Annotated in this window: 55 protein-coding genes, 1 tRNA gene and 1 riboswitch (2 of these 57 only partly in view); of the genes, 21 read left to right on the top strand and 35 right to left on the bottom strand. The window is 68.2% G+C overall.

The genetic code is table 11. The annotated features are described in order from the left end of the window. Together P2T65_RS02710 and P2T65_RS02705 are read left to right on the top strand one after the other, a co-directional pair. Nucleotides 1–89, top strand: partial view of a GNAT family N-acetyltransferase gene (locus P2T65_RS02710; RefSeq protein WP_055457877.1) — the 3' end only. Its footprint begins 337 nt before the window's first position; the window shows 89 of its 426 coding nt (coding positions 338–426); the start codon falls outside the window, past its left edge; its stop codon occupies nt 87–89. Between the two features lie 81 nt (nt 90–170). Further along, complete coding sequence (locus P2T65_RS02705) at nt 171–635, top strand: GyrI-like domain-containing protein (RefSeq protein ID WP_063189175.1); 465 nt, start codon at nt 171–173, stop codon at nt 633–635. Between the two features lie 10 nt (nt 636–645). On the opposite strand, the gene P2T65_RS02700 is transcribed toward P2T65_RS02705, so the two are convergent. The 4 genes from P2T65_RS02700 to P2T65_RS02685 are packed head-to-tail and all read right to left on the bottom strand — an operon-like array spanning nt 646 to nt 4,353. Next, entirely contained in the window at nt 646–1,260 is a 615-nt protein-coding gene (locus P2T65_RS02700; protein WP_055457375.1) for an ABC-type transport auxiliary lipoprotein family protein, read from the bottom strand. Between the two features lies 1 nt (nt 1,261). Continuing rightward, on the bottom strand, nt 1,262–2,374 hold the full coding sequence (locus P2T65_RS02695; protein ID WP_055457376.1) for an MlaD family protein: 1,113 nt from the start codon (nt 2,372–2,374) through the stop codon (nt 1,262–1,264). A gap of 19 nt (nt 2,375–2,393) precedes the next feature. Continuing rightward, nucleotides 2,394–3,200, bottom strand: a complete 807-nt coding sequence (locus P2T65_RS02690) for an ABC transporter ATP-binding protein (protein WP_055457377.1) — start codon at nt 3,198–3,200, stop codon at nt 2,394–2,396. Between the two features lies 1 nt (nt 3,201). Next, on the bottom strand, nt 3,202–4,353 hold the full coding sequence (locus tag P2T65_RS02685) for an MlaE family lipid ABC transporter permease subunit (protein ID WP_082464649.1): 1,152 nt from the start codon (nt 4,351–4,353) through the stop codon (nt 3,202–3,204). A 171-nt stretch (nt 4,354–4,524) separates the two neighbouring features. Here P2T65_RS02685 and dgcA point away from each other — a divergent pair, with 171 nt between their 5' ends. After that, on the top strand, nt 4,525–5,520 hold the full coding sequence (dgcA, locus tag P2T65_RS02680; protein WP_063189177.1) for an N-acetyl-D-Glu racemase DgcA: 996 nt from the start codon (nt 4,525–4,527) through the stop codon (nt 5,518–5,520). Here the strand turns inward: dgcA and P2T65_RS02675 are convergent. Beyond that, on the bottom strand, nt 5,472–6,653 hold the full coding sequence (locus P2T65_RS02675) for an MFS transporter (RefSeq protein WP_276199140.1): 1,182 nt from the start codon (nt 6,651–6,653) through the stop codon (nt 5,472–5,474). The genes dgcA and P2T65_RS02675 overlap by 49 nt on opposite strands. A 166-nt stretch (nt 6,654–6,819) precedes the next feature. On the opposite strand from P2T65_RS02675, the gene P2T65_RS02670 reads away from it, so the two are divergent. Beyond that, on the top strand, nt 6,820–7,827 hold the full coding sequence (locus P2T65_RS02670) for a hypothetical protein (protein WP_055457380.1): 1,008 nt from the start codon (nt 6,820–6,822) through the stop codon (nt 7,825–7,827). Between the two features lie 8 nt (nt 7,828–7,835). Here the strand turns inward: P2T65_RS02670 and P2T65_RS02665 are convergent, their stop codons facing one another. Both P2T65_RS02665 and P2T65_RS02660 read right to left on the bottom strand, forming a co-directional pair. Further along, nucleotides 7,836–8,870 carry a glycosyltransferase family 1 protein gene (locus P2T65_RS02665; RefSeq protein ID WP_055457879.1) on the bottom strand — a complete coding sequence of 345 codons (1,035 nt, stop codon included), beginning with the start codon at nt 8,868–8,870 and terminating at the stop codon, nt 7,836–7,838. Then, on the bottom strand, nt 8,870–9,703 hold the full coding sequence (locus P2T65_RS02660) for a UDP-2,3-diacylglucosamine diphosphatase (protein ID WP_055457381.1): 834 nt from the start codon (nt 9,701–9,703) through the stop codon (nt 8,870–8,872). The genes P2T65_RS02665 and P2T65_RS02660 overlap by 1 nt, the downstream gene beginning before the upstream one ends. A 135-nt stretch (nt 9,704–9,838) precedes the next feature. Between P2T65_RS02660 and P2T65_RS02655 the strand changes: the two genes are divergently transcribed. The 6 genes from P2T65_RS02655 (at nt 9,839) to P2T65_RS02630 (ending at nt 15,091) form a co-directional block, all read left to right on the top strand. Further along, entirely contained in the window at nt 9,839–10,807 is a 969-nt protein-coding gene (locus P2T65_RS02655) for a DMT family transporter (RefSeq protein WP_071923992.1), read from the top strand. 40 nt (nt 10,808–10,847) lie between these two features. Then, a riboswitch (TPP riboswitch) is annotated at nt 10,848–10,954 on the top strand. 30 nt (nt 10,955–10,984) lie between these two features. Continuing rightward, the gene (thiM, locus tag P2T65_RS02650; protein ID WP_276199139.1) at nt 10,985–11,755 is read left to right on the top strand and encodes a hydroxyethylthiazole kinase; all 771 of its coding nucleotides are present in this window, start codon (nt 10,985–10,987) and stop codon (nt 11,753–11,755) included. Then, nucleotides 11,752–12,426 (top strand): thiamine phosphate synthase, encoded by a 675-nt coding sequence (gene thiE / locus P2T65_RS02645; RefSeq protein ID WP_055457383.1) that lies wholly within the window; start codon nt 11,752–11,754, stop codon nt 12,424–12,426. The genes thiM and thiE overlap by 4 nt, the downstream gene beginning before the upstream one ends. 19 nt (nt 12,427–12,445) lie before the next feature. Further along, nucleotides 12,446–13,249, top strand: a complete 804-nt coding sequence (gene thiD, locus P2T65_RS02640) for a bifunctional hydroxymethylpyrimidine kinase/phosphomethylpyrimidine kinase (protein ID WP_276199138.1) — start codon at nt 12,446–12,448, stop codon at nt 13,247–13,249. Nucleotide 13,250: 1 nt separating this feature from the next. After that, on the top strand, nt 13,251–14,354 hold the full coding sequence (locus P2T65_RS02635; protein ID WP_276199137.1) for a TRAP transporter substrate-binding protein: 1,104 nt from the start codon (nt 13,251–13,253) through the stop codon (nt 14,352–14,354). A gap of 119 nt (nt 14,355–14,473) precedes the next feature. Continuing rightward, nucleotides 14,474–15,091, top strand: coding sequence for an XRE family transcriptional regulator (locus tag P2T65_RS02630; protein ID WP_276199136.1), 618 nt, complete (start codon nt 14,474–14,476; stop codon nt 15,089–15,091). Here P2T65_RS02630 and P2T65_RS02625 read toward each other — a convergent pair. The 8 genes from P2T65_RS02625 to uraH form a co-directional block, all read right to left on the bottom strand. Beyond that, complete coding sequence (locus P2T65_RS02625) at nt 15,069–16,016, bottom strand: cytochrome c (RefSeq protein WP_276199135.1); 948 nt, start codon at nt 16,014–16,016, stop codon at nt 15,069–15,071. The genes P2T65_RS02630 and P2T65_RS02625 overlap by 23 nt on opposite strands. A gap of 7 nt (nt 16,017–16,023) precedes the next feature. Continuing rightward, on the bottom strand, nt 16,024–16,458 hold the full coding sequence (locus P2T65_RS02620) for a cytochrome c (RefSeq protein ID WP_055457388.1): 435 nt from the start codon (nt 16,456–16,458) through the stop codon (nt 16,024–16,026). A gap of 165 nt (nt 16,459–16,623) precedes the next feature. After that, complete coding sequence (locus tag P2T65_RS02615; protein ID WP_063189189.1) at nt 16,624–18,939, bottom strand: xanthine dehydrogenase family protein molybdopterin-binding subunit; 2,316 nt, start codon at nt 18,937–18,939, stop codon at nt 16,624–16,626. A 28-nt stretch (nt 18,940–18,967) separates the two neighbouring features. Next, nucleotides 18,968–22,162 (bottom strand): multidrug efflux RND transporter permease subunit, encoded by a 3,195-nt coding sequence (locus tag P2T65_RS02610; protein ID WP_055457881.1) that lies wholly within the window; start codon nt 22,160–22,162, stop codon nt 18,968–18,970. Between the two features lie 63 nt (nt 22,163–22,225). Continuing rightward, entirely contained in the window at nt 22,226–23,365 is a 1,140-nt protein-coding gene (locus tag P2T65_RS02605) for an efflux RND transporter periplasmic adaptor subunit (protein WP_210165955.1), read from the bottom strand. Between the two features lie 331 nt (nt 23,366–23,696). After that, complete coding sequence (locus tag P2T65_RS02600; protein WP_055457391.1) at nt 23,697–24,014, bottom strand: rhodanese-like domain-containing protein; 318 nt, start codon at nt 24,012–24,014, stop codon at nt 23,697–23,699. A 143-nt stretch (nt 24,015–24,157) separates the two neighbouring features. Beyond that, complete coding sequence (gene lysM / locus P2T65_RS02595; RefSeq protein ID WP_055457392.1) at nt 24,158–24,604, bottom strand: peptidoglycan-binding protein LysM; 447 nt, start codon at nt 24,602–24,604, stop codon at nt 24,158–24,160. Between the two features lie 59 nt (nt 24,605–24,663). Then, nucleotides 24,664–25,020 (bottom strand): hydroxyisourate hydrolase, encoded by a 357-nt coding sequence (uraH, locus tag P2T65_RS02590; protein ID WP_063189193.1) that lies wholly within the window; start codon nt 25,018–25,020, stop codon nt 24,664–24,666. 179 nt (nt 25,021–25,199) lie between these two features. Between uraH and P2T65_RS02585 the strand changes: the two genes are divergently transcribed. The 7 genes from P2T65_RS02585 to P2T65_RS02555 all read left to right on the top strand — a co-directional run bounded on the left by P2T65_RS02585 (nt 25,200) and on the right by P2T65_RS02555 (nt 31,703). Then, nucleotides 25,200–26,237, top strand: coding sequence for a cysteine synthase A (locus tag P2T65_RS02585; RefSeq protein ID WP_063189196.1), 1,038 nt, complete (start codon nt 25,200–25,202; stop codon nt 26,235–26,237). A gap of 37 nt (nt 26,238–26,274) precedes the next feature. Beyond that, entirely contained in the window at nt 26,275–26,634 is a 360-nt protein-coding gene (locus P2T65_RS02580) for a LysR family transcriptional regulator (protein WP_055457395.1), read from the top strand. Between the two features lie 168 nt (nt 26,635–26,802). Then, nucleotides 26,803–27,507 carry an ABC transporter permease gene (locus tag P2T65_RS02575; protein ID WP_055457396.1) on the top strand — a complete coding sequence of 235 codons (705 nt, stop codon included), beginning with the start codon at nt 26,803–26,805 and terminating at the stop codon, nt 27,505–27,507. Between the two features lie 8 nt (nt 27,508–27,515). Continuing rightward, on the top strand, nt 27,516–28,253 hold the full coding sequence (locus tag P2T65_RS02570) for an ATP-binding cassette domain-containing protein (RefSeq protein ID WP_276199134.1): 738 nt from the start codon (nt 27,516–27,518) through the stop codon (nt 28,251–28,253). Between the two features lie 15 nt (nt 28,254–28,268). Continuing rightward, a complete protein-coding gene (locus tag P2T65_RS02565; RefSeq protein ID WP_082464651.1) occupies nt 28,269–29,129 on the top strand; it encodes an extracellular solute-binding protein in 861 nt (286 codons plus the stop codon). Between the two features lie 69 nt (nt 29,130–29,198). After that, the gene (locus tag P2T65_RS02560; RefSeq protein ID WP_055457399.1) at nt 29,199–30,089 is read left to right on the top strand and encodes a BadF/BadG/BcrA/BcrD ATPase family protein; all 891 of its coding nucleotides are present in this window, start codon (nt 29,199–29,201) and stop codon (nt 30,087–30,089) included. 999 nt (nt 30,090–31,088) lie between these two features. Next, a complete protein-coding gene (locus P2T65_RS02555) occupies nt 31,089–31,703 on the top strand; it encodes a transglutaminase-like cysteine peptidase (RefSeq protein ID WP_055457401.1) in 615 nt (204 codons plus the stop codon). Nucleotides 31,704–31,721: 18 nt separating this feature from the next. Here P2T65_RS02555 and P2T65_RS02550 read toward each other — a convergent pair whose 3' ends face one another. From P2T65_RS02550 to P2T65_RS02530, 5 genes are all read right to left on the bottom strand, one after another. Continuing rightward, nucleotides 31,722–33,866, bottom strand: coding sequence for a Wzz/FepE/Etk N-terminal domain-containing protein (locus tag P2T65_RS02550; RefSeq protein ID WP_055457402.1), 2,145 nt, complete (start codon nt 33,864–33,866; stop codon nt 31,722–31,724). Between the two features lie 217 nt (nt 33,867–34,083). Further along, complete coding sequence (locus tag P2T65_RS02545; protein WP_063189208.1) at nt 34,084–34,836, bottom strand: metallophosphoesterase; 753 nt, start codon at nt 34,834–34,836, stop codon at nt 34,084–34,086. A gap of 29 nt (nt 34,837–34,865) precedes the next feature. Continuing rightward, the gene (locus P2T65_RS02540; protein ID WP_276199133.1) at nt 34,866–35,963 is read right to left on the bottom strand and encodes a glycosyltransferase family 4 protein; all 1,098 of its coding nucleotides are present in this window, start codon (nt 35,961–35,963) and stop codon (nt 34,866–34,868) included. Next, nucleotides 35,960–37,477: a hypothetical protein gene (locus tag P2T65_RS02535; protein WP_276199132.1), complete on the bottom strand. Its 1,518-nt coding sequence runs from the start codon at nt 37,475–37,477 to the stop codon at nt 35,960–35,962. Before P2T65_RS02535 ends, P2T65_RS02540 begins: the two co-directional genes overlap by 4 nt. Before the next feature lie 15 nt (nt 37,478–37,492). Continuing rightward, a complete protein-coding gene (locus P2T65_RS02530; RefSeq protein ID WP_055457406.1) occupies nt 37,493–38,752 on the bottom strand; it encodes a glycosyltransferase family 4 protein in 1,260 nt (419 codons plus the stop codon). Between the two features lie 166 nt (nt 38,753–38,918). Between P2T65_RS02530 and P2T65_RS02525 the strand changes: the two genes are divergently transcribed. Continuing rightward, complete coding sequence (locus tag P2T65_RS02525; protein ID WP_071924001.1) at nt 38,919–40,343, top strand: O-antigen ligase family protein; 1,425 nt, start codon at nt 38,919–38,921, stop codon at nt 40,341–40,343. A 3-nt stretch (nt 40,344–40,346) separates the two neighbouring features. Here the strand turns inward: P2T65_RS02525 and P2T65_RS02520 are convergent, their stop codons facing one another. The 3 genes from P2T65_RS02520 to P2T65_RS02510 all read right to left on the bottom strand — a co-directional run bounded on the left by P2T65_RS02520 (nt 40,347) and on the right by P2T65_RS02510 (nt 42,351). Beyond that, nucleotides 40,347–41,180, bottom strand: coding sequence for a WecB/TagA/CpsF family glycosyltransferase (locus P2T65_RS02520; protein WP_055457408.1), 834 nt, complete (start codon nt 41,178–41,180; stop codon nt 40,347–40,349). Continuing rightward, entirely contained in the window at nt 41,149–41,586 is a 438-nt protein-coding gene (locus P2T65_RS02515) for a hypothetical protein (RefSeq protein ID WP_055457409.1), read from the bottom strand. Before P2T65_RS02515 ends, P2T65_RS02520 begins: the two co-directional genes overlap by 32 nt. Before the next feature lie 186 nt (nt 41,587–41,772). After that, nucleotides 41,773–42,351, bottom strand: coding sequence for a sugar transferase (locus P2T65_RS02510; protein ID WP_245282640.1), 579 nt, complete (start codon nt 42,349–42,351; stop codon nt 41,773–41,775). A gap of 596 nt (nt 42,352–42,947) precedes the next feature. Between P2T65_RS02510 and P2T65_RS02505 the strand changes: the two genes are divergently transcribed. Beyond that, a complete protein-coding gene (locus P2T65_RS02505; protein WP_055457411.1) occupies nt 42,948–43,949 on the top strand; it encodes a UDP-glucuronic acid decarboxylase family protein in 1,002 nt (333 codons plus the stop codon). 20 nt (nt 43,950–43,969) lie between these two features. On the opposite strand, the gene P2T65_RS02500 is transcribed toward P2T65_RS02505, so the two are convergent. From P2T65_RS02500 to P2T65_RS02490, 3 genes are read right to left on the bottom strand one after another with little or no spacing between them, the layout of a single operon-like run. Next, complete coding sequence (locus tag P2T65_RS02500) at nt 43,970–44,752, bottom strand: SDR family oxidoreductase (protein WP_276199131.1); 783 nt, start codon at nt 44,750–44,752, stop codon at nt 43,970–43,972. 26 nt (nt 44,753–44,778) lie between these two features. Continuing rightward, nucleotides 44,779–45,318 (bottom strand): 2,4'-dihydroxyacetophenone dioxygenase family protein, encoded by a 540-nt coding sequence (locus P2T65_RS02495; protein WP_055457413.1) that lies wholly within the window; start codon nt 45,316–45,318, stop codon nt 44,779–44,781. Between the two features lie 17 nt (nt 45,319–45,335). Then, nucleotides 45,336–46,109 carry an SDR family oxidoreductase gene (locus tag P2T65_RS02490; RefSeq protein ID WP_055457414.1) on the bottom strand — a complete coding sequence of 258 codons (774 nt, stop codon included), beginning with the start codon at nt 46,107–46,109 and terminating at the stop codon, nt 45,336–45,338. A gap of 253 nt (nt 46,110–46,362) precedes the next feature. Here P2T65_RS02490 and P2T65_RS02485 point away from each other — a divergent pair, with 253 nt between their 5' ends. After that, a complete protein-coding gene (locus tag P2T65_RS02485) occupies nt 46,363–46,794 on the top strand; it encodes a class I SAM-dependent methyltransferase (RefSeq protein ID WP_276199130.1) in 432 nt (143 codons plus the stop codon). Between the two features lie 263 nt (nt 46,795–47,057). Here the strand turns inward: P2T65_RS02485 and P2T65_RS02480 are convergent. Both P2T65_RS02480 and P2T65_RS02475 read right to left on the bottom strand, forming a co-directional pair. Continuing rightward, nucleotides 47,058–47,133: transfer RNA gene (locus P2T65_RS02480), tRNA-Lys, on the bottom strand. A gap of 163 nt (nt 47,134–47,296) precedes the next feature. After that, entirely contained in the window at nt 47,297–48,865 is a 1,569-nt protein-coding gene (locus tag P2T65_RS02475; protein ID WP_055457415.1) for a 2-isopropylmalate synthase, read from the bottom strand. 446 nt (nt 48,866–49,311) lie between these two features. Here P2T65_RS02475 and P2T65_RS02470 point away from each other — a divergent pair, with 446 nt between their 5' ends. Next, entirely contained in the window at nt 49,312–49,644 is a 333-nt protein-coding gene (locus P2T65_RS02470; RefSeq protein ID WP_071924004.1) for a hypothetical protein, read from the top strand. Nucleotides 49,645–49,699: 55 nt separating this feature from the next. Here the strand turns inward: P2T65_RS02470 and P2T65_RS02465 are convergent, their stop codons facing one another. From P2T65_RS02465 to P2T65_RS02435, 7 genes are all read right to left on the bottom strand, one after another. Beyond that, nucleotides 49,700–50,416 carry an NUDIX hydrolase gene (locus P2T65_RS02465; RefSeq protein ID WP_276199129.1) on the bottom strand — a complete coding sequence of 239 codons (717 nt, stop codon included), beginning with the start codon at nt 50,414–50,416 and terminating at the stop codon, nt 49,700–49,702. Then, a complete protein-coding gene (locus P2T65_RS02460; RefSeq protein WP_055457418.1) occupies nt 50,413–51,318 on the bottom strand; it encodes a PhzF family phenazine biosynthesis protein in 906 nt (301 codons plus the stop codon). Before P2T65_RS02460 ends, P2T65_RS02465 begins: the two co-directional genes overlap by 4 nt. Before the next feature lie 11 nt (nt 51,319–51,329). After that, nucleotides 51,330–52,454: an endonuclease/exonuclease/phosphatase family protein gene (locus P2T65_RS02455; protein ID WP_276199128.1), complete on the bottom strand. Its 1,125-nt coding sequence runs from the start codon at nt 52,452–52,454 to the stop codon at nt 51,330–51,332. Between the two features lie 99 nt (nt 52,455–52,553). Then, nucleotides 52,554–53,402: a pyridoxal kinase PdxY gene (gene pdxY, locus P2T65_RS02450; protein WP_055457420.1), complete on the bottom strand. Its 849-nt coding sequence runs from the start codon at nt 53,400–53,402 to the stop codon at nt 52,554–52,556. Nucleotides 53,403–53,582: 180 nt separating this feature from the next. Further along, nucleotides 53,583–53,774 (bottom strand): DUF6494 family protein, encoded by a 192-nt coding sequence (locus P2T65_RS02445; protein ID WP_019404420.1) that lies wholly within the window; start codon nt 53,772–53,774, stop codon nt 53,583–53,585. A gap of 26 nt (nt 53,775–53,800) precedes the next feature. Then, on the bottom strand, nt 53,801–54,817 hold the full coding sequence (locus P2T65_RS02440) for an ABC transporter substrate-binding protein (protein ID WP_055457422.1): 1,017 nt from the start codon (nt 54,815–54,817) through the stop codon (nt 53,801–53,803). 33 nt (nt 54,818–54,850) lie between these two features. Next, nucleotides 54,851–55,150, bottom strand: the 3' end of a protein-coding gene (locus tag P2T65_RS02435) for an ABC transporter permease (protein WP_055457423.1). Its footprint extends 498 nt past the window's final position; 300 of the gene's 798 nt are visible here — the last part of the coding sequence; its start codon lies beyond the right edge, outside the window; the stop codon is at nt 54,851–54,853.

Raw genomic sequence — 55,150 nt, 5'->3', positions numbered from 1 at the left:
TGGCCTCCGTCCCGGAAGCGATGGGATTCTACGAGCATGCGGGCATGGTGCGCATCGCAGACGCCTTCTGGTATCGGCGGGAGGCGTGACGATAGGCGGTACGGCTCTCGTAACGTTTCTGCCGTAAGGGATGCGGCTGCGTCGACCGAAACTCCCCGGAAGGACCCGTCATGTATCCAGTCCAGATTCGCGAACTCGCTCCCGTCAGGGTCGTGGCCATCCGCCACATCGGCCCCTACGAAGGCGCCGGCCCCACCTTCGACCGGCTCTGGGCCTGGGCCCGCGCGCGGGGGCCCCTTCCGGTCGACCTGCGCGTGTTCAGCGTCTATCATGACGATCCCACGCTCGTGCCGGCAGGCAGCCTGCGCTGCGATGTCGCGATGTACATTGGCCCGGATGCGCAGAGCGATAGCGTCGTCACGGTCGGCGAAATCCCTGGCGGACGCCATGCCGTGCTGAGGTTGAAGGGTCCCTACTCCCTCGTTCCGCAGGCTTCCCGCTGGCTGCTCGAAACATGGCTGCCACAGCACGGCGAACGGCCGGCCCGAGCCCCTTTCGACGAGTATCTCAACAACCCGGCCATCGTGCCGCCGGAAGAGCTGCGCACCGATATCTGCCTGCCACTGGCCGGCTGAGCGCCACCCGTCACGCCCGTGCCGGCGACCAGCGCACGATCTGCAGCAGCACTGACGACAGCGCTTCGTCGAGCGCGCGCGCTGCCCCTGGCCCGGTGATGCCGGCAACCGGCACACGCGCCGAGAAGATCTTGGCCGAGACCACGCGGCCGCTGACCGTCTCGATGAGGCGCGCCGAGATCTCGACCACAGCCTCGGACGACGCGCTCGACACCTCGAAGCGGCGGATTTCGCTGCCGAGCGCGTAATTGGCGACGACCCCGTCGCCGGGGCGCGCCACACGGCCGAGGCGGCTGCCGTTCTCGAAGGTCTGGATCAGGCGCGTCTGCACCAGCTTGGGCAGCCGGTCGGCCCATTGCACGCCGTCGAGCTGCGAGACGGCGCCGTCCGCACCCTTGACGATGATGGCGCTGCCATCGAGCGTCTGCAGCGCCAGCGGCTCGGTGACGATGAGTTGGTCACCGCCGATGCGGGCCGCCCCCGTCACCTCGCGTGGCGCCGAGAGATCGAACGTCGCGGGCGCCGGGCCGGCGCAGCCGGCGAGGACGAGCCCCGCCACGAGCAGCGCGCAGGCGCCGGGGCGAACGGAGCCGCCGGAAGAAGCGGCAGACGATCTGCGGTTCATGTCAGCGACCACTGTAGGCTGGCAATCCCGGCTTGCTGCCGAAGATGAACTGCTGGGGGTTGCGCTCGACGCTGCGCAGCACGCGGTTGATCTCGTTGAGGGTGCGGCGCCCTTCGCTCGCCAGCGCCTCGTAATCGCGCAGGCCGGGGCCGGTGAAGCGGTTGATGCCGGCCGTGATCTCGGCCGTGCGCTTATCGAGGTTGTCGGCCAGCACGCGGATGGAACGGGCGGCCTCCGCCACCTCCTCGAAGGCGCCCTTGCCCTCGGGCGAGGACAGGAAGCCTTCCGCTGCCTTGAGAACGCCGTCGACACGGTCCGCCGCGACGTCGAGCTTCTTCGAGATCGAGGCGATGTCCTTCAGCGTCGATTCGATGTCGCCGCTCGAATCGCCGAGCGCCGCGGTGAAGCGATCGACATTGTCGACGATGCGCGTCACGCGGTCCGGCGGTACCGCCGTCACCACCTCATCGAGATTCGCAGCGAGCGTCTCCAGCCGCTTCGACAGGTCGGCGGCATTGCCCAGCAGCCGCTCGAGACCCGGGGCGTTATCGGCGAGTGCGCCGGAGAACCGCTCAACGTTCTGCACCGTGCGGGTGATCGGATCCTCGGCCTGGCCGACGATGCGGTCGAACTTCGTCAATACGTCGTCCGCCTTGCCCGCGAGCCGCTGTGCCGTCTCCAGAAGATCCTGGAAATCCGAGCGGTCGGCGAAGATCGTCGGCAGTGGCTGGCCGGGTCCGGCTTCCAGCGGCCGTGCGTCGGGATTGCCGCCGGTGAGCTGGATGTTGGCGACGCCGGTCAGCCCCTGATATTCGAGCCGCGCCTTGGTGTCGGTATTGATCGGCGTCGTGCGGTCGACGTCGACGCGCGCGACCACGCGCCGCGGGTCCTCGGGCAGAAGCTCGATGTTCGATACCTCGCCGACCCTGAGACCGTTGAACAGTACCAGGGAGCCACGCGACAGGCCGGAGACGGAGCCGGAGAAGACGATGCGATAGCTCACGCGGTTGGCGCGCACGTCTGCCCCGGCGAACCAGTAGACGAACAGGAAGGCGCCGGCAATGACCACCAGCGTGAACAATCCGATCAGAGCGTAATTGGCCCGTGTCTCCATACCGCCTGTCGTCTCTTTCTCACTCGGCCATCACGGCCCGGGCTCTCTTGCCGTGGAAATAGGCCCTCACCCAAGGGTGATCCGAGGCCAGCATATCCTCGATCGTTCCCGATGCGATGATTCGCCCCTCCCCGAGCGCCGCGATACGGTCGCAGACCGAATGGAGGCTGTCGAGGTCGTGGGTTACCATGAAAACCGTGAGCCCCAAAGTCTTCTGCAGGGTGGCGATGAGGTCGTCGAAGTCGCCCGCCCCGATGGGGTCGAGGCCTGACGTCGGTTCGTCGAGAAACACAATTTCGGGATCGAGGGCGAGCGCGCGGGCGAGCGCGGCGCGCTTGATCATGCCGCCCGACAGGTCGGAGGGATATTTGTCCGCCGCGTCGGGGCTGAGGCCCACCATCTCGATCTTCAGCATGGCGAGTTCCTCGAGCAGCCGGTCGGACATGTCGAGGTATTCGCGCATCGGCACCTGCACGTTCTGCCTCACCGTCAGCGAGGAGAACAGTGCCCCGTGCTGGAACAGCACGCCCCAACGGCGCTCGATGGCCCTGCGCGAGGCCGGATTGAGGCCGTCGAGATCCTCGCCGAAGACCTCGATGGTGCCGGCCCGCTTCGGCACAAGGCCGAGGATCGCGCGTGTCAGCACGGACTTGCCGGTTCCCGAGGCTCCGACGAAGCCGAGGATCTCGCCACGGTAAACGTCGAGATCAAGCCCCTTCATGATCGTCTTCTCGCCGAAGCCGACCTCGAGCCCGCGCACGCGGATGACGACCTCGCGCTCGCGTTCGTCGGCGGTTCTGGCGGAGTTCTGGGGCGTATCATCCATGTCAGTAATCGATGGCCGCGAAGAACATGGCGAAGAGACCGTCGACCACGATCACCATGAAGATGGACTTTACCACCGATGACGTCACCTGCCGGCCGAGCGACTCCGCCGAGCCCTGCACGGCGAGCCCCTCGAGCGAGGCAATGAGGCCGATGACGAGCGCCATGAAAGGCGCCTTGATGAGGCCGACGAGGAAGGTGGAAAGCACAATCGCCCCCTGCAGGCGGGCGAGGAAGATCTCGGGGCTGATGCCGCCGTAGACCCAGGCCACGAGACCGCCGCCGAGCAGCGCCGACATCATCGACAGGAAGGTCAGCAGTGGCAGCCCGATGATGAGCGCCAGCACGCGCGGCACGATCAGCACCTGCACCGGGTCGAGCCCCATCACGCGCAGCGCATCCACCTCCTCACGCATCTTCATCGAGCCGATCTCGGCCGTGAAGGCGCTGCCCGAGCGGCCGGCGATCATGATCGATGTAAGGAGTACCGCCAGTTCGCGCAGGATAAGGATGCCGACGAGATCAACCACGAAGGGCGTCGCCCCGAAGCGCTGCAGCTGGAAGATGCCCTGCTGCGCCACGATGGCCCCGACGAGGAAGGAGATGAGCGCGATGATGGGCACGCCGCGGAAGGCGATGTGTTCCAACTGGTGAACGAGCGCGGGAAAGCGGAAGCGGCGGGGATTGAAGAGCACGACGACCAAGGCCGCGACAACCTCGCCGAGGAAGCTGACGCCGCGCACGAAGTCCTTGCCCACCTCGACGACCGTGCGGCCGACGTCGACGAGAAAGTCGACGATGTGCAAGTTCTTCGCGCGGCTCGGCTCCTGGAAGCCGCGATAGGCGATCTCGTCGAGCAGCGTTTGATGCTCCGGGCGGGCACCGACGAAATCGGCGCGCTGGCCCCGGTCGCCCAGTTCGTGCCGCGTCCGATCGAGCACCCAAGCGCCCAGCGTGTCGAGCCGCCCGATCTCCGAAATGTCGATGCGTACGCTGCCGCCGCCGCGGGCTTCCTCCAGAAGCATGGCGGCGAGCCGCTCCACCTCGGCGGCATGGGGCGCCGTCCAGCGCCCGGACACGACGAAGCGCATATCACCGCCGCGCTCGTCGACGGCGATCGCCGGTCCTGAATTCATCGCCTCGATGCCCGCCATGCCTCGTCCAGGGTGCGCTCCCCGTCGAATCCAGGCACCGTGATAACGCGCCGGAACCGTGACTGTCGACAAATGCACCGCGGAATTCCTGCCCGCCGGCCATTGTGCGTGCCTTGCGCTGGCGGTTGTGGCTTTATCGCAACCCCGCCGTGTCCTTGCCGGGAACAAGAGATGTCCACGACCGACCGCAAGCTCTCCGTCACGATCGAGCGCTTTCCCATCGCCGGCGTCTTCTCCATCGCCCGCGGCAGCCGTACGGAGGCGGTCGTCGTCACCGCCACCATCACCGAGGCAGGTCGCACCGGGCGCGGCGAATGCGTCCCCTATGCCCGCTATGGCGAGACCGTCGAGGGCGTCGCCGCCGCCATCGAGGCGCTTGCCCCGGCGATCGCCGCCGGTCTCGATCGCGAAGCCCTGCAGGAGGCGATGCCGGCAGGCGCCGCCCGCAACGCGCTCGACTGCGCCCTGTGGGATCTCGAGGCCAAGCGCGCCGGCCTGCCGGCCCACGTCCTCGCCGGCATCGACCGCCTCGGCAAGGCGACCACGGCCTATACCATCAGCCTCGCCGAGCCGGTGGCGATGGCCGAGGCGGCGCGTGCGGCGCGAGAGCGCACCATCCTCAAGATCAAGCTCGGCAAGCCGGAGGGCGACATCCGGCGTCTCGAGGCCGTGCGCGCCGCCGCGCCCGATGCGACGCTCATCGTCGACGCCAACGAGGGCTGGCGACCTGACGTTCTGGCGGACCTGCTGCAGGCATCGGCCGACAACGGCGTCGCCCTCGTCGAGCAGCCGCTACCGGCGGGCGAGGACGCCGTGCTGGCCGATATCGGCCGTTCCATACCGGTCTGCGCCGACGAGAGCCTACACACTCGGGCGGACCTGCCGAGGCTCAGGCCGCTCTATGACGCGGTCAACATCAAGCTCGACAAGACGGGCGGTTTGACCGAGGCCCTCAGGCTCGCCGCCGAGGCCGAGGCTCAGGGCTTCGCGATCATGGTCGGCTGCATGGTGGGCACGTCGCTCGCCATGGCGCCGGCGATGCTGCTGACGCCGCGCGCCCGCTTCGTCGATCTCGACGGGCCGCTGCTGCTGGCGCGCGACCGACCGCACGGCCTCGTCTATGACGGCAGCACGGTTTCGCCGCCCTCCTCCCTGCTCTGGGGCTGAGAAACCCGCCGCGCGGCGAGGAAGGCGAGAAGCATGCCGAGCGCGCCGAGCCCCGCCATGGCAAAATAGCCGCCCGCGCCGGAGGCCCCATAGAGCGGACCGCTCGCCATGGTCGCCGCGGCCATGGCGCCGGCGTTGCAGGCCGTCAGGATGCCCTGCCAGCGCGCCCGCGCGCCGCGCGGCGCGAGCCCGGTGATGGCGGCGATGGTGCCGAGATGCGTGGCGCCGAAGCTGAGGCCGTGCAGAAGCTGCAGCACCAGCGTCCCGGCGAATCCGGGATCGAGCCCCATCAGCGCGAAGCGGGCGAGCGCTGCCCCGCCGCCGAGAGCGACGCAGGCGAGCCCCCGCCCCACTGTGCCGATGAGCGGCCCCAGGCGCGCGAAGAGAGCAATCTCGGCGAGGACGCCAAGCGACCACAACAGGCCGATGGCATTGCCCGAAAGCCCCTGCCCGCGCCAGTGCAGGGTGCCGAAGGCGTAGATCATGGCGTGGCTCGCCTGCACGCTGGCTGCGGCCATGACGAGCGCCAACAGCGCCCCGCGCTGCCGACGCGGTGCATGGGCGACGCTGGGCGCGCCGACCGGTAGCTCTTGCCCGCCACTCGGCGCGGCGAGCGCCGCCACGGCCCCGAGGCCCGCCACCGTCGCCAGCAGCCAGACGAAGGCATCCGCCTTCAGGACCGTCAGCAGGACCCCGCCGGCGAGATTGGTGACGAGGAAAGCGACCGAGCCCCAGAGCCGGATGCCGCCGTAGCTCAGCCGCGGCCGCCCGTGCAGATAGGCCGTGGTCGTGACATCGGTCAGCGGGATGAGCGGCGCCATGCACAAGCCGACGAAGACCATCACGGTCATGATGCTGGCCAGCCCCCCGGTCTGTGCCAGCAGGACATAGGCAGCGAGAAGGCCTGCGTTTACAATGGCGAGCAGCACGCCGGCCGGCAGGTGCCGGTCGGCCAGCGCGGTGATGAAGGGCGTCGCGAGGATGCGCACCACCATCGGGATGGCGAGGACGAGACCGATGGCCGCCGCATCGAGCCCGCGGCTTTCGAGCCAGACGGGGAAGAACGGCAGATAGAGGCCGGTGCCGACGAAGATGACGGCATTGAGCAGACACAGGCGAACGAGGCCATCCATCGGAAGGCTCCCCGCGCCGGCATCCGGCGCGTCGAACGGCGAATCGCGGCATCGGCCGCAATCGAGCCGTAAGGGATCGTTCAGATGCTTGCACTAGCCTGTCGCCTGTCGTCGCTGTGCTGAGCGGCGGCGCTGCGTGTGAGTGAAACGAGTACGGACGGGCCGCATGACCGAAAGCGACAAGCCGCTCGACGATGCAAGCTACGAGGCCATCGAGGCCGCGGTGATGGAGAGCGAGCGCGGGCGCTGGTTCCTCAACGAGTTCGCGCGCCGCAACCGCAACAGCGACACGCTTTCCGTGCTGCGGGCGATCGAGAAGATGCAAGGCGCCATTCCCGGGCGCTCGCCCCGGCTCGTCTATCTCGAATCCGAGATCGCGGATATCGCGGCGCTCGTCGCGACCGGGCAGGCCGCGATCGCAGCCACGCGGCGGGACGATCCCGTGCCTGAGGCGGACGAGAGCACCGATCCCGTGCTTCGCACCGCCCGCGCCGCCGCCGACGGCATGGCGAACGCCACCGAGCAGATCCAGGACCTTGCCTGGGCGCTGCGCGAGCGTGGCGCCGAGGAGACGCTGTGCACCGCGCTGGAGAAGCATGCCGGCGACCTGCACACCCTCGGCCTGATGCAGGACATCACCGTGCGCCGCCTCGGCCAGGCGCTCGCGCTCCTCGCCAGTGTCGAGCAGCGCCTGCGCGGCCTCGCCCCGCGCGAGGAAGCGCCCCGCGCCGGACGCGACAAGCCCGACGTCGTCGTGAGCCTGCCCGGTGGCAGCGACAACGGCCTGCGCCGCCGACGCACCGACGCACCCGCCCGCATGTCCGCTGCGCCGGAAACGACCTCGCAAACATCACGCCCGGACGATGCCGCGAGCCATCCGGCTCAACCAGCGCAGGAGGCGTCGCCGTCAGACGAACCGCCGGTCGCGCGGACCGCGCCGAGCCCGGGAGAGGTGCAGCCCGCACGGGTGCGGCGCTATGCCGGCAATGTCGTCTTCGTCGATCCCGGCAACACGCGCCGCGGCAGCGCGGCGCTTGCCCGGGACGAGGCGCCACAGCCCGTTCCGCAGCGGCAGGAGACGGCGCAGAAGAGCGACGAGCCGCGCTTCGAGCCGTCCGTGCTCGCCGCCTTCGACGCCCTGAGCTGGCAGGAGAAGCTGCGCCGCTTCACCTGAGCGTGTGGTCAGGCGGCCAGCGGCACGCCGCCCGCCGAGGCGTTCGCCTGCACGATGTTGTCGAAGAACTGGCCCGCGCTCGCCCGCCAGCTGTAGGTGAGCGCCAGATCGCGGCAGAGGCTGCGGTCGATGTCGAGCGCCGCGAGCGCTGCGGTGCGCAGGTCCATGTCGAGGACCCCGCAGCCGGTGCCCCCCACCACGTCGAGCGGGCCGGTGACGGGGAAAGCGGCGACAGGCAACCCGCTGGCCAGTGCCTCCAGCAGCACGATGCCGAACGTGTCGGTCAGGCTCGGGAAGACGAAGACGTCGCTCGCGGCATAGACCTCCGCCAGCGTCTCACCCGTCAGCGTGCCGAAGAAGCGCGCCTGCGGGAAGCTCTGTTGCAGGCGGGCGCGCGCCGGCCCGTCGCCCACCACCACCTTCGTGCCCGGCAGGTCGAGCTTGAGGAAGGCCTCTAGGTTCTTTTCCACTGCGACGCGGCCGACATAGAGGAAGACCGGCGCTGGCACGCCGAGCGCGCCACGTGCATCCGCCCTGGGGCGAAACAGGTCGGCGTCGACGCCGCGCGACCAGCGCATGATATTGGCGAAGCCGCGCGCGCCGAGCTCCCGCGCCAGCGTCGGCGTGCTCACCATGACGCCCGCGCCGGCGTTGTGGAAGCGTCGCAGGGCGGCGTAGCCCCAGCGCTCGGGCACCGGCAGGCGCGCCGACAGATATTCCGGAAAACGTGTGTGATAGCTTGTCGTGAAGCCACGGCCCTCGGCGAGGCACACGCGCCGCATGGCGAGCCCGATCGGCCCCTCCGTCGCGATATGGACGAAATCCGGCTTCAGTTCGGCGAGCATGCGACGCATCCGGCGGGTGCCGGCGAGTGCCAGTCGGATTTCGCCGTAGGACGGCAGGGGCACGGTCCTGAAGGCGTCGGGCGTGACGAAATGCACGTCCGCGCCGAGCGAACAGGCATGGGCCGCCACGTTCTCCAGCGAGCGCACCACGCCGTTGACCTGCGGACGCCAGGCGTCGCTGGCGATGACGACGCGCATCATGCCGCCACCCTGGCCGCCTTCGCGGCGCGTGGGGGCTGGTCGGCAACCGGTTCGCCCGCCATGGCAGCGCGCTGCGGCATGCGTCCGGCCCAGTTGAGGATCTCGAGGCTCCCGTCGTAATGCTCGACAAGCGCGGTGCAGGATTCCACCCAGTCTCCGGTATTGATGTAGCTCACGCCGAAATCCTCGTGCATCGCGGCATGGTGGATGTGACCGCAGATGACGCCGTCCACCTCGTACCGCCGCGCTTCCGAGGCGAGCAGTTCCTCGAAGCGGCCGATGTAGTTCACGGCATTCTTGACCCTGAGCTTGGCCCAGGCAGACAAGGACCAATAGGTCAGACCGAGCCGCCGCCTGACGACGTTGAGATAGGTATTGATCGTCAGCGCCGCGCCGTAGGCCCAGTCCCCAAGAAGCGCGAGCCACTTGGCGTGGCGCACCACAAGGTCGAAGTGATCGCCGTGGATGACGAGATAGCGCTTGCCGTCCGCCGTCTCGTGGATGGCGTGTTCGACGATGTCGATGCCACCGAAATTGCTGCCCACATAGTCGCGCAGGAACTCGTCGTGGTTGCCGGGCACATAGATGAGGCGCGCCCCCTTGCGCACCTTGCGCAGCAGCTTCTGCACCACGTCGTTGTGGGCCTGCGGCCAGTACCAGCCCGACTTCAGCCGCCAACCGTCGATGATGTCGCCGACGAGGAAGACCGTGTCGGCATCATAGTGGCGCAGGAAGTCGATCAGCAGCTCCGCCTGGCACCCCTTGGTGCCGAGGTGGACGTCCGAGATGAACAAGGTCCGGACGCGGACAGCGTCGCTTTCTTGGGACACGGGGGCAGATCCGTCCGTCTGATCGCGTTGACCCTAAAGAGCCGATTCACATCTCACTTTGATGACGTGCTCCGTTCCCGTGCCCCCGGCGCATGACAGGCTTGCCGCGGCGGGCCTTGGGCAAGCCGATGTTTCGTGGTTTGGTTACGCCTGTATCCAAGGCGGCAGAGTGTCGTGAATCCCCTCCTAGGCATTGGCCTTAAAGTCCTCTCGGCGCTTTCGTTCACCCTGATGTCAGCGGGCATCAAGCTCGTCAGTACGGCGTTTCCGACCGGGGAACTGGTCTTCTTCCGCTCCGCTTTCGCGCTGGTGCCGCTCCTCCTGTGGCTCGGCTGGCGCGGCGAGTTGATCGACGCGGTACGCACGAAGAACATCCTCGGCCACGCCCGCCGCGGCGTCATCGGCTCCACGGGCATGTTCTGCGGCTTCTTCGCCTTGTCGTTCCTGCCCCTGCCCGATGCCATCTCGATCGGCTACACGGCACCGCTGATCGTCGTCATCCTCGCGGCGCTCGTGCTGAAGGAAACAGTGCGGGTCTATCGCTGGACGGCGGTCGCCGTCGGCTTTGTCGGCGTGCTCATCATGCTCACGCCGCATTTCCAGTCGAGCGTGCTCGTCAACGGTTTTGGCGACGGCGCGGCCATCGGTGCCGTCTTCGCGCTGGTCGGGGCCTGCTGCGCCGCGGGCGCGACGGTGGAGGTGCGCCGGCTCATCAGCACAGAGAAGACCGGCGCGGTCGTCTTCTACTTCTCCATGCTGACGACGCTGCTCGGCCTGTCCACCATCGTGCTCGGCTGGAATGCGCCGACCTTCACAGAGTTCTCGATCCTCGTCGGCATCGGCATTCTCGGCGGCCTCGGGCAGATCCTGCTGACGCAGAGCTATCGCTATGCCGATGCCTCGCTGGTCGCGCCGTTCGAATACACCACCATGATCTGGGCCATCCTCATCGGCTGGTTCATCTTCGGCGAGCTGCCGGTGCCGGCCGTCATCATCGGCTCGTCCATCGTCATGGGCTCCGGCCTCTTCGTCATCTGGCGCGAGCATCGCCTCGGCCTCGAGCGCCGCCGCGCCAACGCCGCCGCCCCGCCGCGCGCCACCTGAGCCGCGCTTGCATTGCACGGCGAGCCGCCTTAAAGCCACACTGATCTCCTTGGGGTGCCCATAAGGCCGGGCTGAGAGGCGCAATGCGTCAACCCACCGAACCTGAACCGGGTCGTGCCGGCGGAGGAATGCGAGATGCGAAACGACGGGCCCCCGCCCGGGCGGACGGACAGGACCATGCGATCCGGCGATTTCTCCGCCCATGTCGCCCACGAGATCCTCGTGCGGTTGCGCGGACGGCAGCCGCGTGTCCATGCCATCACCAATGCGGTGGCGAAGAACTTCACCGCCAACATGCTGCTCGCGGCCGGTGCCGTGCCGTCCATGACCGTCGTCGCCGACGAGGTCGCCGACTTCACGCGCCGCGCCGATGCGCTGCTCGTCAACCTCGGCACCCTCGATACGGAGCGCCGCGCCGCCATCCCGCTCGCCATCGCGGCGGCCGAGGACGCGGCCCTGCCCTGGCTGCTCGACCCGGTGTTCGTCGACGCCTCGCCCCGCCGCCTCGCCATCGCCCAGCAGCTTCTCGCCCGCAAGCCGAAGGTGCTGCGCGCGAACGCCGCCGAGTTCGAGGCCCTGGCGCGCCGGCCCGCGGACCGCAAGGGCGCCATCGACCTTGCCCGCGAGCGCGGCTGCATCGTCGCCCTGACCGGGCCGACGGACATCGTGACCGACGGGCGGCACTCGATCTTCATCGCCAACGGCCACCGGCTGATGGCCCGGGTCACGGCCATGGGCTGCGCGGCCACCGCTGTGGTCGCCGCCTGCCTCGCCGTGAGCGACGACGCGCTTCTCGCCACGGCCTCCGGGCTTGCCATCATGGGCATCGCCGCCGAGGTCGCTGGCGAGAAGGCCGGCGGGCCCGGCACCTTTCCGCCCCTGCTGCTCGATGCGCTCGACGCGCTGGACGACGCGGCCATCGCCGCCCGGCTGAGGTGCGAGCAATGAAGGTCGACCTCAGGCTCTATGCCATCCTCGATCCGGAGCGCACGCGCGGCCGGAACCTGGCCGACCTCGCCCGTGCGGCGGCCACAGGCGGCGCTACCCTCGTCCAGTACCGCGATAAGCACGCCGGCACGCGCGACCTCGTCGCCCGCGCCCGCGCCATCAAGGCGGCCCTCGCAGGCACCGGCGTGCCGCTGCTCGTCAACGATCGGGTCGACGTCGCGCTCGCTGCCGGTGCGGACGGCGTCCATGTCGGCCAGGACGACATGGACGCCGCCGATGCCCGCCGCCTGCTCGGTCCGCAGGCCATCATCGGCGTCACGCTGAAGACGCAGGCTCACCTCGGGGAGCTCGCCACCCTGCCGGTCGACTACGGCTGCATCGGCGGGGTCTTCGCCACCGGGAGCAAGGACAATCCCGATCCGCCGGTCGGCCTCGCCGGTCTCGCGCGACTCGTCGACAGCGCTCGCGGAACACGGCCCGGCCTGCCCGTCGGCGCGATCGCCGGCATCGATGCGACCAACGCCTCCGCCGTCATCGGCGCCGGCGCCGACGGCATAGCCGTGATCTCTGCCCTCTTCATGAGAGAGGACGTGGAGGCGGCAGCACGCAAGCTGCGCGGCATCGTCGACGGGGCGCTTGCGGCTCGCGGCGCGACCGACGCCGGACGCTGAGGGAAGGAAACACGGAACCATGGCAGCGATCGCTGTGACCATCGCCGGCTCCGATTCGAGCGGCGGCGCCGGCATTCAGGCCGATCTCAAGACCTTCTCGGCGCTCGGCGTCTATGGCGCCAGCGTGATCACGGCGTTGACGGCGCAGAACACGCTCGGCGTGCAGGCGATCCACGACGTGCCCGCCGCCTTCGTGGCGCAGCAGATCGATTCGGTCTTCTCCGATCTTTTCGTGCGCGCGGTGAAGATCGGCATGCTTTCGCAGCCCGACGTCATTGCCGCCGTCGCCGAGGGGCTCGACCGCCACGGCGCGACGCGCATCGTCGTCGATCCCGTCATGGTGGCGACGAGCGGCGACAGACTGCTGGCGCCGGCCGCCGTCGACAACCTGCGCAGCCTGCTGCTGCCCCGTGCCCTCCTCGTCACGCCCAACCTGCCCGAGGCGGCCGCGCTCGTCGACATGCCGGTGCCGCACGACGAGGCGGCGATGCAGGCCGTGGGCGAGCGCATCCTGGCGCTCGGCCCGAAGGCCGTGCTGGTCAAGGGCGGCCACGGCTACGGCGCCGACAGCACCGACCTTCTCGTCACGCCCGATGGTGTGCACCGCTTCTCGGCACCGCGCGTGGCGACCAAGAACACGCACGGCACCGGCTGCACCCTCTCCTCCGCCATCGCCGCCCAGCTCGCCCGTGGCGCGACGCTCGAAGAAGCGGTGGCCGGCGGCAAGGCCTATGTCAGCGCGGCCATCGCGGCGAGCGAGCGGCTTGCCATCGGCGCCGGCCACGGCCCCGTCCACCACTTCCACCAGTGGTGGGTAAACTGACATGAGCAAGGTCAACAGCGACGCCATGCGGACCAACCGCCGCCGGTTCCTCGCCAGCAGCGGCCTTGCGGCCGCCGGCATCCTGTCGGTCCCGGCCGTCGTGCGGGCCGAGACACGCTGGCGCTGGCGTATGGCCACCTCCTGGCCGCGCAACCTGCCCGGCCCCGGTGTCTCGGCCCAGCGCCTCGCCGACCGCATCGGCGCCGCCAGCGGCGGACGCCTCGTGATTGACGTCTTCGCCGCCGGCGAGATCGTGCCCGCCTTCGAGGTCTTCGACGCCGTGGCGGGCGGCGTGGTGGAGATGGCCCATACCGCCGCCTTCTACTGGCAGGGCAAGATGCCGGCTGCCGTCTTCTTCACCAGCGTGCCCTTCGGTCTCGGGCCGATCGAGCATCTGGCCTGGATCGAGATCGGCGGCGGTCAGGCGCTGTGGGACGAGCTCTATGCCCCATCCGGCGTCCGCGCGTTCCTCGCCGGCAACACCGGCCCCTCGATGGGCGGCTGGTTCCGCAGGGCGATCGGCAGCCCCGACGACCTCAACGGCCTGCGCATCCGCGTCCAAGGCCTCGGCGGCGAGGTCTTCCGCCGCCTCGGCGCGACGCCCGTGACGCTGCCGCCCGGCGAGATCGCGACCAGCCTGTCGACCGGGGCTATCGATGCGGTCGAGTTCCTCGCCCCGTCGAGCGACCTCGCGCTCGGGCTGCACCGGGCCACGCAGCTCTATTACGCGCCGGGCTTCAACAAGCCGAACGGTGCCGGCGAGTGCCTCGTTTCGCTCAAGGCGTGGAACGACCTAACCGACGATCTGCGCGCTATCGTCCGTGACGCCTGCCGCGCCGAACATGCCGAGGCCCTCGCCGACGCCGCGCGCCTCAATGGGGAGGCGCTCAAGGTGCTCGTCGAGCGGCACGGCGTGCGCACGCCGCTGTTCCCCAAGCCGGTGCTCGACGCGGCGCGCGAGGCGGCCGGCGATATCCTCGCCAACATCGCTGCGACGAGCCCGCTCGCCGGACGGATCGCCCGGAGCTACGCCGCCGCACAGGAAAGCGGTCGTGCCTGGGCCGGGCTTGCCGCCGGCATGGCAGCAGCACTCGCGACGCACTGATCACCCACACGTTGACGGCCCGGATGCAGTCCGCGCTTGATCCGCCGTCTCCGGTCGGCCACATTGCGTCCGACCTTTCAAACATCCGTCCGCTTTAGCGGAACTCAAGGACCTGTCGCATGGCCGTCGAAGGCAAGGATCGCAGCAAGGCTCTGGAAGCTGGCGCCCAGATGCTCTCGGGCCAGCTCGGCAAGACGGTGCAGCGCCTGCGCAAGGCCTACAACCTGTCGCTATCGGAGCTCGCCGAGCAGTCGGGCGTCGCCAAGTCGATCATCAGCCAGATCGAGCGCAACGAGACTAACCCGACGCTCGCCACCATCTGGCGCCTCAGCCAGGCGCTCGATATCTCCATCGATCGCGTCCTGTCGAGCGCCGACGACGAGCCCTTCATCCAGAAATCCTCCCGCGCCGACACGCCCATCCTCGTCTCCGACGACGGCAAGATGCGGCTCGCCATCATCGGTTGGATCAAAACGGTGGAATGGCTGCAGTGGTACGACGTCCAGGCGGAGCCTGGCGCCGTTCTGGACTCGGACAGCCACCAGCGCGGCTCCGTCGAGTGCCTGTCCGTTCTCGAGGGGGAGTTCGAGGTCGAGGTTGGCGGCGTGGTGCAGCAGGCGAGGACCGGCGAGAGCCTGCGCTACCGCTGCGACCGGCCGCATACCGTGCGCTGCATCGGCAACACCCCCGGCCGTGCGGTGATGGTCTGTATCCTCAAGGCCGCAGTGATGGACTGAGAGCGCCCGCCTGCTGCGTCGCCTTCGGCCGCGGCGGCAGCGACAGGAGATATTCGGCCATCGCCTCGCGGTCGGCCTGCGGCAGCTTGGCCGTGTTGCCGACAACCGGCGCCATGGTGGAGCCGACCGAATCGAACTCCGGCGTGAAGCCGCTCGTCAGGAGCTCGACCACCTCACTCTTCGACCAGCCGCCAATGCCGTCGGGCGACGGTGTGATATTGGGCGCGGACCCCTTGCCATCCGGCGACGGGCCGCCGGCGAAGCGCGCCTCTGCTATGATGCCGCCGAGGACATTGCGCGGGCTGTGGCACTCGGCGCAATGCCCAGGTCCCTCGACGAGATAGGCTCCACGGTTCCAGGCCGCGCTCTTCGAGGCGTCCGGCTGGAACGCCTCCCCGTCGAGGAAGGCGAGCTTCCACAGCCCGATGCCGCGGCGGATGTTGTAGGGGAAGGCAAGGTCGTGCGCCGGCGCCTCACCCTCCACGGGCGCCAACGTGCGGATGAAGGCGAACATGTCGCGCAGGTCCGCGGCCGCCATGCGCTGATAGGAGGTGTAGGGGAAGGCCGGGTAATAGTGCTCGCCGTCGGGCGAGACACCCTGGCGCATGGCGCGGATGAAGTCCGCCTCGCTCCAGGCGCCGATACCGTCGCGCGGATGCGGCGAGATATTCGGCACATGGAAGGTGCCGAACGTCGTCTCGAGCGCATGGCCGCCGCCGAGGCGCAGCTTGTCGTCCTGCCCCGGCGTCGCATGGCAGGAGGTGCAGCCGCCGGCGTAGAACATAGCCTCGCCATTGGCGAGATCGGGCGCTCCGCCGGGCGCCTCGTCGGCCCCGGAGGCGGTCAGCGCCGGGCTCGTCGCGACCCAGAAGGCCCCGGCGCCGATGATCGCGAGCCCGACAACGGCCGAGAGCGCCCGCCGCATGCCAGCCTCAGTTCTTCTTGATGCGGAAGGTCTCGTGGCAGCCGCCGCAGTTCTTCGTGACGGTACCGAACGCGACCTTGAAGCTGTCGAGGTCGCTGGTCGACGACAGGCCTTGCTGCGCATCCGCCTCGAACTTGGCGAAGGCCGCCTTGAAGCCCGCATTGTCCTGCCACACCGCCGGCGCGGCCGTCGTCTCGCCCACGTCGCTGCCGGCGGGGAACAGCGTCACCGCCTTTTCCGCGACCGTGACGTAGGTCGTCAGCACCTGTCGCGCCTTCTCGAGCTCGAACGGCGCCTCGCCCTTGGCGATGGCGGCGCCCGTCCGCGTTGCGGCCCCCGCATCCTTCATCAGCTGCTGGCGCTGCCCGATGACGTTTTCCTGCGCCAGCGCGGCCGTGGCCCCAATGACGACAACGGCAGCAGCCGTAACGATCAGCTTCATGCGTCCTCTCTCCCTCGTCCAAACGACTCGCCGGCAGTCGGCGCCGCCAGACCCGGCGGATAGAAAGCGCATGCTCTGGCGTCGTTCCAATGACGAGCTCGTGAACCGGTGGCGTTCTCCCCGCCCGTTTCGGCCAAAAGCCCCGCGTGGCTCCCGCGCGGAGCCTTATGCCGCCCGCCGCGCCTCAGCCTCGCGGATGGCCGCGAAGATGCGGTCGGGCGTTGCCGGCATGTCGACATGCGCAATGCCGTAGGCCCGGTGCAGCGCATCGATCACCGCATTCATCGTGGCGGGCGTCGCCCCGATGGCGCCTGCCTCGCCAGCCCCCTTCATGCCCATCACATTCGTCGTCGACGGCACGTTGCGCGTCTCGAAGGTAAAGGAGGGCAGGTCGTCGGCTCGCGGCAGGCGATAGTCCATGAGCGAGGCAGTGACGAGCTGGCCGCCCTCGTCATAGATGACGCGTTCGTGCAGTGCCTGGCCGATGCCCTGAACGGCGCCGCCATGCACCTGCCCGGCAAGCAGCAACGGGTTCAGGGTGACGCCGAAATCATCGACAACCGTGTAGCGCACGATCGTGACCGCGCCTGTCTCGGGGTCGACCTCCACCTCGGCGACATGGGTGCCGTTGGGATAGGTGTCGGCCGGCGGTGTCCAGTCCTCGCGGGCCCTGAGCATGTCCGCGCTCGCGCCTGGCAGCGTGGCAATCTCGGCGAAGGAGAGGCCGCGGTCGGTGCCGGCGATGCGCACGCCGCCGGCGGCGATCTCGAGATCCGCCGGCCCGGCCTCCAGCGCCTCGGAGGCGAGTTGCTTGAGCTTCGCGACAAGGCTGATCGAGGCCTTCTGCACGGCGGCGCCGCCGACCGGGATGGAGCGCGAGCCGCCCGTGCCGCTCCCGGTCGCAATGGCATCCGTATCGCCCTGCAGGACGCGGATCCGGTCCATCGGCAGGTCGAGCTGCTGCGAAGCGAGCTGGGCATAGGCCGTCAGGTGCCCCTGCCCCGTCGACTGGGTGCCGATCAGCACTGTCGCCGACCCGCCCTCCTCGATCCGCACCTCTGCGGCCTCGGGCCCGCCGCCGGCGCAGGCCTCGATATAGGAGGCCATGCCGATGCCGCGCAGCAGCCCCTTCTTGCGCGAGGCGCGGAGCCGCTCCTTGAAGCCGGCATGGTCGGCCACCTCGAGCGCGCGGCGCAGATGCCCCTCGAACTCGCCGGTGTCGTAGACCCGGCCGGTCGAGGTCCTGTAGGGCATCTTCTCGGGCTTGATGAAGTTGAGCGCTCTCAGCGCATCCGGCGCCTTGCCGATGGTGTGGGCGATGTAGTCGACGAAGCGCTCGATGGCATAGGCGGCCTCGGGACGGCCGGCCCCGCGATAGGCGTCCACCGGCACGGTATTGGTATAGATGCCGCGCACGCGCACATCGATCGCCGGTATGTCGTAGCAGCCCGGCGACATGGTCGCCCCGGCCGCCGGCACATAGGGCCCGAACTGCGAGGCATAGGCGCCGAGATCGGCCTTGAGGTCGACGCGCATGGCAAGGAAACGGCCACGGCGGTCGAGCGCCATCTCGAGCGTCGTGACGTTGTCGCGCCCCTGCGTGTCGCCGAGGAAATGCTCGGAGCGCTCGGCCACCCAGCGCACGGGCCGCCCGAGCTGCTCGGCCGCGAACATCGTCAGCGGATATTCGCGATACATGAAGATCTTGGTGCCGAAGCCGCCGCCGACGTCCGGCGTGACGACGCGGATATTGCCGGGCTCGACCTTGAAGATGTGCCTCGCGAGAATGTCGCGGATGTCGTGGCTGCCCTGGCTGCCGAGCGTCAGGGTCCAGCGGCTCTTGCCGGCGTCATATTCGGCGAGACAGGCGCGCGTTTCGAGATAATTGGCGACGAGGCGGTTGTTGACGAGCGTCAGCGAGACGACGCGGTCGGCCTTGGCGAAGGCCTTGTCGGTCTTCGCCTTGTCGCCGTGGTGCGTGTCGAAGGCGACGTTGCCCGGCACCTCGGGCCAGACCAGCGGCGCGCCCTCGGCGAGCGCGGCCTCCATGCCGACGGCGACCGGCAGCGGCTCCCAGTCGATGGCGAGCGCTTCCGCCGCATCCCGCCCGGCCGCTTCCGTCTCGGCCACGATGAAGGCCACGGCCTCGCCGATGTGGCGCACGGTGTCCTTCGGCAGCACCGGGTTCGGCGGCAGCACCATGCGCTTGCCGTCGCTGTTCTTGACCGGGCCGAGGCAGGGGATGTCGCCGAGATGGGCGACGTCCTCAGCCGTGTAGACCGCGAGCACGCCTGGCATGGCGCGCACCTCGGCCACGTTCTCGATCGCGAAGCGCGCGTGGGCGTGCGGGCTGCGCACGACGACGGCGTGGGCCATGCCTTCGGCAGCGATATCGGACGTGTAGCGTCCGGTCCCCGTCACGAAACGCGCGTCCTCGACGCGCCGCACCGCCTGCCCCACACCGAACTTCATCGCACGCATCGCATGGTCCTTTCGTCGGTCGTTTCGGTCAGCTGGCCTCGCCCCCCGCCGACTGCGAGGCTTCCCTGAGGCCCCGGCGGCCGCCGCGCAGCGCGATCACGAGATAGCGCAGCACGATGTAGAAGACCGGAGTCAGGAAGAGGCCGAAGAACGTCACCCCCAGCATACCCGAGAAGACGGCCGTGCCCAGTGCCTGGCGCATCTCGGCGCCCGGGCCGCTGGCGATGACGAGCGGCACGACGCCGAGAATGAAGGCGAAGGCCGTCATCAGGATGGGCCGCAGACGCAGGCGCGCCGCCTCGACCACCGCCTCCACGGGCTTCTTGCCCTGCTCCTCCGCCTGCTTGGCGAACTCGACGATGAGAATCGCGTTCTTCGCCGCAAGGCCGATGAGCACCACGAGGCCGATCTGCGTCAGGATGTTGTTGTCCATCCCCCGCAGCGTCACGCCGATCATGGCGGCCAGCACGCTCATCGGCACGATGAGCACGATGGCGAGCGGCAGGGCCCAGCTCTCGTACTGGGCGGCCAGCACCAGGAACACGAAGACGACGGCGAGCGCGAAGATGAAGATCGCCGTGTTGCCCGTTGCCTTCTCCTGGAAGGCGAGGTCCGTCCATTCGAAGCCGACGCCTGGCGGCACGGTGGTGTTCGTCACCTGCTCCATGGCATCGAGCGCCGCACCCGTCGACACGCCCGGCGCCGCGTCACCCTGCAGCGGGACGCTGGTGAACATATTGTAACGCTGGATCAGCACGGGCCCCGCGACGTCGCGGATCTGTACCAGCGAACCGAGCGGCACGAGCGCGCCGTTGGCGCTGCGCACCTTCAGGCGCTCGATGTCCGACCGCTCGATGCGGAAACGCTCGTCCGCCTGCACGCGCACCTGGTAGATGCGGCCGAAGGCATTGAAGTCGTTCGCATAGGCGGAGCCGAGGTTGATCTGCAGCGCCTCGAACACGTTCGCCAGCGGCACGTCGAGCATGCGCGCCTTGGTGCGGTCGATGTCGAGGTAGATCTGCGGCGTGTTGGCCCCGAAAGTCGTGAACACGCGGGTCACGTTCGGGTTCTGGTTGGCCGCGATCATCACCTCCTGCGTCACCGCGAGCAGCTGCTCGATCCCGAGCCCGATGCGGTCCTGCAGCTGCAGCTTGAAGCCGCCGGCATTGCCGAGGCCCTGCACGGGCGGCGGCGGAATGGCGATGGTGAACGCCTCCTGGATCTGTTGAAGCTGGCCCATGAGCTGGCCGGCGATGGCATTGGCGTTGAGCCCCTGAGGCAGGCGCTCCTCGAAGGGCGTCAGCGTCGCGAAGATCACGGCCGAGTTCGAGTTGGTCGTGAAGGTCGCGCCGTTGAGGCCCACGATGCCGACCGCATGGGCGACGCCTGGTACCTGCATGGCGATCTCGCTGGCGCGCTTGGCAACCGCATCCGTGCGCGACAGGGACGCGCCGTCCGGCAGTTGCAGCACGACGATGAGATAGCCCTGATCCTGCGCGGGAATGAAGCCCGTCGGCACGCGCTGGGTGATATGGGCCGTCGCCGCGACGAGGCCGCCATAGACGGCAAGCGCCAGGACGAGCACCGACTTGCGCCCGACAAGCCCGCGTACGGAGCGTGCATAGCCGTTGGAGGCCTTGTCGAAGCCCCGGTTGAAACCGCCCGCGAGCCGATTGCCGATGCGCGCGAGCAGCGAGCGCGGCTGATGGTGCGGGTCGTGGGGCTTCAAGAGGAGCGCGCACAGGGCCGGCGACAGCGTCAACGAATTGAAGGCCGAGATGATCGTCGAGACGGCGATGGTCAGTGCGAACTGCTGGTAGAACCGCCCGGAAATGCCCGGGATGAACGCCGTCGGGATGAACACCGCCGACAGCACCAGGGCGATCGAGACGAGCGCCGTGCCCACCTCATCCATCGTCTCGTGCGCGGCATCGCGCGGCGACATGCCGAGGGCGATGTTGCGCTCGACGTTCTCGACCACGACGATGGCGTCGTCGACCACGATGCCGATGGCGAGCACGAGGCCGAACAGCGTCAGCGTGTTGAGCGAGAAGCCCATCAGCGCCATCACCGCGAAGGTGCCGACCAGCGACACCGGAATGGCGACGATGGGAATGATCGCCGTGCGCCAGGATTGCAGGAAGACGACGACAACGATGATGACGAGCAGGACTGCCTCAAAAAGGGTCTTGTAGACCTCTTTGACCGATGCCGCGATATATTCCGTCGGGTTGTAGACGATCGTGTAGTCGATGCCGGGCGGGAAATCCTTCTTGATCTCCTCCATCTTCGCGATGACGTCTTCCGATGCCTGGAGAGCGTTGGTGCCCGGGCGCTGGAAGATGCCGATGGCAACGGCCTGCTTGTTGTCGAGATAGGAGTTCGTCACGTAGTCGCGGGCGCCGAACTCCACCCGTGCCACGTCCTGCAGACGCACCAGCCGCCCGCCCTCGCCTGCCTTGACGATGATATCGCGGAACTGGCGTACGTCGCTGAAGCGCCCCTGCGTCTGTACCGTTATCTGGAAAGCCTGGTCCGCCGGCGCCGGCTGCTGGCCGAGCGCGCCGCCCGAGACCTGCACGTTCTGCTCGCGCAGCGCCTGCACGATGTCGCCCGCCGACAGGCCGTAGGACGACAGGCGGTTGGGATCGAGCCAGACACGCAGCGAATATTCGCGCACGCCGAAGACGGTAATGTCGCCGACACCTTCGAGGCGCAGAAGCTGGTCACGCACCCGGATGAGGGCGTAGTTCGAGAGATAGAGTTCGTCGAAGGTGTTGTCCGGCGACAGGAGGTGCACAACCATGAGGAAGTTCGGCGAGCTCTTGCGCGTCGTCACGCCGAGCTGGCGCACCTCTTCCGGCAGCCGCGGCAGCGCGACGGACACGCGGTTCTGCACGAGCACGTTCGCCTGGTCGAGATCGGTGCCGATGTCGAAGGTGATCGTGAGCTGCATCGTCCCGTCGGCCGTCGAATACGAGGACATGTAGAGCATGCCCTCGACGCCGTTGACCTCCTGCTCGATCGGCGTCGCCACCGTCTCGGCGACTGTCTTGGCGTCGGCGCCTGGATATTGCGCGCTGACGACGATGGTCGGCGGGGCGATGTCGGGATATTGCGCAACCGGCAGGTTGGCGTAGGCGATGAAGCCGACGAGCAGCGTCACGATCGACAGCACGGAGGCAAAAATCGGCCGGTCGACGAAGAAATGCGGGAACTTCATCGCGGAGAACTCCAGCGGGAATGCGGGCGGCCGTGCCGGCGGCCGCGGCGTCAAGAGGGAACGTCAGCGCGTCGGCGGCAGCGTCGTCATCTCGGGCGCGACCGCCGCGCCGGGACGCACGCGCTGAAGGCCGTTGACGACGATGGTCTCGTCGCCCTTCAGGCCCTCCCGGATCAGGCGGTAGCCGTCGATGCGCGGACCGGGGCGCACGAGCTGCGCCTTGACCGTGTTGTCCTCGCCGACAACCCAGACGAGCCGGCGCTCCTGGTCGGTGGCAATCGCCTCGTCGGGCACGAGCACGCCCTGATAGGGCGGCGAGCCGGGCACCGAGACGCGGCCGAAGAGGCCCGGCGTGATGAACAGCTCCGCATTCGGCACGATGGCGCGCAGGCGCATGGTGCCGCTCGCCTCGTCGAGCCGGTTGTCGACGAAGTCGAGCTTGCCCTCGCGAGCCGGCTTCGTCTCGTCCGTCAGCGCGATCTGGACCGCGACCGGCTCGCCCGAGCCGTTGGACGCATCGAGGTTGAAAACACGGTTGTACGCCAGGAACGAGCGCTCATCGACGTCGAAATAGAAGTAGATCGGATCGAGGCTGACGATGGTGGTCAGCAGCGTGTCATTGGCGTTGACGAGATTGCCGACGCTGACAAAGCGACGGCTGATGCGGCCCGAGATCGGTGCCTTGACCTCGCTGAACTCGTAGTTGAGGCTCGCCTCCTGCATCGCCGCCTGAGCCCGGTCGAGCTCGGCCTTGGCAGTGAGAAAGTTCTGGCGCCGCTGGTCGAGCAACTGGTCGGAGATGTTGCCCGTGCGGCGCAGTGATTCGGCGCGCTCCAGATCGCTCTCGGCGAAGTTGAGCCGCGCCTGGGCGGACACGAGGGTTGCCTGAGCCTGGTCGAGCGCGGCCTTGTACTGCCGCCGGTCGATGACGAAGAGCACGTCGCCGGCCTTGACATTGGCGCCGTCCTCGAAGTCCACGCGCTCGAGATAGCCCGAGACGCGCGAGCGCACCTCAACCATGTCGACCGCTGCGAAACGGCCCGTGAAGTCGTCGCGCTCGACAACTTGCTTCACGACCGGCTTGGCGACCGTCACCGGGGGAGGCGGTGGAGCGCCCTGCCCGGCCTGCTGCCCGCCGGTGTCGGAACATGCCGCCAGCCCAGCGACGATGAGCGAAAGGAAAAGGGGACGCATCGCGCGCATGGAAATCCACCAGTTCAGCAAGGGGAGAAAGAGACGCTACCGCTCAAGGACGTTTGGCAGGAGCCTATATCGAGTGCACGCCCCGGGATAACAAGGGCAGCAGATGCAACATTCGCCACCGAATTGCCATGGTTGCTTCAATGCAACACCGAAATGATGGCGCGAAGACCGTCTTTCCGCCGCGCGGCAGCCTCATTCGCGCAGCAAACGGCCGTGGAGGCTCTTGATTCCATTCAGGGCGAAAAACCGCTATCGTGCTGATGATAGTGCGTTCCCGCCGGTGAGGATATTTTCCTCTGAACCGGGGCGGCCTCCGTCAAGGTGCGAAAGCCTAGCCTTCGACTGGACCGCCGCTCGCGATCCAGTCTTTGAAGCCGCCGCGATAGTGCTCGGACAGATCAAGGCCTGCTGCCCGGCTCAGCATCAGGGCCTGCTGGGAGCGCACACCCGCCGCGCAGGAAAACACGATTCGACGTCCCGCATAGGCGGCAAGAGCGCCGGGATCGAAGCTGGAAAGCGGCAGGGAAACGCTGCCGGGAATGTGCCCGGCGGCAAATTCATGCGGCTCGCGCACATCGACGAGCACGAGCGAGCCGTCGGCAAGTCCCGCCGCCACGGTCTCGCGATCGAGGTCAATCACCGTCGTCATGTCCTGCCCTCGCCGTCGCGCCCTTCCACCTCCGGAGATTCGGAGGCGGACGCGGAGATTGTCGCCTCCCGGCGGACAAGACAAGAGCGGTGATACGGGAGCGACCTGTCTCCCGACCGTGCCGCAAGACAGGTGCCAAGACGTTACGAGATCGGCGGAATGCGCAATACCTGGCCCGGATAGATCTTATCGGGATGGGTCAGCATCGGCCGGTTGGCCTCGAAGATCACGGTGTGCTTGGCGCCGTTACCCTTGCCGTAATGGCTTTCGGCGATCTTCCACAGCGTGTCGCCCTTAACCACGGTGTACATCGTCGCCTTGGGCGCTTCCTGCTCCACGATGAGCGCATCGTCCACTGCCGCGACGCCGACAGTGTTGCCGAGCGCCAGGATGACCTTCTCGGCCTCCTCCGTCGACAGGGTCTTGCCGGACACCTTCACGGTGTCGCCGGATACGGCGATGTCGAGCCCGTCGACCTTGAGGCCGTGCTTGGCGACTTCCTTCTTCAGTTCTTCGGGCGTCGCGGCCTTCGCCTCGCTTGCGCCGAAGAGCTTCTCTCCGGCTTCCTTGATGAAGCTGAACAATCCCATGACATCAACTCCCTCTTCAAAAAAACTTGGGCCCGCCCGATCCGCGGGGATCGACTGCATCAGCTGCCGCGGTAGGTGGCATAGCTCCAGGGAGAAACGAGCAGAGGCACGTGGTAATGGCCGTCGGGCTCGGCAAGGCCGCACCGCACCGGCACATCATCAAGGAAAGGCAGATCCGTCCCGCCGCGCCCGTCGCGCCGGAAATAGGCACCCACGTGGAATACCAGTTCGTAGCGCCCGGGCCGGTAGTCGGCCCCTGCGAGGAGCGGCGCATCGGTCCGCCCGTCGCCATTCGTCACGGCCTCGGTGACCGGCGTCCGTGTCCCGTCCGCCTCGATCCGGAAGAGCTCGATGCGAATGCCGGCGGCCGGGCGGCCGGCGGCGGTATCGAGCACATGTGTGGTCAGCCGGCCCATCGGCTCCTCCTGCCGGACGATTCTTCGGGCAAGGCGCTGACCGCGTCAACCATATCGGCGGCGACTAAAACCCGTCGAAAAACGTGCTTTGAAGCGGCCGCCGCGGCGTCGTTGGACAATTCATCCGCCATGCCTTAATGCCTGCAGCAGCCGGTGATGAGCTGCAACGGAGCCTGCCCATGAGCATCAAGCCTAGTGTCGTCGAAGCCATCGGCAACACCCCTCTCATCCGCCTCGCGCGGGCCTCCGAGATGACGGGCTGCGAGATTCTCGGCAAGGCCGAGTTCATGAACCCCGGCCAGTCCGTCAAGGACCGGGCGGCGCTGTTCATCATCAAGGACGCGGTGGCGAAAGGCACCCTGAAGCCCGGCGGCACCATCGTCGAGGGCACGGCCGGTAACACGGGCATCGGCCTCGCGCTTGTCGGCAATGCGATGGGCTTCCGCACCGTCATCGTCATTCCCGACACCCAGTCGCAGGAGAAGAAGGACACGCTTCGCCTCCTTGGGGCCGAACTCGTCGAGGTGCCGGCCGTCCCCTATGCCAACCCCAACAACTACGTGAAGGTCTCCGGCCGCCTCGCCGAGGAGATCGCGGCGAGCGATCCCCGGGGCGCGATCTGGGCCAACCAGTTCGACAATGTCGCCAACCGGCAGGCGCATATCGAGACTACGGGCCCCGAAATCTGGGACGCGACGGGCGGCAAGGTCGACGGCTTCATCTGCGCCGTCGGCACCGGCGGCACGCTCGCCGGCGTCGCCATGGCGCTGAAGGAGCGCAACCCGAAGATCACCGTCGGCCTTGCCGATCCCATGGGCGCCGCCCTCTACCACTACTACGCCCACGGCAGCCTCAAGGCCGAGGGTTCGTCCATCACCGAGGGCATCGGCCAGGGCCGTATCACCAAGAACATCGAAGGGGCGCCCGTCGACGTCGCCTTCCAGATCCCGGACGAGGAGGCCATTCCCCTCGTCTTCGAGCTGCTGGAGCATGAGGGCCTGTGCCTCGGTGGCTCGTCCGGCATCAATGTCGCCGGCGCCATTCGCCTTGCCCGGCATCTCGGCCCGGGCCATACCATCGTGACGGTGCTATGCGATTATGGCACGCGCTATCAGTCGAAGCTGTTCAACCCCAACTTTCTGCGCGAGAAGGGCCTGCCGGTGCCAGCCTGGCTCGATCGCGGCCCGCAGGTGAAAGCGCCGCTCGTCGCCGTATGATCGCCTCGATTTCCGAACGGGAGGCTGCCGCAGCGCCATGGAGAGCCAAGTCGAGGTCCGCCTGCGCCTCCTGCTGGGCCCGTCCATCGCCATCGGCCCCGGCAAGGCCGAGCTGCTACGCGGCATCCGCGAGACAGGCTCGATCGCCGCAGCCGGCCGGCGCATGAACATGAGCTACCGGCGCAGCTGGCTCCTGGTGCGTACCATGAACACCTGCTTCCGCGAGCCGCTCGTCGATGCCGCCAAGGGCGGCTCCGGCGGCGGCGGCGCGCGCCTCACCGACGCGGGCCTGCGCGTCCTCGTCCTCTATGAGGAGATGGAGCGCAAGGCGCGGCAGTCCATCGCCGGCGAAGTCGCCGGGCTGCGTGCCATGATGCGCGACGCACCAGAGGAGTGATTCCTCCCTTCCCGAGACCGGCCCAGCTCGTGCCGATACCGGAGGGGGATAGGTGCCGCCTATCCCCGATATGCCGCAGATATCATATCGGTTTCAAGGCACGACTGTGCATCATGGCACTTGAGGCACGGTCGCGCGGGAGCGACCGTGGCCGGATGAGAGGCCAGATTGCAGGGTTTAGATGAAGCATTGGCGGCGGCGTGGCGGCTGATCGTCACGGGTGACACAGCCCTCGTCGAGATTGTCGCCCTCTCGCTGAAGGTCAGCCTTACCGCCGTCTTCTGTGCCGCCGTGGTCGGTCTGCCGCTCGGCGCGGTCCTGGCGCTCGTCCGATTTCCCGGTCGCGGTCCCGTCATCGTCGTCATCGATGCCCTGATGGGCCTGCCGCCGGTGGTTGCAGGTCTCTTCGTCTATCTTCTCCTCTCCCGCGCCGGTCCCCTCGGCCCGTACGGCCTGCTGTTCACCCCGACGGCCATGGTGATCGCCCAGACCCTGCTGGTGATCCCGATCATCGCGGCGCTGACCCGGCAGGTGGTCACCGACCTCTGGGCGGAATACTGCGAGCAACTCACCTCCCTCGGGGCCGGCCGACTGCGGGCCGTGCCGACGCTTCTGTGGGACGCGCGCTCCAGCCTCGTCACGGCGATCCTTGCCGGGCTCGGCCGCGCCATGGCGGAGGTCGGCGCCATCCTCGTCGTGGGCGGCAACATCGACGGCGTCACGCGCACCATGACGACGGCCATCGCGCTCGAGACGAGCAAGGGCGACCTGCCCCTTGCCCTCGGCCTCGGCATCGTGTTGCTCGTCATCGTGCTCGCCATCAACGCCGCGGCCCACATGCTTGGCGCCACGGCCCGCCGCGCCGCGGGATGAGGCCGCCGATGCATGCCCGGGCCACCATCCTTCCCCTCAGCCTCGACCGGGTGACCTATGCGCGCGGCGGCGAGACACTCATCGACGGCATCTCGGTCACCATTGGTTCGTCGAGCCGCACCGTCGTCCTTGGCCCCAACGGCGCCGGCAAGAGCCTGCTGCTGCGCCTGTGCCACGGCCTGGTCGCGCCGACCGACGGCGCGGTGCGCTGGGCCGGCGCCGACGCCTTCGGACGCCGCGACACCGCCGGGCGGCAGGCGATGGTCTTCCAGCGGCCGGTGCTGCTGCGCCGCTCGGCCCTCGCCAACATCACCTATGCCCTGGCGCTGCAAGGCCGCCTCGAGCGCGGCGAGCGCGATGCGCGTGCCCGCGAAGCGCTCGCGAGCGTCGGTCTCGCCCATGTCGCCAAGCGGCCGGCGCGCGTGCTCTCCGGTGGAGAGCAGCAGCGCCTCGCGATTGCGCGGGCGGCCGCCCTTGAGCCGGACGTGCTTTTCCTCGACGAGCCGACGGCCAGCCTCGATCCCGGCGCCTCCCGCGCGATCGAGGACGCCATCCGCGCCATCGACGCCGCCGGCACCAAGATCATCATGACGACGCACGATCTCGGCCAGGCCCGACGCCTCGCCGAAGAGGTGCTGTTTCTCTGCCGCGGCCGGCTCATGGAGCATACCCCCGCTGGGGAATTCTTCGAGCACCCGCGCACGCCGCAGGCGGCCGCCTTCCTGCGCGGCGACCTCGTGGCCTGAACGATTGGGCCGGCGATGACAATGAGGCTGTTCGAAACGACCCGCCGCGCCGTCATCGCCGCGGCCGTGGGCGCAGCAATCTGGGGATTTGCGGCCCCGGCCGGGGCGCAGACGGCGGAAAGGCCCTTCATCACCGTCGCCTCCACGACCTCCACCGAGCAATCCGGCCTCTTCAAGCATCTCCTGCCGCAGTTCACCGGGAAGACCGGCATCGAGGTGCGCGTCGTCGCGGTCGGCACCGGCCAGGCGCTGAAGATCGGCGAGCGCGGCGATGCCGACCTGGTCTTCGTCCACGCCAGAAGCGCGGAGGAGGACTTTGTTGCCAAGGGCTTCGGCGTTGGCCGCTCCGACGTCATGTACAACGACTTCGTCCTCGTGGGGCCGAAGAGTGACCCGGCCGGCGTCAAGGGTAGTCGCGATGCCGTCAAGGCGCTGCAGGCCATCGCCCGCAAGAAGGCGCCCTTCGTCTCGCGCGGCGACGACAGCGGCACGCACCAGGCCGAGCTCGACCTTTGGCAACGCGCGGCGCTCCATCCCAAGGCCGACGGCAACTGGTATCGCGAGACGGGCTCGGGCATGGGGCCCGCCCTTAACACCGCGGCCGCCATGGACGCCTACATCCTCGCCGATCGCGGCACGTGGCTGAGCTTCAAGAACCGCGGCGATCTCACTCTCCTCGTCGAGGGCGACGACCGGCTCTTCAACCAATACGGCATCATCCTCGTCAATCCGGCGCGCCACGCGCATGTGAAGGAAAAGGAAGCCCGCACCTTCATCAACTGGGTCATCTCGCCCGAGGGCCAGGCGGCCATCGCCGCCTACAGGATCGAGGGCGAGCAGCTCTTCTTCCCCAATGCCCGCAGGAAGGGCGCCTGACCGTCCGACGGCAGCCTGCGCCGCAACGCCGCTTCCTGCGCCGCGCCCGAATCCGTCTATACTTGCGCAATGTTCGTATCGGGCGCAGCAGACACCTTCCTTCTCGGCGTCGACGGCGGGGGCACCCAGTGCCGCCTGCGCCTGCGCTCCGGCGACGGCGCCCTCGTCGGCGAGGCGAGCGGAGGGCCTTCCAATATCCGTTTCGATCCTGAGACGGTAGCCCGCGCCATCCTCGCCGGCTGCCACGCGATCCTCGACCGCGCCGGCCTTCCACGCGAGACGACATCGCTCATCCACGCCGGCTTCGGCCTCGCCGGGGCGGCGCAGACCTCCGCCCGCGAGCAGTTCCTGGCGAGCCGGCTGCCCTTCCGCTCGATCTCGCTCGATACGGATGCCTATGCCGCTTGGCTCGGCGCTTTCGGTGGCGAGAACGGGGCCATCCTCATCGTCGGCACCGGCTCCTGCGGCCTGTCGATCGTCAACGGGGAGCGAACCTACGTGGGTGGCTGGGGGGCCGAGATTTCCGACGAAGGCAGCGGGCTAGCAATCGGCCGCGAGGCGATCAGGCGGGCGCTCTGGGCCCATGACGGGCGGGCGACGATGACCGCGCTGGCAGAGACGCTGCTCGACGGCTTCGGCCGCAATCCCGAGATGATCATCGACTGGGCGCGCTCTGCCCGTCCGGCCGATTTCGCGCGCCTGGCGCCACTCGTCTTCGATTATGCGAACCAGCGTGATCCCTTGGCCATAAGCCTCGTGGAGACAGCCGCGCGTGATGTCACCCGCATCGCCGAGCGCCTTCTTTCCGCTGGCGCTCCACGACTGTGCCTCATGGGCGGCGTCGCCGGCGCGTTGAGGCCCTGGCTGCCGCCCTATGTCACTGACAGGATCGTCCCGGCGGCGGCCGACGCGACCGAAGGGGCCATCCTGATGGCCTGCCGGGCGGCTGGCGGCAACTGACCCTGCAGACTACGGTCAATAAGGCCGCTTTCTCTTTTACTAAAAAACTGATAAATTTTTACCGATCTCTAATGGAGGGGCGCGGCCATGTTACCGCTCATTCGGTCTCGTTACACCTTGGCGGCCTTGGCCGCAGCAGGTGCTTATGCCTTGTCTTTCGTCCCGGCCGGTGCCCAGCAGGCTCCGACGATCAACCTCGGCCCGTTCCAGGCCATCGTGTGCCAGCCTGTTCCGCCAAACACGGCTCCGGCTTTCGTGCTCGAGCGCGGCGGCCAGTGCCCCGTCGGATTCGTCGCCGTGGTTGCCGATCGGCCTGCCGCGATTGACGCGCCCTCTCCGCTTGCTGACAACTCGAGCAGCAGCGGCTAAGCCGGCAGAAGAAGAAGCGTAGACGAGACAGCGTTCGGCAGTTTCATCTGAAAACCCGCAGACCTTCTGCGGGTTTTGTTTTGCATCCAACCGTCCGCCCCGCCCGGACAAATTGCTCCTGAGCGCGGCCCCAGCGGCAGCCTTTCCCCTCCTTGCGACATTGCTCCGCCGGTCTGCACGGCTGTGGCTGGAGCCCCCAAAGGGGAACGCAGCCCCGGCATGAGGCCGGGCAGCCCGCCTGCCCCTTCCCGCAGAAAATCGTCCAGGATTCGAGGGCCAGGGCAGGAATGCTGCCCTCGATATCCCCTTGGATCGGCGACGCCGCGCGAGGACACGCGCGGCCGTCATGCCGCACGCCCATCGGCGCACTGAGGCCGGAGCCGGGGCCCCGCAAGGTAGAGAATACCTCGCCACTGAACGATTGAACGCCGCGCGCCTCGATCAAAGGCAACCACCAAACCTATAAAACCCTATGGTTAACAGTTACTTCAAATTTTACCATAAGTTGAATTAAGATTAGGACGATAATCTTCGACAATGAATACGTACAATTGCGCTTTTATCAGCAGGGGATATTTATAAGAAGGGACGCAGAATTGCCGCATTCGAAACAATAAGAGGCGTCCCACCATGAAGACCAAAGAGCTTGCCATTGCCGCAGCCGCAATGCTGTGCATGTCTGCGGCCCCAGCCATGACCGCCCCCTCTGTCGACCCGCTCGAGGAGGTTGGGCTCGGCACTTCGACGCACATCCACCTCGGAATGTCCGTGCCGATCCCCCAGGGCTATTACGAACTTTGCATCGCCCAGCCGTCCGTCTGTCGCCCGCGCAAGGGCCAGGCGGATGTCACACGCGACGGTCAGGTGGTCCTGTCGCGCAAGAGGCTGCAGCAGATGGTGGCCGTCAACGCCGCGGTCAACCGCAGCATGCGCGCTGTCGAGGACATCAACCGGCTCGGCGTCGCGGACAAGTGGAGCATTGGCGGTGCGTCGGGCGACTGCGAGGATTTCGCTCTGACCAAGCGCCAGCGCCTGCTCGCGCAGGGCTGGCCCTCCAGCGCCCTTCTCATCGCGCTTGTGCGCACGTCGTGGGGCCAGCAGCACGCCGTGCTGCTGGTGCGCACCGACAGGGGCGACTATGCCCTCGATAACCTCGTTCAGGAGGTCAAGCCCTGGCGCAGCACGTCCTATTCCTGGGAAAAGGTACAGTCACCGACGCAGATGTGGGTCTGGCACAACGTCTGATCTGGCGCCGGGCGGGCCTCACGCGCTCCCGCCCGGCTTTCGACCTTTGGCTGCATAGGGATAGTAGCTTCCCTCCCCCGATGCCGCAGCGACCCCGTTGAGCGCGACATAGACCGTCTCGCCCTTGACCCGGCGAAGTTCCTTGAGGCTCTGCAGCACCTCGCGCTGCGTCGTCGTCTTCCAGTGCACGACATAGAGCACCACGTCGGCATAGACGGCGAGCAGCAACGGATCGGAGACGACGGCCAGCGGTGGCGCATCGAGAATGATGACGTCGAAGGCCTTGCGGCAACCCTCGAGCAACGCCCGGAAACGGGCTGAATCGAGGATGCTCTCGGCCGGGAAGAACTGGGCATCGCCGCTGATGAAGGCCGACATGTCGCTGAGCGGGTCTATGACCCGCACATCGTTGACATGGGCTGTCGTGGCCCGGTCGGCGAGGATGTCGACAAGGCCCGTCTTGACGTCGACCTTGAGCAGGCGATGCACACTCGGCTTGCGCAGGTCGCAGTCGATGAGGAGCGTTCTGCGGCCTGCCAGAGCCGCCGCCCGGCCGAGTGCGACGGCCGTGACGGACTTGCCCTCCCCCGGCTTCGTCGAGGTGACGAGCACGACCTTTCCCCCCGCCTCGCCTTCGCCGGCGCTCATCAGGATGTCGAGCCCCAGGCGCAGGCGGCGGATCGCCTCGGCGTAGCCCGAGCCGGGCTCGCGCACCACCTTGTCCTGCACTGGCACGGCGGCTCTGGCCGACTCGACCTGCGGCAGGCTTGCGACGACGTCGAGCCCCGTCGCCTCCTCGACCTCGTCCGCCTTGAGGAAGCCGCGTCCAAAGGTGTCGCGAACCCAGGCGATACCGAAACCCGCACCGAAGGCGAGGAACAGCGAGGCGACGAGGATCGGCAACGTCGGCGGAAAGCTCGGCCGCACCGCGGCCATCGCCTCGGCGACGATGCGGCTGTCCGCCAGCACGAGGCCACGCTGCTGGCTCACCTGTCTAAGGCGACCGAGGTAGTTCTGATAGAGCGCGCGGTTCGCCGCCACCTCTTCGCGCAGCTTGTAGAGCTGGACCGACGCATCAGCCGGCAGGTCTGACGTGTTGACGAGCATGTCGAGGTCGCGGCGCACCTGCTGTGCGCGCTGCTCGGACGCATCGGCCGCGCGCTGCAGTTCCTCGGTGCGGGCACGGCCGAGCGCCACGATCCGGGCATCGATGGCAGCGATGCGTGTGCGCAGGGCTGTAACCCGCGCCGGCGGCAACCTTCCGGCCGACAGTTGCCGCTCGATCTCCCGGCGCTCCTCGGTGAGGGCATCGCTCTCGCCCCCTGCCAAGGCCCTTGCGATGCCGGTGGTGTCTGCGTCTTGCACCAGGGGCTCGAGCGTTCGCAGCCGCGCGAGCGCATCAGTCCGTGCGGCAATGTCCTCCTCGAGAGCCGTCCGGAGCGAAACCAGGCGGTTGCGGCCGTCCTCCCCCATCCGCTCCATCGCCTGCTCCAGCGTGAATCGGTCGAGTTCGGCTTCGGCCCGCCGCAGTTCCTCGCCGAGGTCGGTCACGCGGCTGGCGAGAACGCGCTCCGCATTCGCCACGAGCCGCAGCCGGCTCGCGATCTGGTCTTCAATATAGGCCTGGGCATAGGCATTGGCGATGCGGGCCGCCTTGTCCGGATCGCGCGAGGAGGCTTCGATGGCGATGATCGAGGTGACGCCGCGGCGGGCGATGTCGACGCGCCGCGCCAGCCGGTCGATGATGCGCCGCTCGACGCGCGGCGGAAGGGGCTGTCCCGGCTGCGCCTGCCCCTCGGACCCATCGACGGCGGCCGGCCACAATCCCGCGGCGATCTGGGTTAGAAGATCCGGCCGGTTAAATTCCTCGTCGTCCTGCAGGTTGAGCCGGGCGATGACGCGCCGCGCGATCACCGGCGAGGCCATGATCTCCACCTCACCGTCGACGGCGCCGATATTGGGCGGAGCGGGCGTAACGTTGTCGAGGCTGACCAGCCTCTGCTCCCGCGGGTCGATCATGACGAGCGTCGTCGCGGAATAGCGCGAGGGGATCTGCGACAGTACAAGGATGACGAGCCCCAGAACGGCGATGACCGTGACGGCGATGGTGAATCGCTGGCGACGCAGCAGGCCCGTAAGCGACTGGAGATCGAACTCGTTCAAGGGTGCCCCTCCTCCCGGCCGGTCGCCCCGTCGCGGGGCGGCACGGGACTCGTCGACCAGGGTATCGGCTTTCGGAAGAGCGCAGCGGAGATGGCGTTGCGCGGCGAATGCGGAAGACGCACGAACGCCATGAGCTCTCCTTATCCCCGAACGGGACAACTGACAGCAAAAAGGCTAGCACGCTGAAGGGGCGGGCGACAACGCGCACGACGACTGCCTATGACGTGAGAAAACGATACCCCCGCCCCTCGAGGCACAGGCACGACAGCACGTCCGAGGCGAAGGCTCCTGTGTCGATTCCGATGCGGTTCCGACAGACCTCGGGCGCCGCGACGATCGTATGGCCGTGAACGACAACCTTCTCGTAGACCTCTGCCGCATCCAGGAACGGCCGGCGGATGCCGACGAGATCCTCCGGACGCTGCTGCGCGAGTGGCACCCCCGGCCTGATGCCAGCATGCACGAAGAGATAGTCGCCGACGACATGCGTCAGCGCGCAGCGTCGCAGGAAATCGACATGACCCTGCGGCATGTGCCGCCGCAGGACATCTGGCAGTTCCGGAAAGCCGCGCTCTGGCGCGAGGTTGCGCCAATCGATACCGTAGGATGCGAGCGTCGCGTCGCCGCCGTTCGTCAGCCAGGCCATGGCATCGCCGCTGCCCATCAGCGCGGAAAGGAGCATGACCTCATGGTTGCCGATGAGCGGATGGAAGGCGGCGCCCGGTAGCGGCCCGGCCGCCAGCATCTCAAGCACCTGCGCCGAGTCCGGCCCCCGGTCGACATAGTCCCCGAGCGTCACCAGCGCCACCTCTCCGCCATGGCCTCGTGTGTCCTCCGCGATGGCGGCAAGCACGCGGGCGAGCAGATCCGCCCGCCCGTGGACATCGCCGACGCAATAGACGCGCAGCCCCTCCGGCACTGCCGCAGCGCCGAGGCTGACGGTGCGCAGCCGGCGGCGCGCCGAAAACATCCCCGACCATCGTGCGCGTCGCGCCGCGATCATCCCGTCCTCCCCGCCGCCCTGCGCCACACCTGCACAAGCCGTTCGATGAAGACCGCGCTGTCGAGATCGGCCGTATGGCGCACCGCCGCCGCTTCTCCCATGCGCCGGCGCATCTCCCCGTCGCCGATGAGCACGGTGAGCGCATCGGCAAGCGCACCCGCGTCGCCCACGGGCACGAGCCGGCCCTCGACCCCGTCATGGAGGATCTCCGGGACAGCTCCGACCGGGGTCGCCACAACCGGCTTGCCCGCCGCCATCGCCTCCACGATGCTCATCGGCAGGTTCTCGGCCCGGGACGGCAGGACGACGATATCGGCCCGCCCCGCCAGCATCTTTGCCGCGCCCGCATCGAGCCAGCCGGGAAAGGTGACGAGCCTCGACAGGCCGAGGCTTTCCGCCCGCGCGCGGAAGCGCTCCACAGCTCCGTTGCCGGCGATCGTGCAGCGCCAGCCACCAACGCTGCGCCCGCGCAACAGGGACAGCGCGTCGAGCAGCACGTCGGTGCCCTTGCGCTCGCCGACCTCGCCAAGCACGACGAGATGTACGCCGCCATCCTCATGTTCCGCCGCAGCCGGGACGCGTGGCACGGCATTGTAGACGATCGCCGTCGCCACCTCCGGCCCGGCGATGCGCGTGACGAAATCCCGCCAGTGATTGCCAAGCACCACAACGCAGGTCGCACGGCGGAACAGGGTGCGGATCGCCGCCTGCATGAAGGAGCCGCAGGCGGCGTAGTAATCGTCGAAATTGGCTCCGTGCAGATGCACCACGACAGGAACGCCCACGAGCGACAGGACGCGCTCCATCAACGCCTTGCGCAGCACGCTGCCACGAGTGGCGAGATTGAGATGCGCCACATCCGCCCCGCCGCTGAGGCCGAGAGCAAGGCAGCGCGCGAGCGCACCGGCGAAGACAAGGGGCGACAGGAGCTTGCCGAGGCGGCCCCGCGTCGTCACGCAGATGAGCCGCACATCCTCCCCGCCCCTGTCGGCGAGCGCTGCGGCCATCGCCTCGACGACCCGGTCCATGCCCCCGTCGATGCCGAGGCGGGTCACGATAACGGTCAGGGTCGGCCCGGCGGCTGCGGCTGTCATGGCACGGCCTCTCGCCCTGCGGACGCGGGCAGGAAACGCAGAAGTCGCGGCATCGCTGCGGCGACGATGGCGTGTTCCGCCGCCGGCAGCCGCCGCGCCCGGCCGAGCACCACGGCAAGGTGCACGAGCGCCGCCAGCGCCGCGACGAGGATCTGCATGGCCGGCATCACATCCGCCGCCATCAGACGCGCGCCCATGCCGACAATGAGCGCGCTCGCGACGACGACGAGGAGGAAGGGCAGATCGCAGATGCCGCGCACGCCGCTCCTCCTGAGGCTCGCCGCGAGCAGGAGCAGACGCGCGCCGATGTCGAGAATCGGGATGACAAGGGCAGCAACGAGCGGCATCACCAGACCGGTCAGGATGAGCATCCCGAGCCAGAAGAGGCCGATGGGCAGGACGGCGGCAAGGGCCTGTCGGCGCGCCAGCACGGCGGCCGCTGTCTCCAGGCTGCGATAGAAGCCGTAGAGCGGCGGCAGGACGAAGAGCACCGGCAGCACCCAGTCGAGACCCGCAAAACGCCCGCCGGCGAGCAGCGCCAGCACCGCCGGCCCGCCGGCAAGCAGGCCGACGACAGCCGTGGAGAAGACGACGAGGTCGAGCTTGAACACGAGCGACAGCGCCGCCGCCATTGGGGCCTGCGAGCCGGCGCGCGCCGCATGGCTCATCACCGCCGGCTCGATGAAGGGCGACAGCACAATGCCCGATGTCAGGCGCAGGAAGCTCAACATTAGCCCCTGCATGAAGGAGAAGGCCGCGAGGAGTTCGACCGGCATCGCCCCCGACACCGCCAGACGCACTGCGGGCGGGCTCATGACCATGGCGCCGGCCGTGCTGAGATAGCTCGCGCCGGCAAGCGCCACGAGGTTCTGCCGCGGCGTCTGCCCGCTCCCGGACATCGCGCCGAGCCGGGCAACACCCACCGCTGCCGCGCCGACGAGGGCGAGCCCGGCAAGGGCTGCGGTCGCGGCGCAAAGCATGACGACGGTCGCTGCCTCCACGGGCCAGCCGAGCCCAACGGCCGTCACGAGGGCGGCGAGCCGTACAAGTGGCTCGCCGACGGCGACGGCGCGGCTCAGCCGCTGTTGCCCGAGGATCTGGCAGATGCTTTCGGCGTCGCTCGCGAGGAGGAGCCCCGCCGCCCAGACCACCGCGGCGGTGACCAGCACGCCGTCGGCCGATGCCGGCAGGAGGCCGCCGACCGACGCCAGGAAGGCGGCGAGGGCGAACAGGGCGAGCACGCCGAGCCGCATCGCCGCGACGCGGCCCAGCAGGCGCCGCAGGCCGGGACCGTCGCCCGCGTGATGACGCGCGCTCGCCTCGTAGGCGAGCACCGTCGGCACGCCGAAGAGCAGGAGCGACTGCGCCAGGAGGGCTGCCGCCATTGCCACCGCATAGCCGGCATAATCGGCGAGCGGCAGCACGCGTACGACGAGGAGCTGGAAGGCAAAGCCGAGCGCGACGGCGGCGAGGCGCCCGCTGGCGAAGATGAGGAGGCTGCTGCCGAGGCTCACGGGCGCATGCACAGATCAGTCCCCCGCGACGTCCGACGGCACCGGCCGACAGTCGAGACCGATGACGCGGAAGAGGCCTTGATACACCGCCTCGGGCGAATGATGACGCTCGACATAGGCGAAGGCGGCAGCCCGGCAGGCGGCCCTCTTCCCGTCATCAGCCAGGAGCGCCTCGATGCGGATGGCGAAGGCCTCGCCGTCCGCGGCCTCGAGCACGCAGCCCGCGGCCTCCTCCTTCAGGCCGGCGCGCGCAAGCGGGCTCGCCACCACCGGCAGGCCGTGCGCCAGATAGTCGAGGAGCTTGACGTTGAGCCCGCTGCCGATGCGCTGCGGCGCGATGGCGAGTGCCGCGCGCGACAGGTACGGTGCAAGATCGGCCACGGCGCCATGCCGCTCCACCCCCCGCGGCAGATCGGGGAAAGCCGTGCCGATGGCGCCGACGACATCGAGGCGAATCTTCGGCCGCCGCCCCTGCAGGCGCGGCCAGACGTCGCCCAAAAACCATTCGAGGGCATCGACATTGGCCGGATTGTGCGAACCGACGAAGACGAGCCGATCGGGATCGGCGGCCGCCTGCGCAACACGCACCGCCCTGCGCGGCATCGAGGCGACCAGCACGGGCGGGGCAGCGGGATGGGCCGAGAGCTGCCGCGCCTCCTCCTCCTGGATCGCCACGGCGGCATCGAGGCCGCTGACGAGCCCCACCTCCTCGTTGAGCGTCATCGCCGGCACGTCAGGCAAACGCCCCTGCTCCACGAAACGGTGGTGGCGCAGCGACATGAGATCGTGAAGATAGACGATGCCGCGCGCGCCATGTGCCATGGCAAGGCGGGCAAGCGGCGCAAGAAAGACATAGTCCGCGATGACGGCGCGGCATGGTGCACGCGCCAGCTCGGCCTCGACCGTTGCGATCTCCCCGGCCGTCACGGGCAGGGTGGCCGGCCAGACGCCGGGCGAGCCCCGCCCGCTGCGCAGGATCCGCCCGGCGATCGCTCCGATGGCGCCGATCCACGGGCCGGGCCGCGTCGCGACGACCCACCGGCCCAGCCGCAGAGCCTGCGCGCAATGGAGGCGGTCGAAGCTGCCAGCGGGTAGGTCGATGCGCATGGCCGGCCGCCGCCCGAAGGCGCGCGCAGAGACGACGAGGAGGTCGACGCGCGCCCCTCGGTCCCGCAGCGCTTCGGCCAGCGCGACGAGAACGGCCGTGTTGCCGACGCGCGCATGGGTCGGCACCCGCCGCATGACGATGAGGATTCTCGGCCCCGCCTGCCCCAACGCATCTCCTCCGGCGTGGGACGCCTCCGCGCCCGCCCGCCGGCATCATTGTCGGGCCGGCCTTGCTCGGCCGCAAGGGGCACACTGCCGCCCGCCATGGACCGGTGCGGCAGACCTGAACTAGGATCGCGGCGCGGGAAGATCACGGGCAGGCGACCAAACAGCCATGACAGCAAGCGTTGCCAGCCATCCGGAAGGGGACCGCACGATCACGGCGCCGCAGGCCGTCCTCTCCACCCCCGCGCGCCTTCTCATCGCTGCCTGGGGCATCTTTCTCGGCCTGCTGCCCCTGCCGCTCGCGTCGAACCGTCCGCTGTTCTGGTGCATCAACGCTGTCGTTGCGGGCTGCTTCGTCGCGGCCGTCGCCCTGCTACGACCAGCGCCCACGCGCTTCGATGGCCTGATTCGCACCGGCCTTGCCCTGAGCGCGCTGCTTGCCACCGCCCTTCTCGGCTGGATGCTGGTGCAGGCGCTGATGCCGCTCGCACTTGGCTCTCCCCTTGCTGATCCGATCTGGGCGGCGGCTGCGGAGGCCCTTGGCGAGCCGCTGACGGCCCGCATCACCGCGGCGCCCTGGCAGACGCTGCTCGCGGCGCTGCGCTTCGCCACGGCCGCCGCCGTCTTCTGGGTGACCTTGCGGCTCGCCACGCACCCGGGCGGCGCCGCGGCCCTCCTGCGCTGGCTCATGTGGGCGAGCGCCGCCTATGCGCTCTACGGCCTGGTGCTCAACCTCATGGGGTCCAGCACCATCCTCTGGTTCGAGAAATGGGCCTATCGCGATTCGCTGACCGCCACCTTCGTCAACCGGAATGCCGCCGCGGCCTATTTCGGCATCGGCCTTCTCGCCGCGCTCGCGGAAGCGATCTGCGCCGTCCGGCGGCGGTCGGCGACTTCGCTCGCCTATCTGCTTCTGCTCCTCGTGCCGCTCGCCATCCTGGCCAACGCCATCGTCCTCACCGGCTCGCGCTCCGGCGCGGCCGCAACGGCCCTTGCGGCGGGCGTCGGCCTGCTGCTCCTCGTCAGCGTCCGGCGCGCGCCTGTCCTGATCGTCCCGCTCCTCGCCGTCATGCTCGTCGGCCTGGCGCTGGCGACCCTGCATGTCAGCGGCGCCCATCTGATGGCGCGCATCGAGGCCGACGGTGGATCGGGCCAGTCACGCCTGTGGCTCTACCGCACGGTCGCCGAGATGATCGCGGCCCGGCCGCTCACCGGCATCGGCGCCGGCACCTTCCAGCTCGTCTTCCCGGCGTGGCGCGAGCCGGGGCAGGAGATGTTTCTCATCTGGGCTCAGGCCCATAACATCTACCTGGAACTCGCCGTCGAGCTCGGCCTGCCGGCCGCGGCGGCCATGCTCCTGCTCGTCATGCTGCTCATGCTGATGTGCGCCCGCGCGCTGCGCCGCTCCGAGAGCGACTGGCACGTCGCGCTCTTCGCCCTGACGAGCTGGCTCCTGCTCGCGGTCCAGGGCCTCGTCGATTTCGCGCTCCAGTACCAGGCGATCACCTTGACCGCCGCCGCCGCCCTCGCCATGGGCATCGTCAGTGCGGCCAAGCCGGCGAGCGAACCAGCACGACCACGCCAAAGCCGATAAAAATCAGCTTCTTGCCTGCCGTTCCGGAATCACTTTCTGCGCACGGCGCAGGCCGTTTTCCCTGACCTCGCGCAGAAAGAGAAGCATCAAGGGCAGGAGCGAACCGGCATAGCGGCGCCAGAGGCGACGCGGCTCCTGCAGGAGGCGGTGCAGCCATTCGAGCCCGAGCGTCTGCATCAGCGCCGGCGCCCGCCGCTTGCGGCCGGCAAGAAACTCGAGCGCCGCCCCGATGCAGAAGGCCGTGCCGCAGCTGCGCCCCTCCTCCAGAATGGCAAGCGCGAGCCGCTCCGACTGCGGAGAGCCGACGGCGAGGAAGACGAAGCGCGCGGGATGCTCCGCCACGAAATCGAGCGCAGCCCGCCACGCCAGCGGGTTATGGGCCAATCCCATGGGCGGGGCATGGAAGTGCCAGCGGTACTGTGGAAAATGCTGCTGCAGCGCCTCGCCGAGCGCGGCATTCGCGCCAACCACGGCAAGCGTGTCGCCCGGCACGAGCACCTCGGCGAACAGCCTCTCCATCACGTCGGTGCCGTTGAGATGAGGCAGGTCGAGCCCCACGAGCTTGCCGAGACGCTCGATCTGGTGGCTGTCGCACCAGCACATCCAGGCCGCCTCGTAGGCGCCCAACAGGTCCGGCTGGCGGGACAGACGCACGACATGATCGACATTCGGCGTCGCCACATAGGCGAAGCGGTCTGCCGGGCTGCAGGCCTTCAGCCGGTGGAGCACCGCATCCTTGGGCAGAAGATCGAAGGGGGCGCCGAGGAACTTGATCCTTGGCGCGGCGAGCGGCTCGCGCGCCGCCTCAGCGGGACTTGCGGATCGGGCTGTCGGCACCTTGGCCCTCTGTCTTGCCGATCGATTTGCGAGCCGTCTCGCCGGCCCGCCGGCCTTCCCGCTCCTTCATCATCGCGGCGGTGCGCGCGAGGGCAGAAGCAGCGATGTCAACCTCGCCGAGACGCTCGGCAACGTCGTCCGGCCCACCAGCGGCCGCGTGGCGCACAGCACCGCTGCGCTGCGAATGCGCCAGCTCTAGCAGCAGGACGAGCATGAGGCCTCCGTTGAAAGCAAGGACGGCCGTTCCGGCGCCGGCCGCAAGGCCGGACCATCCACCGGACGCGCCGCCCGCAATGCCGCCTGCGACCGCGGCGAGAAAGGATCCGCCGGCCCAGGCGACGGCCTTGCCGCGCCGACCGGCGACGAGACCAAGGACCAGTGCCCCGAGAGCGATGGTGATCAGCATGGCGATACGTTCCACGGTTCTGGGAACGGAACATTGGGGCAGGATATCCCTGCCGGAGCGCATTCAGGCCTCTGATTGAATCGACAAGACCTTACCATTGTCCCGAATGCAGCTCCAGTCTCGCGCCCGACTGCTAAGAAGAGGTTTCGTTCCACATCGACCGCGGCCAGAAGGATCGGCGGCATGTCACGTCCCCGACCCGGTCCAGAACTCCCGCGCGGCCGTCACAACGAGAATGACGAGATCGAGCAGGAGGGAATAACGACGGATGTAGGCAAGATCGCAGATGACGCGCCGCGTGGCGTGCGTCGGGTCGGTGACCGCACCCCGCCAACCGGCCAGCTGGGCAAGGCCCGTCATGCCGGGCCGCACCAGATGGCGGAGCGGATAGGCAGGAACCACGGTTTCGTAGCGCTCGCCATTGACCAGCATACCGACGGGATGGGCGCGCGGCCCCACAAGCGACATGTCGCCCCGCAGCACGTTGATCAGTTGGGGCAGTTCGTCGAGGCTGCGCTGGCGCAGCACGGACCCGAGCGGCGTCACGCGCGGATCGTTGACAACGGTGTGTTTCACGCCCGTCGGATCGCCCCTATCAGCGTACATCGTCCGGAATTTCAACATGAAGAACGGTCGGCCGCCAAGGCCGACGCGCGGCGAGCCGAAGAAGACCGGCCCCCGGCTCGTCGCCTTGATGAGAAGCGCGATGACGAGGAGGACGGGCAGCAGCAGCAGCAAGCCGCCGAGCGCGCCGGTGATGTCCATGCCGCGCTTGCATGCCCGCGCGGTTCGTGGCCAGCGAACGCCCCGCTCCGAAAGGTCCTCGGCAAGCGCCGCAAGGTCGGCCGCTTCGTACCCGCCGCACCTCGCGGCCAGAAACCGATCCAGCCAGGACGGCGTCTTCACGCCACCTCCCGACGGTTTCTGCCCCAGCGTCGCCCTCTGGGCGCCGCTCCACGTCGACAACCGCATGAAGCAACTCATCATGCCATACGAACCGACGCCAATCCCCCACGGGACGGGCCCCTGCTCTTAGAACGACAGTTTAGATGATCTCCAAACAGGATACTACGGAAAGTTCTTGCCGTCGCGCGATCCTGAACCTTTGACGAATATCGTTAACATGAATGGAATAATGACGCAGAGCAACTTCAGCGGTCGCCTTATCGACAAGCACAGGTCCATTCGTTACCGCTCGTCCCGGGAACTGGGTTCACGTTGAAGAGAGTAACGCGCCTTTCGGCCGAATTCGGCGGCTCGCCGTTGCACCCGCGTTCACCTTCCGATTCAATTTGACTTGATATCTTCTTTCCGTTCGGGCCCAATTCGAGCACGACGGTCACGGCCGGACGGGGCGTCCCATGCGTCATATCGATATCGCTGACCGCTTGCCCTCCCGCGCATCGCGCACGGCCCTCGTCACGGGTGGTGCAGGCTTCCTCGGCTCCCATCTTTGCGAGGCGCTACTGCACAAGAAATACAACGTCATCTGCCTCGACAACTTCTTCACCGGTGACCGCAGCAACGTCGAAGGTCTGCTGCACAGCGACAAATTCGAGATCGTGCGCCATGACGTGACCGTGCCGGTCCAAATCGAGGCGAACGAGATCTACAATCTCGCCTGCCCGGCCTCGCCGCTGCACTATCAGGCTTCGCCGGTGGAAACGACGAAGACGAGCGTCCTCGGCGCCATCAACATGCTGGATCTCGCCCGCCGCCTTGGCGTCCGGATTCTCCAGGCCTCGACCTCGGAGGTTTACGGCGACCCGACCGAGCACCCGCAGCGGGAAAGCTACTGGGGCAATGTCAACCCCATCGGCTCGCGCGCCTGCTATGATGAAGGCAAACGTTGCGCCGAGACGCTGTTCTTCGATTATCACCGCGCCCACGGCGTACCGATCAAGGTGGCCCGCATCTTCAACACCTACGGGCCGCGCATGCATCCCAACGACGGGCGCGTGGTCTCCACCTTCATCGTGCAGGCGCTGACCGGGCAGGATCTGACGATCTTCGGCGACGGCACCCAGACGCGCTCGCTCTGCTACGTCGATGATCTCATCCGCGGCCTTGTCGGACTGATGGAAACCGACGGCAATGTCACCGGCCCCATCAATCTCGGCAATCCGGAGGAGGTGTCGATGGCGGAACTGGCGGAACTCGTGATTTCGCTCACCGGCTCGCGCTCGCATATCGTGCGACGCCCGCCGGCAGCGGATGATCCCCGCCAGCGCCGCCCCGACATCTCGCTGGCCGACGAGGTGCTCGACTGGCGCCCTACAGTGCCGATGAAGGTCGGCCTCGGCCGCACCATCGAGTATTTCGACGCCCTCCTGTCGCAGCGTGCGCCAGCGGTCTTTCCGTAACGACCGCCCGGCGCAGGCGCTCAGAAGGTGCCCGGATAGGCACCGCCGTCCATCAGCCAGTTCTGGCCGGTGATGTAGCCGGCGTGCACGCTGCAGAGGAAGGCGCAGGCTGCACCGAACTCGTCCGCTGTGCCGAGGCGCCCGGCCGGATTGGCCGCTGCCATGGCCGCGATCTCCTCTTCCAGCGTCCGTTCGCTCTGGGCGGCGCGCGCCGCAGCCGTACCGCGCAGCCTGTCTGTTTCGAACGGTCCTGGCAGCAGGTTATTGATGGTAACGCCGTACCGCACTGTCTTGCGCGACAAGCCGGCGATGAAGCCTGTGAGGCCGGAGCGCGCGCCGTTGGAGAGGCCGAGGATGTCGATCGGTGCCTTCACCGCGCTCGAGGTGATATTGACCACGCGGCCGAAACCGCGCTCCATCATGCCGTCGACCGTGGCCTGTATGAGCGCGATCGGCGTCAACATATTGGCGTCGAGCGCCTTGATCCAGTCCTCGCGCGACCAGTCGCGGAAGTCGCCGGGCGGCGGACCGCCGGCATTGTTGACGAGGATGTCGGGCGCCGGACAGGCGGCAAGCGCCGCCTCGCGCCCCTCAGCGGTCGCGATATCGCCCGCGACCGTCTGCACCCTGATGCCCGGCGCGGCGCGGCGGATCTCGTCCGCCGTCCTCTCCAAATCCGCAGGCGTGCGCGCCGTGATGGTGACATTGACGCCTTCGCGGGCCAGAGCAAGGGCGCAGCCCTTGCCGAGACCCTTGCTCGCCGCACAGACGAGGGCGTTGCGCCCTGCGATGCCGAAATCCATTGCTTTTTCCCTCGTGGTCGGTCCGCTCAGCGGATGAACTGGTCGATGTAGTCGGCGCCGAGGCCGTTCTTGGAATAATGCGCCCGGCACTTGTCGATGCGCGTGAAGACGTCGTCATAACCCACCGTCCTGCCGTCCGGATCGACGTAGATCATCGCCCCGTTGACCTGGAACAGGGTGATCATCTCCTCCACATGCGGGTCGACGACGAGCGTGTGCGTCTCGCCCGGCGCCTCGTAGGCATAGGAGCCCTCGCGCGCCACCCAGTCGTGCTCCAGATAGCGCCACTCGCCCTTCAGCACGAAGGCGTGCACCGGCTGCGGATGGCGATGGCGCGAGAGCACACCCGACTTGCGCACCTTGAGCAAGTTCATCCAGTAGCCGCGCGAGGCGGCCATCAGCAGCGGCCGGAACCAGACGTTCTCCTCCACCGGCACCCAGATGCGTTCGTCGTTGGGAATGGCATTGGGGATGACGAGCTCCGGCGGCGATTCCCTGGGCTGCGGATGGCGATAGGGCAGCCACTTCTCATCGATGCCGCTGGCGGCGGGATCTTGCCCGTTCATGTCTTGTCCTCCCGAAATCAGACCGTGAGATAGCCGCCATCGATGGCGAGGATGGCGCCGGTGATGAAGCGTGCCGCGGGCGACGCGAGGAAGACGGCGCCGCCCGCCACCTCCTCCGGCGTGCCCCAGCGCCCCATCGGCGTGCGGGAAAGAATGGCGCCGCTGCGCTCCTTATCCTTCTGCAGCGCCTCCGTCAGCGGCGTCGCGATCCAGCCGGGCGCGACCGCGTTGACGCGGATGCCGTCGGCGGCCCAAGCGGCAGCGAGGCTCTTCGTGAGCTGCGCGATGCCACCCTTGGAGGCACTGTAGGCCGGCACGCGCGGACCGCCGAAGAAAGACAGCATCGAGGCGACATTGACAATGGCGCCGCCGCTTTGCGCGAGCTTCGCCTTCGCACCGGCGCACATGCGCATCGTGCCGTTGAGATTGATATCGACCACGTCGGCGAAGACCTCGGGCTCGAACTCGACATCGCGGCGAATGACGCCGGCCGCATTCACCAGCACGTCGAGGCGCTCGAAGCCCGCAAGGAGGCCACTGATGGCTTCATTGTCGCGCACGTCGAGCGGCACGAAGGTGAGCCGCTCCCCGCCAGCCTCCGCGGCACGCTCGCATTCGGCGGCCGTCGCGCCCGTCGCGACGACGCCCGCGCCAAGAGTCGCAAAGGCCCTGGCGCAGCCGAGGCCGATGCCGCTCGTGCCACCCGTGACCAGCACGGACCGGCCGGCGAAGAGATCGGACGCGAAAGCCTGAGTGATCGCCGGGCCCGAGCCCGGTGTCGTTGCCGTCATGTTTCCTCCAGGCCGCGCCGCCGGCGCGGAAGCCTCTTTGGGCCGATTGTTGCGCGGGCTCGCAACCCTTGCCCTACCATCGACCATGTTGACGCCGAACGCCATTCGCGGGATGCAGGCGCGGGTTGTGCTGGCGCGGCAGCTCGCCCGTTGCCGCGCTCCCGGCGCTTGGCTTGCGCCGGTCTAGGGCGCTTGCCAGAATTCCATGATGCTTGCCGGCCTCCGCCGACGGGGCTATCGACCGGGACATCGCATGGGGACGGAACTCTCGCCGCGCCTGCGCGCCATTGTGGATGCCCTTCCACTGTCCAATGGCCTTCGCGTACTGGAAATCGGCTGCGGGCCCGGCGCGATGGCCCGCGCCATCGCGCAACGCATCGGCGACGGGCATGTGCTGGCGATCGATCGCTCGGCCAAGGTCATCGCGCAGGCACGAGCGCTCTCACAGGAGGAGATCGCTGCGGGGCGCCTGAGCCTGCGCCAGATGGCGGCCGAGGAATTCGAACGCGCGCCCGGCGAAGCGCCCTACGACATCGCGGTTGCCATTCGTGTCGGCGCGCTGGACGGCCGCTACCCCGAGGCTGGCCGCAGGATCAGGCGCCGCCTCGTCGCGGCCCTGTCGCCGCAGGGGCGGCTGTTCATCGACGGTGGCGATCCCCTGCGTGAGATCGCGCTCGACGATTGATCCTCTGTCTTTGCTAGCGATACGGTTGCTGACCGTCAGTCATGGATGGGAAGAGTCTCGCGCCCTCTCCCCCGTAACCCGGAGAAGCGACCTGGTCTCGCGACGGGACCGGTCATATCGCCTGCCGCCGCAGCCGCGGAACGGACGACATCCTTCCGTCGCCCATTGGGCCGGCAGCGCCCGCTTCTCCGCGCCGGAACGTCAGCCGGGCAAACGGGCGATGAACGGTACCATCGCAGAAAGTTTCAATTTCACTGAGTTGATGGTGGGCGCACTAGGGCTCGAACCTAGGACCCGCTGATTAAGAGTCAGCTGCTCTACCAACTGAGCTATGCGCCCATCAACATGCCGCACCAGCCATTGCCAGCGGAACGAGCGGGGAAGTAGCAAAGACCGCGGGGCTTGTCCAGCAGGTCCTGTTCATTTTTCCGTCACGGCCACGCGGCTGTGGATAGCCGCGGGCCGGGACAGGTGCGGCCCGGCAATGCCGGGCCGCCTTTCCTTATTCGGCGGCGTGGGCGTGCAGCCGCTCGCCGCGCATCAGCAGCTTGTTGAGGGCCGCGAGATAGGCGCGCGCCGAGGCGACCAGCGTGTCGGGATCGGCGCCCCGGCCGGTCACGGACGAGCCCTGCGCCGAGAGCCGCACCGACACCTCGGCCTGGGCATCGGTGCCCTCGGTCACCGCGTGCACCTGATAGAGGTCGAGCACGGCCTCGTGCGGCACCAGCGCCTTGATGGCGTTGAAGGTGGCGTCGACCGGGCCGTTGCCCTCCGCCTCCTCGGTGCGGATCTCGCCGCCGACGTCGAGCTTCATGGTCGCCCGCTGCGGGCCGCGCGTGCCGGCGATGATTGACAGCGACACCAGCTTGACGCGGTCGTGCGCCGTCAGGATCTCCTCGTCGACGAGCGCCTCGATGTCCTCGTCGTAGACGTTCTTCTTGCGGTCGGCGAGGTCCTTGAAGCGGCGGAAGGCATCCTCCAGCGCGTTCTCGCCGAGGTCGTAGCCCAGCGCCTTCAGCTTCTCGCGGAAGGCGTGGCGGCCCGAATGCTTGCCCATCACCAGCGACGTCTTGTTCACGCCGACGGATTCGGGCGTCATGATCTCGTAGGTGGAGGCGTTCTTCAGCATGCCGTCCTGGTGGATGCCGCTCTCGTGCGCGAAGGCGTTCCGCCCGACGATCGCCTTGTTGTACTGCACCGGGAAGGACGTGACCGCCGAGACGAGCTTGGAGGCCCGCGTCAGCATCGTCGTGTCGATGCCGGTCTCGTAGGGCAGAATGTCACGGCGCGTCCGGATGGCCATGACGATCTCTTCCAGCGCCGCATTGCCGGCGCGCTCGCCGAGACCGTTGATGGTGCACTCGACCTGGCGCGCGCCGCCCTCGACACCGGCCAGCGAATTGGCGACCGCGAGGCCGAGGTCGTCGTGGCAATGCACCGAGAAGATGGCCTTGTCGGCATTCGGCACCCGTTCGCGGATGGTCCGGAACATGGTGCGGTATTCGTCGGGCGTCGCGTAGCCGACCGTATCCGGCAGATTGATGGTAGTGGCGCCGGCTTTGATGGCGGCCTCCACGCAGCGGCACAGGTACTCGACCGGCGTGCGCGTCGCGTCCATGGCCGACCACTCGACGTCCTCGACGAGGTTGCGCGCCTGGGCCACCGTCGCGGCGATGATCTCCAGCACCTCCTCCTCGGACTTGCGCATCTGATGGGCGAGGTGGATCGGCGAGGTCGATACGAAGGTGTGGATGCGGCCGCGCTGCGCATGGCGCACCGCCTCCCCCGCCCGGGCGATGTCGCCGGGGATGGCGCGGGCGAGGCCGGCGATCACGGCGCGTTTGGTGCGCCGCGCGATCTCCGATACGGATTCGAAGTCGCCGACCGAGGCGATGGGGAAGCCCGCCTCGATGACGTCCACTCCCATCGTGTCGAGGAGTTCAGCGACCTCCAGCTTCTCCTCGAAGGTCATGGAGGCGCCGGGGCATTGTTCGCCGTCGCGCAGCGTCGTGTCGAAGATGATGACGCGGTCGCTCGCCTTCTTATCGGCGTCGGTCGTGGGATGGGTCATGGTGAACTGTCCTCTTCGGGCAGCACGGCACAGCGGCCGGCGCGTCGTCGAAATTCGTCGATGATCGAGATCTTCGCGTCATCCCCTGAGTGCCCAGGCATGCGTGCCCAGCCGGCGCTCAGGGGCGGCTAAGGAGAAGAAGCAGACCGGAAAGACGAAGAACGCCGAGCGCGCGCGACGATGCGGCGGCGGATGCCGCGTCTGCCATCGTCATGCTGGAGCCGGAAATGACCACGGCCCGTTCCCCTCGCGCTCGCCCAGCGCACCCGATGCGCTGGCGACATGTCCAGATTGCTTCTAAACGACGACACCCCGTGCTGACAAGCAACACTTTAGCGGCGAATGCACGGCAGGGCCCGTCGATCCGGCTCTTGCCATTGACGCGTCCCAATTGCCCGCCAAGGCTGCCGTGTCGCGATTCCACACCACAATGGAGAGGTTGAGACATGACGATCCGCGCGCTGCCGACGCTTTTCGGCGCAACCGTGCTGGCACTTTCCCTCGCCGCCTGCAACACGACGGGAGGCACGCCGGTGCCACAGCAGGCCGCCGCCACCCCGGCCGTGCCGCAGTTGCCGGGCGACAGCGCCTGCGCCCGCGAGATCAACACCTTCCGCGAGATCACCCGCCGCGACGTGGACACCGGCTATCTCAGCCCCACCGTCTACGCCAAGATGACGCCGGAAGTGGACAAGGCCGCGAGCACCTGCACGAGCGGCGCCGACCGCGACGCGGTCGCCATGCTGGCCGCCACCAAGTCGCGCTACGGCTATCGCTGAGCCGGACGACCGGCGGCAGGCTGCGCTTCGAACCTGCCGCCTGCTGCCCGCTTCCTCACCGCGGGCCGTCCAGCAGATGCTGCAGGAAGACCTGCGTGAAATAGGGCATTCGCTCCGAATCGATGTCCGCCGGTGCCCGCACGACGTGCATTCCCGCCAGTTCCGGCTGCTCCTGCCGCGCCAGCCACGCATCAATCTGCGCGCGAAGCACGTCTGCTGGCAGGGGCGAGCGCACCGGGCGCATCAGTGCGGTGCGCGCGCCGTGAAACACGGCTGTCCACGTCTCCGCGATGACGACATCGTCCTCGCCGAGCCCGGTCTCCTCGAGGAGTTCCCGGCTGACGCTGCCGGCGAGGTCCACGCGCCGGTCGGGCAGGATATCACCCGGATCCGGCGTCCCGGCGGGGAAGTAGATGCGTCCGGCGTTCGCCGTATGGTCGCCCATGATGCCGAGCAGATAGGGTCCGTCGGCTGCCTGCAGCGCCGCCATGGCGAAGCAGTTGCCCGCGCTGCCGGGAGGAAAGTCGAGATCGCGCATGGCGAGGAAGCTCGCATAGTCGCTTTCCCGGTAGCGCACCTTGAGGATGCCGTCCTCTACCCGCCGTTCGCAGCAGATCAGCACGCGCCCGTTGTAGAGCGCCGGGCTCTCGGCCGTCCGGCGCGCCCAGTGCGCGTCGATCGCCGCCCTGTGCTCCTCGGCCCAGGGCCAGGCCCCCTCTTCGCACCAGGCCTCGACGCCGGCGAGCGGCAGGATCATCGGCTCTTCGATCACAGGAACAGCGCTCCCTCGCTGACGACGACGGCCGCGCCGCCGATGGCGGCCTTGACAAGCGTCCCGCCCTCGACCGTCAGCGTCAGCTCGATCTGGGAGGGGCGCCCCATGGCATAGCCCTGCTCGATGACGAGGATGTGTTCCCCGTCCGCCGGCGTGTCGTAGTCCATGACCGCGCCGGCGAAGGCCGCCACCGCCGAGCCCGTCGCCGGATCCTCTCCGATGCCGAGGTCCGGCGCGAACATGCGGGCATAATAGGCATGGCCGGCGTCCACCGGCTCGCGGCAATAGATGAAGGCATTGGCGCGTGGCCCGTCGCCGAAGGCGGCATCCCAGGCGGAGACCCGCCGCCGCGCCCGGTCGACCGCCGCCCGCCCCGCCACCGGCACGATGGCATAGGGCACGCCGGCCGAGTATTTGGCCGGCTGGTGCATGCCGAAACCGATGTCCTCGACGGCGAGGTCGAGCGCCGCGGCAAGGGCTGCGGGCGAGGCAAGCTCGCTCAGCCGCTCCGGCAGGCGCGGCAAGGTGAAGGTCGCCCGCCCATTGCCCTTGCCGGCGATCTCGACGGCGCAGGGGACGAGGCCCACCTTCTCCTCGAGCGTAAAGGCGAGGGCACCGGGGCTCGGCCCGTGGTCGATGAGCCCGAGCAGTACCGCGGTGCCGACGGTGGGATGGCCCGCGAAGGGCAGTTCCGCCGTCGGCGTGAAGATGCGCAGGCTGGCACGATGGTGCGCATCCTCGGGCGGCAGCACGAAGACCGTCTCGGACAGATTGAACTCCTTGGCAATGGCCTGCATGCCGGCATCGCCGAGCCCCTGCCCATCGAGCACGACGGCGAGCGGATTGCCACCGAGCGCGGTGTCGGTGAAGACGTCGAGCGTGAAGAAGCGGCGTCCCATCGTCTCAATTCCTATGCTTGCGTCGGGTTGCGTCGGGCCGGCAGGTCGATCCCGACGACGAGCGGACAATGATCGCTCGCCTTCGGCCGGTCCCAGCCGACACGAGGATAACGATCGCAGGAGGTCGCAAGTGCCGCCAGCGAGCGATTTTCCTGCCGCGGGTCGAGCGGCACGCGATAGGGCAGCCCGCGGCGCACGATCTCGACCTCGGGTGCCGGATTGGCCGCGGCGAGCGCAGGCGACAGAAGGATGTAGTCGAGCTGCATGTGCCGCTCGACGATGTGCCCCTCGCTCTCCGACCATGCGCGGCGGAAATGCGTCCACCGCTCGTGCGCCGGCAGGTCGGCGAGCGGATTGACGGCAAAGCCGTGCGTTAGCGGCTCCAACCCGCTTTCCCCTTCCGCGATCACGCGGGCACCGGGACCGATGGTCTCCTCGCAGCCGTTGAGATCGCCGATAATGAGCCAGTTCGCCTCGGCGACGGCGGGTCCAAAACGCGCCTCGACGAGGCGGCGCACGGCCCGCGCCTCGGCTCGCCGCAGAGGGCGCGTGGCGATGCGCCCGTCGTCGCGGCCGTTGCTCATGGACTTGAAGTGACACACGAAAAGCGTGAGCGTCGCCTCCCCGAGATCGACATCGACCATCAGGCAGTCGCGCTGGAAGAGCCGGTCCGTCTCGAGGCGCCCCATCGCGGCGAGGTCGTCATCGAACACATCGAGGTCACGGAAGGTCAGCTCGGCGTGCGAGGTGGCGCGCACGGCGCCCGGCCCGGCGACGAGATCGCGCCGCATGGCGCAGGCCACATCGATGCCGCGCACGTCATTGCCGTGCCTGAGGCGGAAATGGCCGTAGCGCTTGTCGGCGAGACGATGCACGTAATTGGCGAAAAAGGCTTCCAGCACCGAGAGGCTGTCCACCTCCTGCAAGCACAGGATGTCGGCATGAGCCTCGGCGATGGCAAGCGCCGTCATCTGCCGCTTGTCGTCCTCGAGCGCCACCGCCACAGAGCGCTCCACCGCCTCGCGATGTTCCTTGGAGGAGAACTCGAACAGTGACATGGCGGCCGCCGTCTCGATGCGCGCCGCCGTGCCGAAGCGGTGGCGCGCAATGAGGTTCTCGACATTGAACGTCGCCACGCGCAGCCGCATCCGCCCAAATCCTCGTCCTGTCGGCCTCGCCCGGCGACGCTGCCGCAGTGTCCTATTAGGCGCCCGGCCGCGCGAGGTGTGAAGCCCCTAGACGGCCTCCACCGGAAAACTGTGGCTCGGCGTCACGAACTCGTCCTGCGCCGCGACGGTGAGGATCTCGCGCGAGCCCGCCTCCTGCGTCCGTTTGAGCAGACCATAGACGGAGGCCGCCGCCGCGCCGAGGGCCTTCGCCGCCGAGCGGCTCCGCAGGAAATGGACGAAGAACAGCGCCGCGATCGCATCGCCCGCCCCGTTGATACCCAGCGACAGGCGCGGCGTGCGCACGCGCCAGGTGCCTTCCCCGTCGGCCGCCAAGAGGTCGATGGCGTCTGCCGGCGTCTCCTCGGTATGGAGGGACGTGACCAACACCACACGCGGGCCGGCAGCGCGCACGGCCGAAACCGCCGCCTTCGCGTCGGCGAGCCTCGCCGAGCTGCGGCCGGAGAGGAAGTCGAGCTCGAATTGATTCGGCGTGACGATGTCGGCCGCCGGCACGGCGTGCTCGCGCATGAACTCGGGAATGCCCGGCCGCACGAAGATGCCGCGCCCCACATCGCCGATGACCGGATCGCAGCAATAGAGCGCGGCCGCATTGGCTTTCTTCACCCGCCCGACGGCTGAGAGGATGCCGTTGCCGATGTCGGCCGAGCCCATGTAGCCGGACAGGACGCCATCGCAGACCGGCAGCACGCCGCGCTCGGCGATGCCGTCGACGAGTTCCTCGATCATCGGCGCGTCGAACACGCGCCCTTTCCAGGCACCGTAGCCCGTGTGGTTGGAGAACTGCACCGTATGGATCGGCCACACCTCGACGCCCAGGCGCTGCATGGGAAAGACGGCCGAGGCATTGCCGACATGGCCGAAGGCGACGTGCGACTGAATGGAAAGAACGTTCATCCCGAGCCCTCCCGAGCGCAGAGCCTCGGTTTAGCGGCGCAGGACGCGAAGGAGAAATGAAAAGGCGTGAGGAGTGCCCCACGCCCACGAGATGGATCGAGCGGTTGCTCCTTGTCCGGGCCTGTCATTGCAAGTCGGGCTTGCCCGACTTGCAACAGGTTGAAGCACGCCGCGGCCCCGTCACTTCAGCTCGATCGTCTCCTCGATGACGTGGTCGAGCGGCACGCCCTCGGCCGTGAGCTGCATGCGCAGCTTCAGCCGGCCGCCGGGCACCGCCCCCTCGCGCACCACGCGCTCGATCTCGCGCTGCGACGTGACGCCCACCTGCTTCAGGAACTTGCGCAGGGCCATGTTGAACTTCTCTTCGTCCATGGCTGCCTCCTCTCCTACGCCCCGGCTCAGCTGCCGCCGGCGGCCTTCTTCACGAAGGTGTCGGTGAAGGTCTTCGACAGGTCGACATTGGCCTTGGCGAGTTCCTCGTCGAACTGCGTCAACATGCCGAGCGCGCTCTTCATGCCGTCCTCCGGGATGATACCGGTGCGCGAATAGGTCTCGCGCGAGGCCTCGACGGCGCGCTCGTAGAGCGCCCGGTCGCCCAAATAATACGCCTCCGGAACGGTCGCGACGATATCGTCCGTACTGGCCGTCTCCAGCCACTTCAGCGACTTGTGGAAGGCGTTGACGATCGCCTGCACCGTCTTCGGATTCGCCTCGATGAAGTCCTGTTTCAGGTAGACGACGGCGGCCGGATTGGAGCCGCCGAAAATCTCCTTGGTGCCCTTCTCCGTGCGCGAATCCGCGATGACGACGATGTCGCCGTCCGCCTCGAGCTTGGAGATGACCGGGTCAAGGTTCGAGATGGCCTCGATCTCGCCCTTCTTCATGGCCGCAACCGCGCCCGCGCCGCCGCCGACGCCGATATAGGCCGCATCCTTCGGATTACCGCCCGCCTTGGCGATGAGATAGTTGACGAAGAAGTTGGTGGACGAGCCGGGCGCCGTGACGCCGACCTTGGCGCCCTTGAGGTCCGCCGGCGACTTGATGGCGTCGGCCTTCTCCTTCTTCACGGCCAGCACGATGCCCGGAAAGCGCCCGAGCTCGATGACGGCGCGGATGTCCTGGCCCTTGGCCTGCATGCGGATGGTGTGCTCATAGGCGCCGGTCACGACGTCCACCGACCCGCCGACGAGCGCCTGCAGCGACTTGGCGCCGCCGCCGAAATCGTTGATTTCGACCTCGAGCCCCTCCTCCTTGAAGAAGCCCTTCCGCTCAGCGATGGTGAGGGGCAGGTAGTAGAGCAGCGGCTTGCCGCCGACGCCCAACGTCAGCTTCGGCTTTTCCACGTCGGCCGCATGGGCCGCGCCGCCGGCAACCGCCAACAGGGCCGCTGCCGCGATCGTCTTCCAGAATGTCATTGGTTTCCTCCCACCTGTTGTTCTGTCCCGTAATCACCCCTGCGCCGTCGCCGCCCCGGTGCCCGGCTGCCAGACGGTGAGCCGTTTCTCGATGGCCGTGACGAAGGTGTCGATGACGATGACGAAGACGGCGAGCACCAGCATGCCCGAGAACACGCCGGTGACGTCGAAGACACTCTCGGCCTCGTGGATCTTGTAGCCGAGCCCGGCCGAAGAACCGAGATATTCGCCGACGACGGCTCCGACGAGCGCAAAACCGACAGAGGTGTGCAGCGAGGAGAACATCCAGGTGAGCGCCGCCGGCCAGTAGACGTGGCGCAGGAGCTGCCGTTC

The organism is Chelatococcus sp. XZ-Ab1, from assembly GCF_029309855.1.
Taxonomy (GTDB): Bacteria; Pseudomonadota; Alphaproteobacteria; order Rhizobiales; family Beijerinckiaceae; genus Chelatococcus_A; species Chelatococcus_A sambhunathii.
The sequence above is the reverse complement of the archived record's forward strand: the minus strand, read 5'-3'. Positions and strand labels throughout refer to the sequence as shown.

What these genes read in the sequence shown, in the direction of transcription:
- P2T65_RS02705 (WP_063189175.1), top strand. Translation starts at nt 171, where the DNA reads ATGTATCCAGTCCAGATTCGCGAACTCGCTCCCGTCAGGGTCGTGGCC.
- P2T65_RS02700 (WP_055457375.1), bottom strand. Translation starts at nt 1,260, where the DNA reads ATGAACCGCAGATCGTCTGCCGCTTCTTCCGGCGGCTCCGTTCGCCCC.
- P2T65_RS02695 (WP_055457376.1), bottom strand. Translation starts at nt 2,374, where the DNA reads ATGGAGACACGGGCCAATTACGCTCTGATCGGATTGTTCACGCTGGTG.
- P2T65_RS02690 (WP_055457377.1), bottom strand. Translation starts at nt 3,200, where the DNA reads ATGGATGATACGCCCCAGAACTCCGCCAGAACCGCCGACGAACGCGAG.
- P2T65_RS02685 (WP_082464649.1), bottom strand. Translation starts at nt 4,353, where the DNA reads ATGGCGGGCATCGAGGCGATGAATTCAGGACCGGCGATCGCCGTCGAC.
- dgcA (WP_063189177.1), top strand. Translation starts at nt 4,525, where the DNA reads ATGTCCACGACCGACCGCAAGCTCTCCGTCACGATCGAGCGCTTTCCC.
- P2T65_RS02675 (WP_276199140.1), bottom strand. Translation starts at nt 6,653, where the DNA reads ATGGATGGCCTCGTTCGCCTGTGTCTGCTCAATGCCGTCATCTTCGTC.
- P2T65_RS02670 (WP_055457380.1), top strand. Translation starts at nt 6,820, where the DNA reads ATGACCGAAAGCGACAAGCCGCTCGACGATGCAAGCTACGAGGCCATC.
- P2T65_RS02665 (WP_055457879.1), bottom strand. Translation starts at nt 8,870, where the DNA reads ATGCGCGTCGTCATCGCCAGCGACGCCTGGCGTCCGCAGGTCAACGGC.
- thiM (WP_276199139.1), top strand. Translation starts at nt 10,985, where the DNA reads ATGCGATCCGGCGATTTCTCCGCCCATGTCGCCCACGAGATCCTCGTG.
- thiE (WP_055457383.1), top strand. Translation starts at nt 11,752, where the DNA reads ATGAAGGTCGACCTCAGGCTCTATGCCATCCTCGATCCGGAGCGCACG.
- thiD (WP_276199138.1), top strand. Translation starts at nt 12,446, where the DNA reads ATGGCAGCGATCGCTGTGACCATCGCCGGCTCCGATTCGAGCGGCGGC.
- P2T65_RS02635 (WP_276199137.1), top strand. Translation starts at nt 13,251, where the DNA reads ATGAGCAAGGTCAACAGCGACGCCATGCGGACCAACCGCCGCCGGTTC.
- P2T65_RS02630 (WP_276199136.1), top strand. Translation starts at nt 14,474, where the DNA reads ATGGCCGTCGAAGGCAAGGATCGCAGCAAGGCTCTGGAAGCTGGCGCC.
- P2T65_RS02625 (WP_276199135.1), bottom strand. Translation starts at nt 16,016, where the DNA reads ATGCGGCGGGCGCTCTCGGCCGTTGTCGGGCTCGCGATCATCGGCGCC.
- P2T65_RS02620 (WP_055457388.1), bottom strand. Translation starts at nt 16,458, where the DNA reads ATGAAGCTGATCGTTACGGCTGCTGCCGTTGTCGTCATTGGGGCCACG.
- P2T65_RS02615 (WP_063189189.1), bottom strand. Translation starts at nt 18,939, where the DNA reads ATGCGTGCGATGAAGTTCGGTGTGGGGCAGGCGGTGCGGCGCGTCGAG.
- P2T65_RS02610 (WP_055457881.1), bottom strand. Translation starts at nt 22,162, where the DNA reads ATGAAGTTCCCGCATTTCTTCGTCGACCGGCCGATTTTTGCCTCCGTG.
- P2T65_RS02605 (WP_210165955.1), bottom strand. Translation starts at nt 23,365, where the DNA reads ATGCGCGCGATGCGTCCCCTTTTCCTTTCGCTCATCGTCGCTGGGCTG.
- P2T65_RS02600 (WP_055457391.1), bottom strand. Translation starts at nt 24,014, where the DNA reads ATGACGACGGTGATTGACCTCGATCGCGAGACCGTGGCGGCGGGACTT.
- lysM (WP_055457392.1), bottom strand. Translation starts at nt 24,604, where the DNA reads ATGGGATTGTTCAGCTTCATCAAGGAAGCCGGAGAGAAGCTCTTCGGC.
- uraH (WP_063189193.1), bottom strand. Translation starts at nt 25,020, where the DNA reads ATGGGCCGGCTGACCACACATGTGCTCGATACCGCCGCCGGCCGCCCG.
- P2T65_RS02585 (WP_063189196.1), top strand. Translation starts at nt 25,200, where the DNA reads ATGAGCATCAAGCCTAGTGTCGTCGAAGCCATCGGCAACACCCCTCTC.
- P2T65_RS02580 (WP_055457395.1), top strand. Translation starts at nt 26,275, where the DNA reads ATGGAGAGCCAAGTCGAGGTCCGCCTGCGCCTCCTGCTGGGCCCGTCC.
- P2T65_RS02570 (WP_276199134.1), top strand. Translation starts at nt 27,516, where the DNA reads ATGCATGCCCGGGCCACCATCCTTCCCCTCAGCCTCGACCGGGTGACC.
- P2T65_RS02565 (WP_082464651.1), top strand. Translation starts at nt 28,269, where the DNA reads ATGACAATGAGGCTGTTCGAAACGACCCGCCGCGCCGTCATCGCCGCG.
- P2T65_RS02560 (WP_055457399.1), top strand. Translation starts at nt 29,199, where the DNA reads ATGTTCGTATCGGGCGCAGCAGACACCTTCCTTCTCGGCGTCGACGGC.
- P2T65_RS02555 (WP_055457401.1), top strand. Translation starts at nt 31,089, where the DNA reads ATGAAGACCAAAGAGCTTGCCATTGCCGCAGCCGCAATGCTGTGCATG.
- P2T65_RS02545 (WP_063189208.1), bottom strand. Translation starts at nt 34,836, where the DNA reads ATGTTTTCGGCGCGCCGCCGGCTGCGCACCGTCAGCCTCGGCGCTGCG.
- P2T65_RS02540 (WP_276199133.1), bottom strand. Translation starts at nt 35,963, where the DNA reads ATGACAGCCGCAGCCGCCGGGCCGACCCTGACCGTTATCGTGACCCGC.
- P2T65_RS02525 (WP_071924001.1), top strand. Translation starts at nt 38,919, where the DNA reads ATGACAGCAAGCGTTGCCAGCCATCCGGAAGGGGACCGCACGATCACG.
- P2T65_RS02515 (WP_055457409.1), bottom strand. Translation starts at nt 41,586, where the DNA reads ATGCTGATCACCATCGCTCTCGGGGCACTGGTCCTTGGTCTCGTCGCC.
- P2T65_RS02510 (WP_245282640.1), bottom strand. Translation starts at nt 42,351, where the DNA reads ATGGACATCACCGGCGCGCTCGGCGGCTTGCTGCTGCTGCTGCCCGTC.
- P2T65_RS02505 (WP_055457411.1), top strand. Translation starts at nt 42,948, where the DNA reads ATGCGTCATATCGATATCGCTGACCGCTTGCCCTCCCGCGCATCGCGC.
- P2T65_RS02500 (WP_276199131.1), bottom strand. Translation starts at nt 44,752, where the DNA reads ATGGATTTCGGCATCGCAGGGCGCAACGCCCTCGTCTGTGCGGCGAGC.
- P2T65_RS02495 (WP_055457413.1), bottom strand. Translation starts at nt 45,318, where the DNA reads ATGAACGGGCAAGATCCCGCCGCCAGCGGCATCGATGAGAAGTGGCTG.
- P2T65_RS02490 (WP_055457414.1), bottom strand. Translation starts at nt 46,109, where the DNA reads ATGACGGCAACGACACCGGGCTCGGGCCCGGCGATCACTCAGGCTTTC.
- P2T65_RS02485 (WP_276199130.1), top strand. Translation starts at nt 46,363, where the DNA reads ATGGGGACGGAACTCTCGCCGCGCCTGCGCGCCATTGTGGATGCCCTT.
- P2T65_RS02475 (WP_055457415.1), bottom strand. Translation starts at nt 48,865, where the DNA reads ATGACCCATCCCACGACCGACGCCGATAAGAAGGCGAGCGACCGCGTC.
- P2T65_RS02470 (WP_071924004.1), top strand. Translation starts at nt 49,312, where the DNA reads ATGACGATCCGCGCGCTGCCGACGCTTTTCGGCGCAACCGTGCTGGCA.
- P2T65_RS02460 (WP_055457418.1), bottom strand. Translation starts at nt 51,318, where the DNA reads ATGGGACGCCGCTTCTTCACGCTCGACGTCTTCACCGACACCGCGCTC.
- pdxY (WP_055457420.1), bottom strand. Translation starts at nt 53,402, where the DNA reads ATGAACGTTCTTTCCATTCAGTCGCACGTCGCCTTCGGCCATGTCGGC.
- P2T65_RS02445 (WP_019404420.1), bottom strand. Translation starts at nt 53,774, where the DNA reads ATGGACGAAGAGAAGTTCAACATGGCCCTGCGCAAGTTCCTGAAGCAG.
- P2T65_RS02440 (WP_055457422.1), bottom strand. Translation starts at nt 54,817, where the DNA reads ATGACATTCTGGAAGACGATCGCGGCAGCGGCCCTGTTGGCGGTTGCC.